Raw genomic sequence first — 57,053 nt, 5'->3', positions numbered from 1 at the left:
ACCAGGTGCACGTCGGGCTCGACGGCCTCCAGCATCTCGGGCTCCAGCAGCAGCCGGGTCAGGTCGAGCCGCTCGACGGCGTCCTTCTGCATGACCTGCACGACGCCCGCGGGGAAGTACTCCCTGATGTCCCCCAGCCATCGGGCCACCCGCGGCGCGGACGCGCCGAGGCCGGCGCCGCGCCGTTCCTGCCCGTCGTAGAGGGCCGTGAGGGCGGCGTCCATCCGGGCGTCCGCGCCCTCCAGGGTCCCCTCGGCCGCGCCACCCAGCACCAGCCGCCAGCGGCGCAGCCGCTCGTCCTCGCCGTCCATCAGGGCCTCCCGCCCGTCCCTCGTCCCAGGATGTCGCGCACGGTCCGCACGGCCCCCGCCGCCAGCCCGTCGTCGTAGTCCGCCCCCTCGTCAGCGCCCGGCGAACCGGGACGCGGGACGGCGCCGGAGCGGATCCGCCCGCCGATCATCCGCCGTTCCGGCGCCGGGAACGCGCCGAACGTGCGCCGCAGCAACGGCAGCACGTCCACGAACGCCTCGGGTGACAGACCGGTGAGCCAGGCGTCGACGGTGGCGAGCAGGCGCGAATCGTGGACGAGCAGCAGGCCGCCCCCGGACAGGAAGCCCTCCATCCAGGCCGCCGACCAGGCCGGGGGGTTGCCGGGTGACATCGACCGCGCCATGCGGGCGGCCACGTCGTCCTCCAGCGCCTCGGCGTCGAACAGGATCCGCACGATCCGGCCGTCGAGCAGCCCCGGAAGGTCGTCGCGCCGGGCGATCCCGGCCAGCGTCGCGAGCCACCGGCCGCTCCCCATCAACCCGGCCGCCGTGTGGACGCCGTCCATCAGCGCCGCCATCTCGCGGGCCGCGTCCTCGTCCAGCCCTGTGAAGGCGGGGGACAGCCCGGCGCAGATCCGCGCGAGCATCGACTCGGTGACGCTCCCGAGCCCCTCGGTGCCGCGCACGTCCCCGTACCGGCGGGCCCGCACGAGCGCGGGCAGCGCCCCCATGAGATGGCGCACCTCGCCGTCGAGCGCCGCCCGGTCATCGATCCGCCCCAGGACGTACGCCAGCGCGTCCGGCAGGTGGGCGAGCAGGCAGCGCTCGACCAGCGCGGACAGCTCGGGCAGGCCGGCGCCGCCCGCGAGGTCGCGGACGCGTGCCGACGCCGCCGCCTCGACCGTGATCCCCCACACGGCGGCCTCGATGAGGGCCACGTCGAGCTCGGGACGCCACTCCAGCGACCACGACTCCTTGAACGTCCCCTTGCTCCGGGCCCGCCGCGGCGTCCCCCAGGGCACGTCCAGCAGGGCGAGCCGTTGCAGCAGCCGGCTTCGGCCGAGGTCGAGCGGCCTGCGCAGGTCGAGGTCGTGCTCCCCGGCCATGGCCTCGGGCTTCATGCGCAGCCGCCGCTGCTCGTCGCGCAGGTCCCGCCGCAGCGGCACCATCGGCGTGGCGTCCGGCACCCGCCCGAGCCGCTCCCCCACGACCATCCGCCGCCGGACCAGCTCGACCGGCAGCTCGTCGCCGCCGCACAGCACCGCCCTGACCGCCTCGGTGACCTCCGACAGCCCGGCGAGCGGCCTGCCGCGCAGCGCCGCCAGCGCCTCCGCCAGCCGTACGGCCTCGATGACGTGCGCGGAGGAGACCGGCAGATCCTCCTCCCGCAGGATCGCGGCGGCCCGGGCGAGCCAGCGCTCCACCGGGTGGTCGGGCGCCGTGAACAGGTGCTCGTACCACCCGGGCGCGGCGACGCCCGCGCCGTAGCCCGCCCCCGCGGCGAGCCGTCCGTGGGTCCACGGCACCCACGTCATCTCGACCCTGACCTTGGGCAGGCCGCGCAGCAGCCGCTCGTCCTCGGCCGGGGTGGGCGCTCGTACGGGCCCGTCCGGCGCGTCCGGGCGTGACCCGGCGGGCGGGCCGCTCCGGCGGGCGCGGCCTCCGGGCGAGGGCAGCACGGGCGCGGGCAGGGTCAGGACAGGCGGGGACAGCGCGGGCAGATGCCAGGCGCCGCAGACCACCGCGATCCGGGCGAAGCCCTCTCGCGCCGCGTTCCGCAGCGTTCTGCGCATGTACGCCTCACGCCGGGCCTCGGCGCCTTCCGCGACGTGCCCCTCGCGCACGGCCCGCATCGCCTCGGCGACCACGTCGAGCGTCCCGGCCTCGCCCCGGTGCTCGACCAGGTCCTCCCACCACCGCTCCGGATCGTCGTACCCGGCCGCGCGGGCGAGCTCGCCGATGGGATCGCGACGTACGGGGTCGGCGTCGAGCGCGAGGCTGTGCGCGGCGGGCAGGTCGCAGAACCGCGCTTCGACGCCCGCCCTGGCCGCGTAGGCGATGGCCTGCCACTCCGGCGAGAACTCCGCGAACGGCCAGAAGGCGGCCCGCGACGGCTCCCCCGGCACGTACGCCAGCAGCGCGACGGGCGGGCGCATGCCGGGGTCGGCGGCGAGCGCCACCAGGCCGTCGGCCTCGGGCGGGCCCTCGACGAGCACCAGATCGGGCCTGATCCTGTTCAGCTCGTCACGCACGGCCCTGGCCGATCCCGGCCCGTGGTGCCGCACCCCCAGCACCGACAGTCGCGGCACCGGCAAATCTGGCACGGGCGAACCCGGCACCGGCACCTCCGACACGGGCAAACCTGGCGCGGGCGAACCCTGCGCGGGCAAACCCGGTACGGGCGAACCCGGCGCGGGCACCTCCGGCACCGGCGACCCGGGCCCGGACGACGCGCCGGCGGCGATCTCAGCCGGCATCGCGGCAGGCCCGGTAGAAGTCGCGCCAGTCGTCGCGGTCGCGGACGACCGTCTCCAGATACTCCTGCCAGACCACGCGGTCGGACACCGGGTCCTGGACCACCGCCCCCACGATGCCGCCCGCGATATCGGCCGGGCGCAGCACGCCGTCCCCGAAGTGGGCGGCGAGCACGATCCCGTTGGTGACGACGGAGATGGCCTCCGCCGTGCTGAGCGTGCCGCTGGGCGACTTGACCTTGGTCCGCCCGTCGGAGGTCACACCCGCGCGCAGCTCCCGGAAGACCGTCACCACGCGGCGGATCTCCTCCAGCCCGGTCACGGTCTCCGGCAGCTCCAGGGCGCGGCCGAGCTGCCTCACGCGGCGGGCCACGATGCCGACCTCCTCCTCCGTGGTGGCGGGGACCGGCAGCACGACGGTGTTGAACCGCCTGCGCAGCGCGCTCGACAGGTCGTTGACCCCGCGGTCGCGGTCGTTGGCGGTGGCGATGACGTTGAAGCCCCTGGCCGCCTGCACCTCCTCCCCCAGCTCCGGAATCGGCAGCGTCTTCTCCGACAGCACGGTGATCAGGGCGTCCTGGACGTCGGACGGCATGCGGGTGAGCTCCTCGACCCGGGCCAGCCGTCCCTCCGCCATCGCGCGCATGACCGGGCTCGGCGTCAGCGCTCCGCGGGAAGGGCCCTCCGACAGCAGCCGCGCGTAGTTCCACCCGTAGCGGATGGCCTCCTCCGCCGTGCCGGCGGTGCCCTGCACGAGCAGGGTCGAGTCGCCGCTGATCGCCGCGGCGAGATGCTCGGACAGCCAGGTCTTGGCCGTGCCGGGCACGCCGAGCAGCAGCAGCGCCCTGTCGGTGGCGAGCGTCGCCACCGCGACCTCGACGATCCTGCGCGGGCCGATGTATTTCGGCGTGATCCGGCCGCCGTCCCCCAGCACGTAGGTCGTCACCGCCCAGGGCGACAGCCGCCAGCCCGGCGGGCGTGGCCGGTCGTCGGTCTTCGCGAGGATCACCAACTCGTCGGCGAACTGGTCCTCCGCGTGCGGGCGCAGAACGCTGGTCATGCGAGCTCCTTGAGCATGTCGAAGCGGAACCGCAGGGTCGCGGCCAGTTCGGGGACCTCCCCGGCGTGCTCGTGCATCGCGGGGTCGAACCGCTCCCCCGCCAGCCGGATCAGCTCGCCGGCGTTCCACGGCTGCGTCCGCGTGGTCTCGACGATCTTCTTGAGCACGGTCCTCGCGAGCCGGTGCCCCCACGGCCGCGGCACGCCGCCCAGCATCATGACCATCTGGCCGTCCACCGGTTGGCCGGCCACCAGCTCGGCGGCCCGGTGGGACCGCTCCTCCGGCGGGAGCACGGTCAGCAGGTCGGTCAGGGGTTCGGCCGCGAACAGGGCACGCGCCCACGCCGCGTCCCGCTGCAGGATGGCGGCCCTGGTCCAGCCCATGCGGACCTCCCGCTCCCAGTCGCCGACCCGGGCCCCCGCGATCTCGTCCGGCGGCATGCCGAGGTGACCCGGCCAGAACGACAGCGGCGTGTGCGACACCACCTGCTGTAGCCACCAGCCCCGCGTCTCCATTCCGGCGGGTGGCCGCGCCCTGACGCCGTCGCGCTCCATCGCGGCGTCGCAGGCCGGTGGCGGCTCCGCCCGGAGCCCGGAGCCGTGCCTGGTCACGAAACGGCGTGCCCGTGCCGTCATGCGGAGGGCCAGCCGCGAGCGCGGCAGGCGGGTGAGGAGGTCGGCGGCGGCCTGCCGCGCCTCGCGGCGCCGGTCGTCGAGCACCGCCTCCAGGAACGGCTCGTCGGCCATGCCGAGGCCGTCGGCGAGGATCGTCACGAAGGCGGCCCGGTCCTCCGGCGTCTCCGCGCTCCAGCCGCGTTCGAGCAGCTCCCGCGCGGCAGCGGGGTCGCGGCGCCGCAACGCGGCGAGGAAGGCACGCCTGTCGCCGCTCGTGCCGAGCTCCCATACCTCGTCGGGCGGCACGTGCGCCGGCTCCGCCAGCAGGTAGGCCCAGTCGGAGTTGAGACCGGCGAGCCAGCGGCCCCGGGCTCCGGCGACCGCCCCCAGGCAGGCGCGGATCGACCGGTCCCGCGCCCCGAGGTCGAGCAGCCCGGGAATCATCTCGGCCGGGACCCGCACCCGCCGCGCGGCCGCCGTCTCCAGCCACTCGGTCAGCAGCCTGCCCTGCTCACCCGCGAGCATCCGGGCCAGCCGGTCCGCGGCGGCCCCGGGCACGAGCGGCAGCGTCTCCGCCGCCGCGGGAGCCGGCGGCCTGCCCCTGCCCGGCCGCCGGCCCGCGCGCATCCGGACCGCCTGCTCGGCGGCCTGCTCCAGAAGGCTCTCCGGCGGGACGGCGCGGCGGTCGGCACCGACCAGCGCGGTGGACACCAGGTCCTCCCACGAAATTCGCCCGGCCTCCCCTCCGCCGGAGACGGCCCGCGTCATAACCGCACCACCCCGCCGTCCTCGTTCCACGCCGTCAGCGGGAGCAGCCCGCGCGGGGTCCATTCGGCGGCGACCGTCACCGGCCGTCCGCCGGAGACGGCCAGCAGCCGCCACGGGACGCCCGCGGACGGATGCAGCGGCAGCGCGTTCCCCTCGTCGTCCGCCAGCGCGTCCGGGCAGGGGACGACTCCGTCGAGCACCAGCGGCCAGGAATCGGTCCAGGGATCGGCCGCGAGCACCTCCGCGATCAGCGCGGGCACCTGGGAGACCTTCGTCCCCGGGGGCGGCCCCGCCTCGACGAGGCCCCGCCGCTCGGCGACCAGGGCGCGCAGCGGCGCCGCCCCCGGATAGAAGACCACGTCGGCGTCGATCGACGCGCCCGGCGGCGGAAAGGACTCCAGCGGCTGCCCGGCGGGCGAGAACGACAGCACCATCGCCAGGCGGCCCGTCGTCCGCCCCGCCAGCCACACGCGCCGGGCGAGCAGCCGGTCCTGCTCCTCGTCCCGGCGGCCGACGACATCCCAGTGGTCCCGCACGGCCGGGGTGGCCAGGACGGACTCCCTGGTGACAGGGAAGCCGACCCGCGCCCGCACGGTCTGCCGCAACGGCTCGGGCAGCGCGGCGGCACGGCGATGGGCGACCGCGAGCAGATGAAGCAGCGCGTACTCCCCGAGCAGAAGGCCCGGCCAGTCCTCCGCGCCGAGCACCCGTGGGAGCCGGCTGACCGTCCCCGCCACACCCGGCGCCTGCGCGTCGACCAGCCGCCTGGCGAGATCGTCCCAGTCGGACGGCCCCGTCTGCCGTGCCTGCGCGATCCCCTGCCCGATCTGGTCGGCCAGCCACCGCTCCAGCTCCGACAGACCCGCGGCGACCCTGCTCTCCCGCTGCTCTGCCTGGGTGCGCCCGGGCACCGAACGTCCCCCCGTGCCTGCGCCGGCCGTCCCATCGGGAGCCGCCGCCGGCACCTGCTCCCGGCTCCGCCGTTCCATCACGCGCCGCAGACTAACCACGCGCTCCGACAATTAGGCGCGCTCGTGAAGTCGGGCCAGCTCACGATCCGGGAAGACGGCGTCCGGCGTGCACCGGTGTCCGGCTCCCGGCTCCCGGCTCTCGGTCTCGGCGCTCGGCTCTCGGCTCTCGGCTCTCGGCGCTCGCGCTCGCGCTCGGCGGAAATGTCGGCGACGTCTGGCAGGGTCGGGCCCATGAGCGAGATTCCCGAGGCCAACTACTCGAAGAAGTGGGACGACGACTCCCGGTCCACCCCTCCCCTCGTCGGCGACGAGCGGGAGATCCTCACGGCCTTCCTCGACTGGCACCGCGAGACGTTCGCGCTGAAGTGCTCGGGTCTTCCCAAGGATCGGCTGTCGGACAAGGGGGCGCCGCCGTCCGGGCTCAGTCTCCACGGGATCCTCCGGCACCTCGGGAGCGTGGAGCGGTGGTGGTTCCGCATCCAGTTCGCCGGTGAGGACGTCCCGCTCCTGTATTACTCGGACGACGACCCCGACCAGGACTTCGAGGATCTGGACGGGGACGTCGAGGAGGCGTTCGCCGTGTGGCGGACGGAGTGCGAGCGTTCCCGCGAAATCGTCGCCGCCGCCCGCTCACTGGACGAGACCGGTGTCCACCGCGCCACCGGGCAGCCGATCTCGCTGCGCCGCATCCTGGTCGGCATGATCGCCGAGTACGCGCGTCACAACGGGCACGCCGACCTGCTCCGCGAGCGGATCGACGGCGCCACCGGCCACTGAGGACAGAGCCGGGCGGTCACCGGCGCTTGCCGGGTGTCAGGCGCGGCGGGCCGCCCACACGGTGCGCTCGGTGCGTACGGCGAGATCATCGCGGCGCAGAATGCTGTTCGGGCTGTTGGTGTCCAGGAGCTCGTCGAGTGCGGCGAGGTCCTCGGGGCTGAGGGCGGGTGCGGCGACACGGCGGATGCGCCGCAGGCCGCCCACGGCGTAGCGGCCGATCGCCTCGCTGCGCCCACCTTCGATGTTGACGATGATGGTGCGTTCGTCCTCGACGGTGAAACCGGCGGCTGTCAACATCGGGCCCCAGTCGGCGCCGCGGTGCGGAACGTGCTCGGCGTGGAAGCTGTCGGTCGCGGCATGGGCGCGCTCTTCGAGTCCGGGCTGGCTCTCAGGGGCGTGGGCGGGCAGGAAGCGGGGGAAATCCGCGAGCTCGACGACGGCGAACAGGCCGCCGGGGGCGAGCAGGTCGTGGACGCTCGCGAGGGCGCGGCCGGGGTCGGCCATGTGGTGCATCGAGGCCGAGGCCCACACCAGATCCGGCGTGCCGAGGTCGGGCCAGTGGTTGGCGTCGAGGTCGGCCTGCACAGTCCGTACGCGCTCCTCGACTCCGCGGGCGCATGCCTTCTCGCGCAGGAGCCGGAGGTGCCCGGCCGAGCTGTCGACAGCCGTGACGTGCGCGTCGGGGAAGCGCTCGAGGAGCGCGAAGGTGCCCGCACCGGTGCCGCAGCCCAGGTCCACGATCTGGCGCGGCTCGCTCTTCAGCGGCAGCCAGGCGGTGATGGACGCTATGTGCTCGGCGAGCACCTCGGCATCCAGGTCGAGGATCTCCGCCTGCTCGCCATCGCTGTGCTCTTGGTGGCCGCCGTGGCGGTGGTCAGGGTGGGGGTCAGGGTGGGGGCCGGGGTGGTGGCTCGGGTGGTGGCCGCCTTCGCCACTGTGGGCGGTGTGCTGGTGCGTTTGGGGCATGGCGACACCGTAAGCCCGTCATGCGCATACCGCACGACTGCTTGCGGAACACGCAAGAAGGTGGCGTGGTGTGCTGCCCGGCGCGCAAGATCTACCACGCGCCGAGGGCCTCGCGGATTGGAGCCCGCTATTCGCAGAGGCCCTGGACGCCCCTGCGGCCGGCTTCGGAGCCGTCGGCGCCGGCGTCTTTCTGGTGTCCGCGGCGGGCGTCGCGGTCGAAGATGCCGATGATCTCGCATGGTCCGCCTTCGGCGCCGATGGCGTGCGGCATCATGGTGGGGAACTCTGCGGCCTGGTTGGTCTCGATGCGAAAGCGCCGGTGGCCGAGCATGAGGACGGCGGCGCCGGACAGCACCACCAGCCATTCGCGGCCGGGGTGGGCGCGCATGCGGGCCGGGTTGTCGGGCGGAGGGTCGGTCATCCGCTGACGCATCACGCTCATACCGGGGTCGCCCTTTATGGGCCAGCGCATCAGGCCGTGGGCGCCGTCGATCATCGGGCTGATGACGACGTCGTCGGCGGCGTTCTCCACGAGCTGGTCCAAGGTGGTGTCGAGCGCGCGGGCGAGGGTGACCAGCTGATCCAGAGCCAGGCGGCGCTGACCGTTCTCGATGCGGCTCAGTGAAGACTGGCTGAGGTTGGCGCGGGTGGACAGCTCCTCCAGCGACCAGCCCTGCGCGACGCGCAGCGCGCGGATCCGTTTGCGTACGAGACTGTCCAGCTGACCATCTTCTTGCGTCATGGGCAACATGGTATGCCCTGACTGCAAAGCGCCTTTAACGTCGAATACAGATGGTCCAGCACGGGGGGCCAGGTACGACGAAAGGTGCGACATGTCTGCGCAGACTTCCCGCTACGGGAGCGACACACTGCCCACCGAGACCGTGGATGTGTCGTGATCGACGGCGGCGCCGCGGACCTGAACAACGCCCTGGCCGGCTCCCACATCAACGCCCTGCCGGCCACCGCGGGCATCGACGCCGCGCTCGCCGCCGCCTGAAAGACCACCGGCTGACATAAGCCCCGCCGCTGAAGAACCGCGCGGACCGTGAAGAAACCGCGGACCGCCGTCCAGCGGTCCGCGCGGTGAGCAGGTCCCCATCTCACCAACCTGGCGACCGGTCCTGTCCCGGCGCTGATTCCGCATGCCCTTTCAGGAAGGAAACCATGAGTACCAATCAGCCTCCTCTGGAGGCGGCCGCGCCGGCCGGCGGCGGAGGTACGCCGGACCCGCGTCAGCTGCGCGCGATCCTGATCACCGTCTCGATCGCGCTGATGGCTGTCATCGCCTCGGTGTCCGGACTGAACGTCGCCCAGACCCACATGGCCGTCGAGTTCGGCGCTTCGCAGACCACTGTCCTGTGGATCATCAATGTCTACACCTTGGCCCTGGCCGCACTGCTGCTGCCGCTCGGCGCGCTGGGTGACCGTCTGGGCCGCAAGCCCATGCTGATCACCGGGCTGATCGTCTTCGGTACCGCCGGCGTCGTCGCCGGCCTGGCCCCGTCGGCCGGGGTCATGATCGCCGCCCGCGTGGCCGCCGGGATCAGCGCCGCGATGATCATGCCGATCACGCTGGCCGTCATCACCTCCACCTTTCCCGAGGAGGAACGAGGCAAGGCGATCGGTGTGTGGACCGGCGTCGCCGGAGGCGGCGGCATCCTGGGCATGTTCCTCTCCGCCCTGCTGGTCGACGTCGCCGACTGGCGCCGACTGTTCGTCCTGCCCGTGGTCCTGGTCGTCATCGCGCTGGCGATGACGCTGAAGTCCGTGCCCAACTCCCGCGAACGCTCCGCGCATTCCTTCGACGCCATCGGCGCACTGGTCTCCACCATCGCCGTGATCGGTCTCGTCTTCGTCCTACAGGAAGGCCCCGAACGCGGCTGGACCGCGCCCATCACTCTGATCAGCCTGGCCGTCGGCGTCATCGCCGCCATCACCTTCGTGGCCTGGGAGCTGCACCGCCGCGACGCCTCGCTGCTGGACGTACGCCTCTTCCGTGAGCGCGGACTGGCCAGCGGCTCCATCACCCTGCTCGTCGTCTTCGGTGTCCAGGCCGGGATCGCCGTCGTCCTCTTCCCGTTCTTCCAGGCCGTACTCGGCTGGTCCGGGCTGCTGTCCACCGTGGCGATGATGCCGATGGCCGTCATGATGATGGTGACCTCCGGCCTGGCGCCCAAGATGGCAGCCAGGATTGGCACCCGCTCCACCATGGCCGTGGGCGTCGTCCTGGCCACCCTCGGCTTGGCCCTGATGGCCTTGTTCATGTCCGTCGACGGGGGCTACCTGTCCATCCTGGCCGGCATGCTCGCCATGGGTATCGGCATGGGTCTGTCGATGACGCCCTCCACCGAGGCCATCACCAGCTCCCTGCCTCGCAACAAGCAAGGCGTCGCCTCCGCGCTCAACGACGTCACCCGCGAGTTCGGCACCGCCCTGGGCGTCGCCGTGCTCGGCGCACTCCTGGCCAACGGCTACCGCAGCACCATCGACAGCAAGCTCGACGGCATACCTACGGGCGTCGCGAACACCGCTCGTGAAGGCATCGCCAACGCCATCGAGGTCGCGCCACAGGCCGGCAGCCACGCACAGGACCTGATGCACGCGGCGCAGCAGTCCTTCGTCGACGGCTGGCGGCAGGCCATGTGGATCGGTGCCGTCGTCATGGCCGCACTGCTCGTCCACGTCGCCCTGCGCGGCACGAAGAACACCGCCCCCCTACAGCCCGAACCCCTACAGCCCGACGGCGAGGCAGCCCCGGAGACCGAGGCCGGGGACAACGTCGCCGCCCACTGACCTCGCAGGAACTCCGCGCGGACGGAGCACCACGCCGCGCGCACGGCAGACGGCCGTCGGACACACCGCGACATCGCACTGTGCCCGACGGCCGCACAGCGCCCTGAGCACATGCAGGCATAAGCACGCACGAGCGGCCGACGAGGCGTGATCGGGCCGTCATTGGCCTCCGACCGGAACGGGAGCAGACCCGGTAGTTCCGCGGTCATCGCTCGGCTGCCGAGGAGATGGCGCAGGGATGGCGTTGTCGATGAGGACGGCGGCGATGGCGGCGGCGGTGGGGAAGGAATCGCCGTTGAGGACTCGGGTGCGGGCCGAGGCGCCGTCGATGAGCAGCGCCAGTTGTTCGCCGAGTTGCTCGGGGTTGGTGGCGCCCGCTTCGCGGGCGGTTTCGGTGAGCCGCGCGGCGATGGCGGTCTTGTAGTCGCGTGCGTACTGGGATGCGGGGTGTTGGGGGTCGTGGAGTTCGACGGCCGCCGCGATGTAGGGGCACAGGGGCGTGGACGCGGGCATCTCGAAGGCGGCGAGAAGCCGTTCGCGGGGCGTGAGGTCGGTGCGGTCGAACACTCCGGGCATGACGTCGGGATCGAATCGACGGAGGTATTCGGCGACGAGTTCGTCCTTGCTGGTGAAGTGCTGGTAGGCCGTGCGCTTGGACACCTGGGCCGCGGCACAGAGTTGGTCCATGCCGGTGCGGTTGATTCCCTGATCGCGGAACAGCTGCTGTGACGCGCTGAGGATGCGCTCGCGCGCGCCCCTGCCACGGCGCCGGCCCAGGGGGCCCTTCTCCAACTCCGTCATGCCTCCAGCATAAACCGGTTCGATACAGACCGGTGTACGTAGCTTGCGCCCCGACCAGCCGTCGCGTACGTTACGTACACAGCCCGGTGTATATAGGACCGAGCTGTTTCGGATACCCGTCAGTTCAATGGAGTGATCGTGGGAAAGCTCGACGGCAAGGTAGCGGTGATCACCGGCGGATCCACCGGCATGGCACTGGCCGGCGCCAAACTGTTCGTCGCGGAAGGAGCGCACGTCTTCATCCAGGCCCGGCGGCAGGAAGCACTGGACGACGCCGTCAGGCTGATCGGCCGCAACGTCACCGCCGTCCAGGGTGACGCGGCCGAACTGGACGACCTGGACCGCTTGTACGACACCGTCAAGCGGGAAAAGGGCTCGATCGACGTGCTGTGGGCCAGCGCCGGAATGGGCGAACCCGCCGTCCTCGGCGAGATCACCGAGGAACAGTTCCACCGCGCCTTCTGGCTCAACGCGCGCGGCACCCTGTTCACCGTGCAGAAGGCACTGCCGCTGATCAACGACAACGGCTCGATCCTCATGACCGGATCCAACGCCTCCCTCGGCTCCTTCCCCGGCTGGAGCCTCTACGCGGGAAGCAAAGCCGTCCAGCAGGCCTGGGCCCGCGTCTGGCTCAACGAACTGCGCGACCGCAAGATCCGGGTCAACGTCCTGACCCCCGGCCAGGTCGCCACCGCCAAACAGGAAGAACTGTTCGACGAGGCGACCAAGGCCGCATTCGAGTCCCTCATCCCCCGAGGGAAGATGGGCCGCCCCGAAGAAATCGCCACCGTCGCCCTGTTCCTCGCCTCCGACGACTCCAGCTACGTCAACGGCCTGGAACTGGTCACCGACGGTGGCACCACCGCCATCTGAACCACCACCAGGAATGCCGCGGGCACACCGCGCAGCGACCCCGTCGCCGCGACGAGCTGATCACGAACGCGGACGGCTGATCGGCCGGCACCCGCACGCGCCGGCCACGGCGTGGCAGGAGCCCAGCGCCTGGCAGGGCACCACCGGCGTGGGGATCGAGTCGACCGACGAGGTGTGGGGCCGGATCGCGCTCACCGAGATGGCAGTGCACGGCGTCTCGTCGGCACACAGCCCTGGGAAACTGCGCACCGAGGGTGCGTAACGATCATGAACGAGACAGCGCGACATCTCGCGAACAGGAAGAGAGCACACCTCATGAGCAGCATCACCCTCCTCGGTACGGGGAACATGGCCCGCGCCATCGGCACGCTCGCGCTGGCGGGCGGCAACACCGTCGAGGTCATGGGACGCGATCAGTCCAAGGCCGATGACCTGGCCAAGGCTCTGGGCGGCGGCGCCACGACGGGCAAGTGGGGCGCCGTCCCTGCCGGGGACATCGTCATCGCGGCCCTGTTGTACGCCGGCGTCGTTCCGGTCGTCGCCGAGTACGGGGACGCCCTCGCGGGCAAGGCCATCGTCGACATCAGCAACCCCTTCAACGCCACGTTCGACGGACTGGCCCACAGCGGGGAGACCTCGATCGCGCAGGAAGTCGCCAAGGTGGCCCCGGCCACCGCCAGCGTGGTCAAGGCTTTCAACACCATCTTCCGCAATGTCCTGGAGAAGGGCCGGCCCAACGTTTTCATCGCCGGCGACGATGCGCAGGCCAAGGCGGACGTGGCGGCATTCATCGAGAGCCTCGGGCTACGCCCGCTGGACGTCGGCGGCCTGAAGATGGCGCACTGGCTGGAAGGAATGGGCCTGGTCACGGTGGCCCTCGCCGGCAACGGGGTTGGCCACTGGGACTTCGCCCTCGGCGTCGACGAATTCACCGGCTGAGCCCCCGGGGCCGAGCGGTCGGCGAACAGGGCGGCGTGTGCCCTGACATCGGCGAACGCCCGCCGGTCCTTCGCGTTCCGGCGGGCGGACGGCCGGGAAAGGACCGGCCCGATATTGCGTATGTAACCTTGACGTTACCTTCGGCCGGTGCCATAGTGAGCAGCAGTTGATCAAGCTCAACCCCGCTCCCGACTCCCCTCCGCCACCCACGACCCCGTTGACGCGATTGTTTTTGTTAGCGCTAACAATTCGCGCCGGCGGATGTCCTGCCGAGTGCCGACCGAGACGTCCGGCGCGGGATCGTGCATGCCCGCGTGACGGTGTCCGCAGTCGCCTGACCGAACATCGGCAGGCCGCACCCCCCGCACGTTCGACTCAGTCGAGCAAGACGCATGTAGGAGTTGATCCAACATGTTCAGACCCCCCATCCGACGCGGACGCCTCAAAACCCTGGCCGCTCATACGGCGACCGCACTGGCGCTGATCGGCGGCGCGCTCGCGGTGACGCCGCAGGCGCAGGCGGCGCCGCCCGCCGGTCCGGACCGTCCGCCGGGCGCCCCGGGCCAGCCGCCGGGCGCCCCGGATCGGCCGCAGGGACCCTGTGACATCTACGCCGCCGGCGGCACGCCCTGCGTGACCGCCCACAGCACCACGCGCGCGCTGTACGCCTCCTACAACGGCCCGCTGTACCAGGTCATGCGCACCTCGGACAACACGACCAGGGACATCGGCGTCGTCCGCTCCGCCGCCCACCCCTCCCCGGACGCCGGCGGATACGCCGACGCGGCGGCCCAGGACGCGTTCTGCGATCACGTGATCTGCGTGATCACCAAGATCTACGACCAGTCCGGCCTGGGCAACGCCCTCTATCAGGCTCCTCCCGGCACGTTCCGCGGCCCGGCCGTCGGGGGCTACGACACCCTCTCGATAGCGGACATGGCGCCGATCACGATCAGCGGCCACAAGGCCTACGGCGTGTACATCATGCCGGGCATGGGGTACCGCAACAACGACGCCACCGGCCTCGCGAAGGCCGACGAGCCGGAGGGCATCTACTACGTCATCGACGGCACCCACTATGACAGCGGCTGCTGCTTCGACTACGGCAACTCCTCGACGAACAGCCGCGCCGTGGGCACCGGCACCATGGAGACCACGTACTTCGGCACCGCCACCGCCTGGGGCAGCGGCAGCGGCCCCGGCCCGTGGATCATGGCCGACATGGAGGCGGGCCTGTTCTCCGGGTACAACGCGAAGCAGAACCCGGCCGATCCGACCGTCGACTCCTGGCGGTTCCTCACCGCGGTCGTCGACGGCGGCGGCGGGAACCAGTGGGATCTGCGAGGCGGCAACGCCCAGGACGGCCCCCTGACGACCTTCTACAGCGGAATCCGTCCCGGCTCGCTGACCAACAGCAGCTACTACCCCATGCACAAGAAGGGCGCCGTCCTCCTCGGCACCGGCGGCGACAACGGCAACGGCTCGTCGGGCACCTTCTACGAGGGGGTGATGACGAAGGGCTACCCGTCGGAGGCCACCACGGACGCGGTGCAGGCCAACATCGTGGCCGCCAAGTACGACGTGACGCGTCTGGCGCTGTCGCGGGCCACCACGTTCACCCCGCGCTCCGCGCAGGACGTCACCGAGACGTTCACGAACACCACGGGCTCGGCAGCGGTGGGCGTCAAGCTGAGCCTGTCCGCCCCCGGGGGATGGACCGCCTCGGTCAAGGACACCCCCGACAAGTCGGCGACGTTCCCGTCGGTCGCACCGGGTGAGAGCGTGAGCGCGACCTTCACGGTCACCTCCGCGGACAGGACCGACGCCGGCTACCTGACCGGCAGGGCCGAGTGGACGAACCCCTCCGGCCCCGTGAAGGGCCGCCAGTCCGCGGAAACCGCGCAAGCCGTACGCAACGTGATCCCCATCAAGATCAATGAGGTCCGGTTCCGTACGAGCACCAACTCGACCGACCAGTTCGTGGAGCTCTACAACCCTTCCGCGAACGAGGTCGACATCTCCGGCTGGACCCTGACCACCACGCCGAGCGGCTCGCCCGGCACCACGCTGGCCAAGATCCCGCCCGGGACGCGGCTCGCGAGCGGCGCCTACTACCTGCTGGGCCTCGCCGGCTCCGGGCTGGCGGCTCCCACCGGCCCCACGGACGCCACGGTCAACGTCAGAAGCACGACCGGCTTCGCGGCCGGCCAGCAGATCGACATCGACACCGGCCGCGAGCGGGAGACCCGCACGATCCAGTCGGTCGGGACGGCGGCCAGCCCGGCGACGACGCTGTTCGTTCCCGTGTCCACCGGGCCGTGGATCACGATCCCCGCCCACTCGACCAACGTGCCCGTCACGAACGCGACCGGATTCACCGTCGGCGACAGGATCGGCATCGATTCGGGCGACGACTACGAGCTGGCCACGGTCACCGCGGTCGGCAAGGCGGCCACGCAGACGACCCTGTCGGCCGACGCGGCCGAGGGCGCGACCAACATCAAGGTCGCGGCCGACGTCAACATGACCGTCGGCGACACCCTGACGGTGGACACCGGCGAGAACAAGGAGACCGTCACGGTCGCGAACGTCGGCACCACCGGCGCGAGCGGCACGGGCGTCGACCTGGCCGCGCCGCTGCGGCTCGCCCACGTGTCGGGCGTCGACGTGTCCGACCCCGGCACGGGAATCAGCTTCTCGCCGCCGACCCGTCACCCGCACACGAGCGGCGTGCCGGTGCAGGCGCTGGGCGGCGGCCTCACGCTCGACAAGCCGGTCAAGGCCCACCCGACCGGCACGGCCGTGGTCAACCCCCTCGTCACGACGGCGGGCTACCAGGGAACGCCGGCGCCCGACCAGTGGTTCGGGAGCGCCCTGTCCACCAGCGCCGGCTCCATCGCGCTGCTCGACGAACGAGGCCACGTGGTCGTCGACGCCGTCGTCTACGGCTCCCAGCAGAGCAGTTCGAGCGGCAACGGAACCATCGCCACTCCCGAGCTCGCCGTCATGGAGGCCGACCAGGGCAAGGGCGGCTGCATCGCCGTGGTGGCCGGCGCCGCCGCCGGCGCAGGCCGGAGCAACGCCCGCTGGCCCGACGGCACCGACGCCGACAGCCTCTGCCACGACTTCGTCACGACCAACGTCCCGACGCCGGGCGGGCCCAACACCAAGTAGCCCAATCGATCCTTGATCGCCTCCGGTGCCCGCGGTCCACCCGCGGGCACCGGATTCCACTTCGGTGGGGTGTGGCCAGCGAACATCCCGCTACGCTCCTGAAGGGCGTCCTGGACGGCCTCCTCACAGCCCGGGCGGGCGTAGCCGATCGCGCAGGCGCCACTGGCGCAACAGCGTCCGCACCTACTTGAAGCGGACCAGGTCGTACGCGGTTTCCCCCGTGCCTGGTTCCCACCGTGCCTGGGGACACTTCGAGTCCTGGTGCGAGCAGTACGGCTTCACCACGCTGCCGGGCGGTGAGCCGACCCTGGCAAACCACGTCGCGGCCATGGTGATCGCAACGCCGAGCCGGCGGGCTCTCGGGCTCAGGGGTCGATGTCGGTGACCACGCTCACGGGGTGACGAGTCGGCCCAGGCCGTCGATCTCGATGCGCACCTCGTCGCCCGGCCTCAGCGTGAAGTCCGACTCGGGCACGAGGCAGGTGCCGGTGGCCAGGACCACCCCGTACGGGTAGCGGTCGGCGCGCAGGAGGTGTTCGACGAGGTCCTCGATGCGCCGGTGGAGCAGGCCGGTGCTCGCCGAGCCCGTCCACATCTCCCGGGAGCCGCGTGCGATGCCGAGACGGATGCCGAGGGCGTAGGGGTCCGGCACCTCCCACGTGGAGCGGATGCCCGGCCCCAGCGCGGTTCCGCCGAGCTAGACCTTCGCCTGCGGGAGGTACAGCGGGTTCTCGCCCTTGATGGAACGGGAGCTCACGTCGTCGCAGATGGCGTAACCGGCGATCTCCCCGTTGGCACAGACGACCACGAGTGTTTCTCAACGGCAACTGCCGCGCCCATCGTGGGATGAGCCCGGCCCGGCACGGGAAGGCCCCGCTCCCGCGCGGGCGGTTCCCACAGCCCTTCACCGAGATCGGCACGGGAAGGCCCGTCGGGGAAATGCTCCGGTGCGGCGGATAGCCGCCGCACCGGAGCCCCCCTCACCAGAAGGAAAGGATCAGCAGGCGGGGATCGCGTCCCCGGGCGTCAGCTCCGCGTCCACTTCTGGTTGTTGCCGCCCCAGCAGGAGTACAGCTGAAGCTGGGTGCCGTTGCTCGTGCCCTGTCCGGCAGCGTCCAGGCACAGGTTCGACTGAACACCGGTGATGGTGCCGTCGGAGTTGAGGCGCCACTTCTGGTTGTCGCCACCCCAGCAGCTGTAGATCTGGACCTTGGCGCCGTTGCCGGTGCCCGCGGCGTCCAGACACTTGTTGCCGTAGACCCGCAGCTCCTGGGAGGAGGTGTAGTTCCACTGCTGGTTGCTCTGACCGTTGCAGTCGTACAGCTGCACCTGGGTGCCGTCGGAGGTGCTGGCGTTGGGCACGTCGACGCACCGGCCGGAGGCGACATTCTTGATCGGCCCGCCACCGCCGCTCGGGGGCGGCGTGGAGCCGCCACCGCCACCGCCGCCACCGCCGCCACCACCGCCACCGTCGGAGGAGCCGCCGATGGTGATGTTGGAGTTGCCGCTGCTCTGGTAGCCCTCGGTGGCGAGGATCTGGTAGTCGTGGTTGCCCAGCGACATGCCGGCGCGGGCCCAGGCGTCGAAGTGGTTGCCGACGGTGATGCTTCCGCCGGTCTTCTTCTGCTGGCGGACGCTCCAGTACTGGTTGAAGGTCTGGTTGCCGTCGATGGACGGCGCGTTGTAGCGGGTGGTCTGGTAGATGTCGTAGGTGCCGCCGTCGGAGGTCACGGTGCCCTTGAAGGTGCCCGTGGGCCGGTAGGTGCCCCAGTTGTCGACGATGTAGTACTCCACCAGCGGGCTCCGCGTCCAGCCGTAGACGGCCAGGTAGGCGTTGCCGGAGGGGTTGAAGCTGCCGGAGTAGTTGATGGTCCTGCGCCCGCCGGGCTTCCAGCCCTTACCGGCGACGAAGTTGCCGGTGTTGCGCCAGGAGGTGCTGTAGTTTCCGCCGGACCCCAACTCCATGGAGACCGTGCCCTGGCTGTCGGTCCAGAACGAGAAGAAGTAGCCGTTGTTGGTGCCGGTCTGGTTGGTGGTGACCGCCGCGTTGGCGACGCCGGGCAGCATCGCCACAGCCGCGGCCAGCGCCACGGCGCAGACGCGGGCGATGAACAGCCTGACGCGACCGCGTCTGCGGCCCGGCCAGTGAGTGGGGGCGTCGAGCATGCGCGCTTCCTCCTCGTGAGGGCTGACGGGGGACAAGCACCGTGGGCGGGGGAAGCCGGGGCCACCTCGCCGTCGTCACGACGCCGAAAGTATCGGCGTATTGGCGAAAGTATCGGGCGACCTCGCCGAGTCGTCAACGGCACCCGAAATGATTCCGAAAAGTGCCCTTCATCCGGCATTGCACGACGAGAAGCATTCAGCCTGGTGGATAGGCACGGCGATGCGCTCGAACCGCCCCTGACCGGTTCGGCGGACGCTGAAAAGTTCACGGGCTTGCGGATTACGCTTCGAGGCCCGCCGCGGCGGCGGGCGCACGCGCGGGAGCGGTTCTGTCGGGGTCGCGTGTCATACTCACCTGCGTGGTTGCGCGTACGCCGCAAAGGGTGCTGATCGGGCGTTCCGCGGAGCTCGATCGGCTCGTCGGCGTGCTGGACGCCGCCGCGGCCGGGCTCGCGGGGGTCGCCCTGGTGGGCGGCGACGCGGGGATCGGCAAGACCCGGCTCGTCACCGAGCTGTGCGACCTCGCGCAGCGGCGCGGCTTCGTGACACTCACCGGCCAGTGCGCCGAGCTCGGTGACGCCCTTCCTTATCTGCCGCTCGCGGACGCCCTGCGCGGCGCCGCCGCCGATGCCGGCGGGCCGGTCGGCCCGGCCGTCACGGCCCGTCCCGCGCTGCGGCGGCTGCTGCCCGGCGACGAGACGGGCCCCACGGAGGGGACCACCGGGGGGCTCGCCCAGCAGCGCCTGTTCGGGTCGGTGCTCGACATGCTGTCGGAGGTGGCCGGGCGACAGCCGGTCCTGTTCGTGTTCGAGGACCTGCACTGGGCCGACCGCTCGACCCGGGACCTGCTCGTCTTCCTCACTCGCATGCTGCAGCGCGAGCGGGTCTGCCTCGTCGGCACCTACCGCACGGACGACCTCCACCGCCGCCACCCGCTGCGTCCGGTCCTGGCCGAGCTGCGGCGGCTGCCGCTGGTCACCTCCGTCGAGGTGCCACCGCTCGGCGACGACGACATGGCCGAGTATCTCGCTGTCCTCGACCGGTGCGGCGAGGGCCCCGCGGAACCGGTGGCGGGACGCGGCCTGACGACCCTGATCGAGCGCGCCGGGGGCAACCCGTTCTTCGCCGAGGAGCTCCTGGCGGCCGGCGCCGAACGGGCGCGGCTGCCCGGAACGCTGGCCGACCTACTGCTCGCCCGGGTGGAAACCCTGCCGGAGACCGCCCGTCAGGTGCTGCGGGTCGCCGCCGTGGCCGGCCGCCGGGTCGGCCACGACCTGCTGCGCGACGCCACCGGGCTCGGCGACCTGCCGCTGGAGGACGCGCTGCGCGAGATCGTCTCCCAGCGGCTGCTCACGGCGGGCAGCGACGGTTACACGTTCCGGCACGCGCTCCTCCAGGAGGCCGTCTACGACGACCTGCTGCCGGGTGAGCGGACCCGCCTGCACACCGCGTTCGCCGCGCTACTCGCCGAACGCCGCGGCTCCCCCGCCGAGCTGGCCCATCACCATCTCGCCGGACACGACCTGCCGGGCGCGCTGCGGGCGTCGGTGGAGGCCGGACGGCTGGCCGCCGGGCTCGGCGCGCCGGCGGAGGCGCACCGGCACTTCGAGCGGGCGCTGGAGGTCTGGAAGCAGGTGCCGGACGCCGAACGGCTGGCCGGGGAGAACCGGGCGAGGATCGCACTGGCCAGCGCCGCGGCGGCGGCCGCGGCCGGCGACTACCACCGGGCGGCGGAGCAGGTGCGGCGGATCCGCCGCGAGGCGAGCGACCCGGCCCTGATCGCGGAGACCGGCGAGCGGCTGTCCTACTATCTGGCGGACGCGGGCGGCGACGAGGCCGAGGCGGTCGCGTCCGCCCGCGAGGCGGTGGACGCGGCACCGCACAGCCCGCTGCTGGCCAGAGCCCTGGCCACCTACGCCCGCGCACTCTTCCGGCAGTACCACGAGGAGGAGGCGGCGGCGACGGCGTCCAGGGCGCTGGAGGTCGCGGAGGCGACCGGCGCCCGCGACGCGGAGGTCAGCGCCCTCGTCTCGCTCGCCCTGATCGAGGAGGAGTTCGGGAGCAGCGTCGAGCACCCCGTCGACCTGCTCACGCGCGCCACCCGCCGCGCCTCGGGCGACCTGTCCATCGACCTGCGGGCACGCTTCAACCTCGCCCGTATCCAGTACGAGAACGGCGCCCTCGCGGTGGCCGCCCGCATCACCGAGGACGGCGTACGGCTGGCCGGGGAGACCGGGCTCACCTGGAGCACGTTCGGCACCGACCTGCGCTTCCTGCACTACCTGGTGCACTACGCCGACGGCGACTGGGACGCCGCCGAGCGGCTGGCGGGAGGGTTCGGCGTCCGCGTCGGCACCAGGGCCGAGGCGCAACTGTCGTCGTTCGCCCTCTTCGTCGAGGTGGGCCGGGGGCGCCCGGTGGCCGACGAGCGGCTGCGGTGGCTGTCCCGTTTCTGGTCGGACGAGCTGATCGGCTACATGGCGCGCGGCATGGCGGCCGAGCAGGCGCTGTGGCGCGGCGACCCGCTCACCGCGCTCGATCACGTCGACGCGGTCGTCGCGGCGCTGGAGCCGTTCGATCCCAGTGTGATCCGCATCGCGGCCACCGGCCTGTGGGCGCTGGCCGACCTCGGCCGGACCGGTGAGCCCTGCGACGACCTGCTACGCCGGGCGCGGTGGGCGGCGCAGAACGGGCCGAACGGCCCTCGGGGCCGGCTGGGGCCGGAGGGAATGGCCTGGCTGGCCCGGGCGGAGGCCGAGTGGCACCGCGCGCACGGCACGGAGGATCCGCAGGTCTGGCGGCGCGCGACCGCGGCGTTCGGCTTCGGCTTCCGCTACGAGGAGGCGCGGTCGCGGTGGCGCCTGGCCGAGAGCCTGCTGCGGACGGGTGACCGCGCGGCGGCCCGCGCCGAGTGGGAGCGCGCAGTGCACACAGCCGCCGCGCTGGGAGCCCGGCCCTTCCTCCAGACGCTCAGAGCGGTCGGAACGCGAGCCGGATTCCCCGACCCGACGGCGACCGTTCCCGCCGCCTCCCCCGCCTCCCCCGCCGCCCACGCCGGAGACACCCACCCCGGTGACGCCCGGGCCGGCGACACGCAGGGCGGCGCCGCAGGTGAGCAGCCGAAAGCGGCACGGGAGCCGGCGCGGCTGTCCGCGCTCACCGCGCGCGAGCGGGAGGTGCTGGCGCACGTCGCGGGCGGCCTGGCCAACCGGGAGATCGGCGAGCGGCTGTTCATCTCGCAGAAGACGGTCAGCGTGCACGTCTCGAACATCCTGGCCAAGCTCGGCGTGACCAGCCGCACCCAGGCCGCCGCGGTGGCACTGCAGGAGGGCCTGTCGCCGGGCGCCGCGGACGGAAATACTGTGTAATCGAGGCTTGGAACCAGCAACAATTCCGGAGGTCAGCGGTGGCTCTGCAGATCGTTTCCGTCGTCGCGGGTGAGGAGCTGCCTTCGGGCACGCCGTACGAGTCCGTGAACCCGGCGCGACCCGCGCAGACGGTGGCGACGGTCCTGCTCGCCGGCGCGGACGACTTCGCCGGCGCCTGCCGCGCCGCGGCGGCGGCCCAGCGGGAGTGGGCGCGCGTCCCCGCGCCGGTGCGCGGACGGGTGATCGCCTCGATCGGCCGCCTGGTCGAGGCCAACACCGAGGCGCTGGCCCGGCTGGTGACCGAGGAGATCGGCAAGCCGTACGCCGAGGCGCTGGGCGAGGTCCGCGAGATCGTGGACACCTGCGACTTCTTCCTCGGCGAGGGCCGCCGCCTTTACGGGCAGACGGTGCCGTCGGAGATGCCGGACAAGAGCCTGTTCACCTTCCGTGTCCCGGTCGGCGTGGCGGCGGTCGTGACGGCGGGCAACTTCCCGGTGGCCGTCCCCTCGTGGTATCTGGTTCCGGCGCTGCTGTGCGGCAACGCGGTGGTGTGGAAGCCCGCCGAATACGCCGCGGCCTCCGCGCACGCGCTCTACCGGCTGTTCGCGGCGGCCGGACTGCCCGACGGCGTGCTCAACCTGGTCTTCGCCGACGGCGATCAGACGTACGCGGGTCTCGACCACGCGCTCGGCGAGGGCACCGTGCAGAAGGTCGGCTTCACCGGATCGAGCGCGGTCGGCCGGGCCGTCGGCGAGCTGTGCGGGCGGCACCTGCAGTCGCCCTGTCTGGAACTCGGCGGCAAGAACCCGATGGTCGTCATGCCGGACGCCGATCTCGACCTCGCCGCCGAGGGCGCCATGTTCTCCGGCTTCGGCACCGCCGGTCAGCGGTGCACCTCCCTCGGCACGGTCATCGTCCACGAGGACGTCCACGACGAGTTCCTGCGCCGGTTCACCGAGGCGGTGCGCGACGCGAAGGTCGGCGACCCGAACGGCGACGTGCTGTACGGCCCGCTGCTCGACCACAAGTTCGCCGAGCGATACGAGGAGTATCTGGGCTGGATCCAGCCGCATCACACCGTGCTGCCGGGCCCGGTCGGCCGGATGGACGGCGAGGGCCTCTACTACCACCCTGTGGTGGTGGACGGCGTCCGCCCCGGCGACCGGCTGTTCCTGGAGGAGACGTTCGGCCCGATCGTGGGCGTGACGACGTTCTCCACCCTCGACGAGGCCATCGACCTGGCCAACCGGCCGGGGTACGGCCTGTCGTCGTCCATCTACACCACCGACCCGAAGGCGGTGTTCCGGTTTCGCGAGGGCGTGTCGGCCGGCATGGTCAGCGTCAACAACTCCACCTCCGGCGCGGAGGCCCACCTGCCGTTCGGCGGGAACGGCAAGTCGGGCAACGGCAGCAGGCAGAGCGGCATGTGGGTGCTCGACCAGTTCACCCGCTGGCAGGCGATGAACTGGGACTACTCGGGCCGCCTGCAGAAGGCCCAGATGGACGTGACGGAGATCACGCCCGACCTGGGCTTCCGGCTCTGACCCGAGGACCGCTCGCCGCCCGGCGGCCCGCGGTCCTGAACGCGTGGGCGCGCCGTCCGGTGCAGGCACCGGACGGCGCGCCCGTCATCCGCCTCGCTCGGCCGCCTCAGATGATCGGCATCCCGGCGCCCGTCACGCGATGGGGCGTTCCTCGCGAGCGGTCACTCGCCGTCGGGGTCGCAGGGGAAGTTCGTCGCACCGGCGGTCATCTTGATGCCACCGAGCAGGTGCTTCAGGAACAGCGGGTCGCTGTAGGCCTCCTTGGTGTGGCCCATGCCCGTGTACCAGGCGCGCCCGCCGTCGTAGTTGTGGCACCAGGCGATCGGGTGGTCGCCCATGGCGCCGGAGCCGGGGTTGTAGGACGTCTCGTCGAGGGTGGCGAGCACGCGCACCCCGGCGTCGCGCGGGTTGGTGCGGTAGTTGTACCACTCGTCGAAACGGTTCCAGCGGTTCGGCAGCCCGCGGTTGGACGCCGCGCCCTGGCCGATCATCTTCACCGTGGCGTTCTGCTGTGCCGGGTGGTTGCGGAAGTAGGCGCCGACGAGGCCCCCGTACCAGGCCCAGTTGTAGCCCGAGTCTCCGGCGGCGTGAACGCCGGCGAAGCCTCCGCCGTTCTCGATGTAGCGCTCGAACGCCGCCTTCTGCTCGGGCTGACCGAGCGGGTCGCCCGTCGTGGACATGAAGACGACGGTCTGATACTTGGCCAGGTTCTCGTCGGTGAACTGGGCCGCGTCCTCCGTCACGTCGACTGCGAAGCCGTTCTCCTGGCCGAGCTTCTGGATCGCCGCCTCACCTGCGGGGATCGAGTCGTGCCGGAAGGCGGTGGTCTTGCCGAAGACGAGCACGCGGAACGCGGAGTCGTCCGTGACGGCCGCCTGCGCGGCGGCGCCGGCGAACACCGGTGCGACGATCGCGGTCAGCGCCGCCAGAGCGAGAAGTCCCTTACGTGACATGGTGACAGTCCTCCATCTAGTGCGCCCTGGACGCCGTGGCCTGCCCGTACGGGTGGGGTCACGGGTCCGGTGACGAAGGCGGGGCCGTACGCCGGAAGGTGGCGACGGCCTCAAGTGGGCGCCAAGTTACCGTCTTTGATCACGATGGGGAAGAAGTTACGCCAAGGTTTCATCCACTTTCGTAGGCGGTAGGACAAAGTGGTGGTCGTGTCAGAAGTACCGCGGACAGTCCGTTCGCCCAGGTCCCAGCCCCGGCCGGAAGGACGCGTCAACGCCGGGCACACACCGGCCGGCCCCACCACAGCACAACGCCGATCCCCGGCGGGCGCGGCCCACCGGGGATCGGATCACAGCATGCCTCAGGCCTCCGGGCCGCGCCTGCCCTCGTAGCCGAGCAGCCGCATGGCGACCTCAGGGTCCATGGCCGCCGCGAGCAACTGCGCTCGTTCGGCCGCCCGGTCTCTGGCCTCCTCGGCCCGCCGCCGCCCCGCCTGGTGGGAGCGGACCAGCAGGACCGCGACCGCGATGCCGCCGATCACCGCGACCAGCGCGACGGCCAGCAGCACGGCCGTGCCGGTGGGCACGCCTGCGACGGTGGCGGCTCCGGCGGCGGACGCGCCCCGCGGCGAGGCGAACAGCAGCACCCCCAGCAGTGTGAGCAGCACCACCGCCACGACGACCCCGACGACCGCCCACAGGGCGCCGTACGACGTGCGGCGCGGCGCGCCGGTCGGCTCCCCGAGCAGCGGGGCGGGGGAGACCGGGGCAGAGGTGCGGTTCCAGGGCACGAAGTCCGGCTCCGCCACGCCGGTCTGCACCGCCGGGGCGCGCCCGTTGCCGCCGGTCAGGCCGTTCGGCGGCGGAGCGACCAGCACCGGCGCGGCGCCGCCCGGAGACGCCGCCACGACCGACGCCTCGATCACCCGCGTCCGGGGCAGCGGAAGCTCGACCGGCACCTCGCTGTGCGCCTTGTGGGCCGCCACCGCGGCCGTGTGGTACGCCTCGATCTCCTCGTAGAACTCGTCGGAGGTGTAGGCGCTGCCGTCGATCAGCGGGCCCATCCTGCCCTCGATGACCGCGACCACGTCGTCGCCGTTGAGGGTCTTGTGCTGTTCCAGCGCGTGCGCGACCGACAGCACCTCGCGGCGGTGCTCGCGCAGCAGCTCGGCCGTCTTCTCCAACAGCCGGCTGAGGTTGAACTCGATCCGCTCGGGGAGCATGTCGGGCACCATCTCGTCGCGCCGGCTCGTGGGAGTGCCGGTGAAGCCGGTGCCGCCGCCCCCCGGCTGCGGCTGGGCCGCCTTGCCCTCACGCAGGCCGAGCTCCTGCAACGCCGGCAGCGAGGCCACCCCGATGCCCATGCCCCAGTGGGCCTCCATCAGCCCGGTGATCGCCGTCGCGCTCTGCAGGTCGCCGGAGACGCCCGAGGAGTTGTCCTCGCCGAAGAACATCCGCTCCCCCGCCAGCGAGGCGAGGGACACCATGATGTCGGCCTCGTACTCCGACTTCCACCGGGTGAACTGGTCCTCCGGTTTGATGCTGGCCACCATGCCGAGGTAGTCGGCGCCCTTCTCGATCGTCGCCAGGTCGATCTCCAGGTGGTGGCGGGTGCGGTAGGCGGCAACCGCGTGGCACGCCTCGTGCACCGCGACCGCGTGCCGCTCACGCTCGATGTACTCGACGTCCTCGGGCGGCCCGAGCTGCTTGAGCCGCTTGGCCCGCATCACGTCCGACCAGGTGATCGTCTCCCGCCCGTCCCGGATCGCGGTGATCAGCGACTCGTTGACCAGGTCCTTGATCGTCGCACCGGTGGCGTACGGCGTGATCGTGGCCAGCTTGTCGATCTGCTCGTCGCCGAGCTGGTGGCTGACCTTGTCGAAGTAGCCCTTGTACGTGCGGATCCGGCCCGCCTTGGAGGGATAGCCGACCTTGTAGATGCGGTCGATGCGGCCGGGCCGCAGCAGCGCCTCGTCCAGGGCCTCGGGCAGGTTCGTGGCCATCATGATGAGAATGCGGTATTTCGGCGGCGGCTTGGGCCGCATGCCGAGCAGCCTGCGCACGTAGCGGTTGACGAAGCCGCGCGGCTTCTTCAGTCCGGAGATCTCGGTGAGCAGCGCCTCCAGCGTGCCCATGCCGCCACCGCCGCCGCCCATGCCCCCGCCGTACATCACGCGGTTGACGAAGGCGCCGGTGCGCGGCATCCGCGGGGGCGCGGCCTCGGCGGCCGGGCCCGCGGCGTTACGGCCGAGCACGGTGCGGGTGTGCGGGTCGAGGTAGGCGAAGCCGTTGCAGCCGGCCCCCTCGGAGGAGGCAGGGCCGAACGGCGCCGGCGCCGATCTGCCCCAGCCGCCGGGTCCGCCCTGCGCCAGCGCGCCGCGATTGCCGAGCGAGTCGGCCTCGTCGAAGAACACGATGACGCCGCCGTAACGCAGGGCCAGCTTGCGCAGCTTGCGGAACAGCGACTTGACCTTCAGTACGCCGACGCCGAAGAACATGTTGATGAACGCGCCCGGGTCGACGAACACGTACGGCTTGCCGGTGGAGCCGGCGACCGCCTCTGCCATCAGCGTCTTGCCGGTGCCGGGCGGGCCCCACAGCAGGATGCCGCTGGGCACGTAGCCGCCCCTGGCCTCGATCTCGTCCGGCTTCTCCAGGAAGACGATGTTCTCCTTGACCCGCTCGACGACGTGGTCCTGGCCCCAGACGTCGGAAAAGCGCGTCTTGATGTCGTCGGGGTAGTAGACGTCGACGCCGCCGCGCGACAGGAACCAGAAGATCGCCACGAACTGCCCGACGGCGACCACCATGATCAGCATGAGCTGCAGGACCATGGGGAGGAAGCCCCACACGGTGGCGGGCACGCTGTAGAGCGCCTGGAGCGGCGAGACCTGCTGCACCTTGCCCAGCACCAGTGCGATGACCGCGATCCAGACGACCCACTTGACGGCCCGCGCGATGCGGTAGCGGTTCCAGTCGTTGAACCTGCGGTGGGTCCAGCGGTTCCAGCCGCCGAAGACGTTCTGCGTCCAGAAGCGGTGGTAGCCGGCCGAGCGCTCGCTGATCAGGAAGTGGATCTGCCGGACCAGCTCGACGCCCGCCAGCCACAGGACCCAGGAGGCCTCCCTGACGGTCATCACGAAGGCGTCATAGAAGGAGATGATGCCCTCGTAGGTGGCGATGGTGTTCCAGAGCAGGACACCGAACGCGACGGCGAGCAGGATCAGGAACTTGGTCCGGTCCCACAGCGGCAGACGTTTCCTGGTGCGGGGGTCGCGGTCCACCGGACCCGACCCCGGCTCACGAAGCCCCTCGTGGTGCTTCGGTGGGAGGGCCGTGCTCATATGAGGGGCTCCTTCACGGGTTGATGAGGTGCTTGACCTTGAAGGACTTGACGACGGTGTCGATCTCCGCGGCCCGCTTCCGATAGCACGCGGGCGAGCAGCGGATCAGGAGCGTGGAGACCGTCGTCCCGTCCGCCGACAGGTAAACGGTCTTGTCGAACGTCTGCACCGGGCCGTCTCCGAGCCGGTAGTTGTAGACGCTGCGGACGCCCCGGACGCCGTCCGTGATGGGGAGCATCTCGTCAGCCAGCAACTCGAAGCCCGAAAAGCCGGTCGCCTCGATCGCCTTCTGCTGTTCTTTCGTCACCGGCACCGGGATCGGCTGGGACATGCGCAGAGCGTCGAGCGACACCGCGTTCTGGTCGTCCTCGCTGAGCTTTTGCACCTTCGCGAACGCGAACGGCTTGTCCTCGGCGCCGGCCGAACCCTGGATCAGGTGAACGAGGGACGGCTCGTCATAAGCGTCGAACGCCGCCGCCCACACCGCCTGCTTCGCGAGTTGCGCGGTGGTCGACTCGGCGTCACCGAAGACCACCTTGTCGAGCGCCTTCTGGTCGATCTGCCGCCATGACGCGGGAACCTTGAAGTAGGTGCCGCCCGAATCGTCGTGTACGTAGGTGTATTCAGGGCCGGCACAGCCGGACAGCACAGAGGCGGCCACCGCCGCCCCCACGACCGTTCCCACCACCCCGGTCCTTACCCGCGGTTTTTCCACCAGGGCCTATCCTCCGCTTTGCGGGTCTACGAGGTAGTAGTGCCCGTTTTTCAACCATCCTTCTCAACGGTAAGTCTGCGATGCGCCGGAAAACTAGACCGAATCTTTCTCGGATCTTGATTCCTCCTGTTATACGGAGGTCACTCGCATCACCGGCGCCGGGCGCACCCGGATCTCTTCCGGCCGCCGGCCCGCTCCTCCTCCTCCTTCTGTTCCTCGGCTCCGTGGGCGCCGTCGAGGACGCCCCGAGTACGCCCCGGGGACGGCCCGAGTACGCCTCCGGGACGCACGGACTGGACGGCAGACTCACCTCTGATCCCGATACCCAAAGGACGACCGGCGAAAGCGGGTTCCGGCACATCAAACGGCTGCCGCACGCACTCGTGGCCTGTACACGTGACCCCGACGGCCGGGGCCCGAAATGCCGGTCCCGGCGACGTTCGCATTGTTGTTCGCCGCGTCCGGCGCGATATTCGGGGACACGGCTCCCCCGCTTCCGTCCGCACCCCGCTTCCGTCGTATGCGATTCCCTCCTGTGCGCTTGCGTCCAATGCCCCCTCCGGCTGTTCGAGCCGGCCGATCCCGTTCCTGCCGGCACGCTCGCACCCGATCGACGGCCCATGTCCTGCACCCGCGGCACCCGGGAAAGCCCGCATCGTGAGATCGGTCAGTGTCGGATGAGCAGATCATGTAACGCCTGACCGCCCCGAACACGACAACTTGATGCATGCCGTCAGGAATCACCGCGGGGAAGGGCAGGCGCACATGAAGCAGGTCTACGAAGAAAACAGCACCGGCGAGGGGCCGGACGGCTTCTTCGGGGTGACGGCGGAGCGCATGTTCTCCGAGGTGTGGTCCCGGCAGGTGCTCACGGTCAGGGAACGGCGGTTGCTGCTGCTCGGCCTGCTCGTCGGCCAGGACATGGACGAAATGCTCGAACTGCACCTCGACACCGCCCTGCGCTCGGACGAGCTGACCCCGGCCGAACTACGCGAAACGGTCGTGTTCCTCACCCTGTACGCCGGGTGGCCCCGGGCGGCCCGGCTCAGCGCGAAGGTGGAGGAGCTGATCAGCCGCACCGCCGAGGTGTGACCGCCGCCACGGGCCGGACGGGGGGATCCGTGCGGTGGGTACGCTGCCGTCATGCCCACCGCACTCATCACCGGCGCGACGGCCGGGATCGGCGCCGCCTTCGCACGCCGCCTGGCCACCGACGGGTTCTCCCTGGTCCTGGTGGCCCGCGACGAGGAGCGGCTCGCCGCCTCCGCCGAGGCCCTGCACAAGCGGTACGGCGTGCCGGTCGAGCCGCTGCACGCCGACCTGACCACCGAGGAGGGGATGGCGGCGGCCGAGGAGCGGCTGCGTTCCGGCATCGACCTGCTGGTCAACAACGCGGGGTTCGGGCACCACGGCGGCTTCCTCGACACCCCCGTGGAGGACGAGGTCCGGATGCTGCGGCTGCACTGCGAGGCGGTGCTGCGGCTGACCCGGGCGGCCCTGCCGTACATGATCTCCAAGAGGCGGGGCGGGGTGATCAACGTGGCGTCGGTCGCGGCGTTCCTCCCCGGCGGCACCTACAGCGCAACGAAGTCGTGGGTGGTCAACTACAGCGCCTCGGCGGCCAACATGGTCAACCGGGACGGCGTGCGGGTGATGGCGCTGTGCCCGGGGTTCGTGCGGACCGAGTTCCACGACCGGGCGAAGCTCGACATGTCCGGCCTGCCGCGCTTCGCCTGGCTGTCGGCCGACCGCGTCGCCGCCGACGCGATGCGCGACCTGGCCCGCGGGGCCTGGGTGAGCGTCCCTTCGGCCCGCTACAAGGCGGTCGCGGCACTCGCCAGGCTCCTGCCGCTCAACCTGGTCGGCCGCGTGGCGCGGCTGCGCTACCGCTGACTCACAGCCGTTCGACGTTCGGGCCGCGGCAGCGGCCCCGGGTGTCGAAGACGAACCGGCTGGCCCGCTGGACCAGGTCGTAGTCGTAGCAGTCCTGTCCGCCGAGCACGACGACCGCGTCGGCCCTGGCCATCTCGGCGGCGTCGGGCTCGACCATCTCGACCCCCGCCGGTACGACGAAATCCTCGGCCTGCGGATCCGCGGCCCGCACCCGCGCTCCGAGCCGGCACAGCGTCTTGGCGACCTCGACCGGCGACAGCCCGAGCAGCAGGATCCTGCTGCCCCTGATCGAGCGGCACCTCCGGTTGAGCGCGAGGCCGAGCCGGTCGACCACGTGGGCGGGCATGTGCGCGTTGACGTCGTTGGCCGCCTCGATCAGCCGGAATCCCCGCCCGACGCCGCGCCGGATCCCCCACGGCAGGTACGCCACGTCGAGCGGCAGACAGGAGTCCTGGATCGCGGGGCTGGGGGCCGCGGCGGCGTGCCCGAACGGTGTGGTGGAGGCGGCCTCGACCGCCTCCCACACGTCGACGCCGAGGTGCGCGGCGAAGATCGACAGCTCGTTGGCCAGAGCCGCGCCGACGTGCGCGCGGGCACTTTCCAGCAGCGCGCACAGCTCCGACACCCGGGGCGAGGAGACCGGGACGGTCTCCCGCACCAGCCTGCCGTAGAAGTCCGTCACCGCTCGCAGCGAGGCCGCGTCGACGCCCGAGACGACCTTGGGCGTGTTGCCGAGCCGCCAGCGCGGATTGCCCGGCTCGGCCCGGTGCGGGCTGTGGCCGAGGTGGAAGTCGTCTCCGCTCAGTCCCGACCCCTGTTCGAGCAGCGGCCGTACGAACTCCTCGGTGGTGCCGGGATAAGCGGCGCCCTCCAGCACCACGGTCGCCCCCGGCCGCAGGAACGGGGCGATCCGCCCCGCGGCCGAGCCGAGCGGGCCGAGGTCGGGCGCGCCGTTCCGCATCCGTACGGGCGAGGTGAGCACGCAGACGTCGAACCCGGAGGCGTCGGCCGCGTCCGCGCTCGCCGCGTACCGGCCGGAGGCGTGCGCGGCGGCCAGCGCCCCCGCGCCGACGCCCTCGGCGCACGGCTCCCCCGCGTTCAGCCGCTTGACCCGCCACTCGTCCTCGTCGAGGCCGACGACGCGGAATCCCGCCTCCACGGCGCGCATCGCCAAGGGCAGCCCGGCCGGGCCCTGGCCCACGACCACCAGCTTCTCCGCCACGCTACGACTGTAGAAGCGACCCCGTCGCCGCCCCCGGGATTGGCGGACGGGACAGCTGTAAGGCTTGGGTACGGATTGGGAAAAGTCTCTTCCGGCGGCGTCCGGGCACCCCTTCGGCGGTGGGACCGCGGACTAGCTTCTCCACATGATCAGGGAGGAGCCAGCATGAAACCGGACGACCGGATTCGTGTCATGGAGATAATCGCCCGGATGAACGTGAGCGGTCCCGCCACCCAGGTCACCGGGTTGTGCGAGCGGCTCAGCCCGGTGGAGTTCGACCACCGCCTGTACACCGGATACGTCGACGGCGGCGAGGGCGACCACCTGCAGCTTCGCGACGTGACGATCCCGGTCCACCGGGTGCCGGGCCTCGGCCGCGCCATCAAGCCGGCCGACGACTACCGGGCCCTGTTCCGGCTGACGAACGCGATGCGGGAGTTCAGGCCGCACATCGTGCACACCAGGACCACCAAGGCGGGCGCGCTCGGCCGCCTCGCGGTACGGCTGTCGGGCCTCGGGGCCGCCCGGGTGCACAGCTACCACGGCCACCTCCTCGACGGGCAGCTCTCCCGCCTGCGGCGGACCGTCTACATCCGCACCGAGCGCCGGCTGGCGAGGATGACCGACCGCCTCGTCACGGTCGGCGCCCGGGTGCGCGACGACCTCCTCGCGGCCGGGATCGGCCGGCCCGAGCAGTACGTCGTCATCCCGCCGGGCGCCGGGCTCGCCCCCCTGCCCGAGCGTGGCCGGGCCCGCGCCGCGCTGGGCGTCCCGCTGGACGCGCCGGTCGTGGCGTACGTCGGCCGGCTGAAGAAGGCCAAACGGCCCGACCGGTTCGCGGAGGTCGCCAGGGCGGTCCTGGCCCGGCTGCCCGGCGCCCGATTCCTCGTCTGCGGCAGCGGCGAGCTGAAGGAGGAGGTGGAACGGGCCGTCATGCCGATGTGGGACTCCTTCCGGCTGCTCGGCTGGCGGCGCGACGTCGAGACCGTGTACGCCGCGGCCGACGTGGTGCTGCTCACCTCCGACAGCGAGGGCACGCCGCTGGCGCTCGTGGAGGCCGGCATGGCGGGCCTGCCGGTGGTGGCCACGCGCGTCGGCAGCGTTCCCGAGGTCGTCATGGACCGCCGCACGGGGTTCCTGACCGAGCCCGACCCGGACGAGATGGCCGACCACGTCGTACGGCTGCTGGTGGACCCCGGCCTGGCGCGGCGGATGGGCGAGTCGGCCCGCGTATGGACCGCGCGGGCGTTCTGCGTGGACCGGCTGGTGGGCGACACCGAGGCCCTCTACCGGGCGTTGCGCGGCGCGACGCGATCGGAGGTGGGCAGCCGATGACGCCCCTTGCGGCGCTGGCGCCCGCGCTCGCGGGAGCCGTTTCCTGCCTGTTCGCCGCCGCGGGCCTGCGCCCGGTGCGGCGCACGGTCCCCTATCTGGGCGGGGTGACGCTTGCGGCGGCCACCGCGGGCGCCGCGGTGACGGGCACGATGGCGGCCGTGGGCCCGCTCGACCGGCGGGTGAGCGCGGTCCTGCTGGCCGCCGCCGCGGTGGCGCTGCTCGGGCTCATCGCGGACGTGGGCACGCTGCCGCTCGTCACGCGGCTGATCGTGGAGTCGGTGGCGGCGGGCGGGGTCGTGCTGTGCGGTGTGCAGGTGACGCTGACGGGCGACTGGCTCGACGGCCCGGTCAGCGTGATGTGGATCGTCGCGATGACCAACGCGTACGGGCTGCTCGACCGGCTCGGCGGCGCACTGGCCGCGGTCGCCGCCGTCACCGGCGCGTTCCTCGCCGGGACGGCGCTCGTGCTGGGCGACCCGTCCCTCGCGGTGCTCGCGGCCGCCCTGGCCGGGGCGTGCCTCGGCGCCCTCCCCCACGGCAGGGCGCGGGGCAGGGTCCGGCTCGGGCCGTCCGCCTCGCTGTTCGCGGGGTTCGTCCTGACCTGCACGGCCGCCGGGCTGACAGCCGGACGGGGCACGGCCGTGGTCGCGTCCGGGCTGCTGTTGCCGGCCCTTTCGGCCATCGTGGGGGCCGGGGTGTACGCCGTCCGCCGGTCACGGCACGCGGACCGGCCTGCCGGGCCGGCGCGGAAGGCGTCGCCCGCGCTGTGCGGCGTCTCGGCCGGCACCGGAACGGCCGGGCTCGCGGTCGCACTGGGCTGGGTGCCCGCGAGCGCCGTGGCCGCGGTCACCGCCGGGACCGCCGCCGCGCTGCTCTGCTACACACGCCTCCGGCACGGCTTCCGCTGTGCGCGCCTCCGGCACGACTCCACCAACGCCCGCCTCCGGCATGACTCCTGCTGTGCGCGCCTCCGGCACGACTCCATCTACGCGCGCCTGGTGGGAGCGTGGATGGCCGTGTGGATGCCGGCCGGCGACGATCGGCCGCGCGGGCGCGTGCCGCGCCCGCGCTCCGCCGGAACCCCCCCGCCGCCCGTAGTACGGCGGGGGTGACCCGGATCAGCGGCCGATGTTGGCCTCGTGGCCGATGGACAGGCCCGAGTCGACGTCGAAGAAGTGCAGGTTGTGCGTGTCGACGACGAGCTCGAGCTCCTGGCCGGGACGGACGTGGCTGCGGGCGTTGACACGCGCGGTCCACAGCGACTTGTCGCCGGTCAGCGGCAGCGTCGTCTCCTCGTCGTCTCCGTCGTGGGCGGCGGCGACGGTGTCCTTGTGCTCGACCGGCGGGGCGTCGATCGTGAACAGGACGTTGATCTCGGAGCCCAGCTCCTCGGTGACGTTGGCGCGGACCGGGACGCGCACCCACCCGGCGCTGTTGCCGCTGGCCGAACCGGCGTCCTCGAAGTCGGACGGCCGGATACCGAGAATGATCTTGCGACCGATGTAACGGTCGAGGCCCGGCTTCTCGGCGAAGGTCGAGTCGGGAACGGGGAGGCGGTAGCCGGCGAAGGCCACGGCCGCGCCGCCGTTGTCGCGGACCAGCTCGGCGTAGGTGAAGTTCATGGCCGGGGAGCCCATGAAGCCGGCGACGAACAGGTTGACCGGGCTGTCGAACAGGTTCTGCGGGGTGTCCACCTGCTGGAGCACACCGTCGCGCAGGACGCAGACGCGGTCGCCGAGGGTCATGGCCTCGACCTGGTCGTGGGTGACGTAAACGGTGGTGACGCCGAGGCGCTCGTGGAGCTGGTTCAGCGAGGCGCGCATGGAGACGCGGAGCTTGGCGTCCAGGTTGGACAGCGGCTCGTCCATGAGGAAGGCCTGGGGCTCGCGGACGATGGCGCGGCCCATCGCGACACGCTGGCGCTGACCACCGGACAGGGCGGCCGGCTTGCGCTTGAGGTACTGCTCCAGGCCGAGCATGCGAGCGGCGTCGTTGACGCGCTTCTGGATCTCCGGCTTGGACATCTTGCGCAGCTTGAGGCCGAAGGCGAGGTTCTCCTCGACCGTCATGTGCGGGTAGAGCGCGTAGTTCTGGAAGACCATCGCGATGTCGCGGTCCTTCGGGGGAAGGTGGTTAACGACGCGGTCGCCGATGACGATCTCGCCGCCGCTGATGTCCTCCAGGCCGGCGATCATCCGCAGGGCGGTGGACTTGCCACAACCCGACGGGCCGACCAGCACCATGAACTCGCCGTCCTTGATCTCCAGGTTGAGGCCGTTGACGGCCTTCACCCCACCCGCGTAGATCTTGTCGACGTTGTTCAGAACGATAGAAGCCATGCCAGTCCTTCACGCTTCCGAGACAGCAAGAGAGAGTGGATACGTTTTCAAAACTGTCCCCCGAAATATCGCCTATTGTCAAGTTTTCTATGACACAGCCCATGGAACCATGATGGAATCGTTTCCATGAGCGGTCCATCGCAGGGGCGGATAACGATCAAGGAAGTGGCGGAGGCGGCCGGGGTCGGGGTGGCCACCGTGTCCCGGGTCCTGTCGGGCGGCTCGGCGAGCGCCGAGACCCGCGAGAAGGTGCTCGCCGCCGCGGCGCGGCTCGACTACCGGCCGAGCGCGCTGGGACGCAACCTGAGGCGCCGGCGGACGGGCGGCATCGGCCTGCTGGTCCCCGACATCACCGACAGCTTCTACGCGCGGCTGACCGACGGCGTGCTGTCGTGCGCCCGGTCGTACGGCGAGCCCGTCACGGTGGGGGTCACCGGCGACGACCCCGAGCGGGAGGCCGAGCTGATCGGCACGCTCATCGAGCAGAGCATGGACCGGGTGATCGCGGTGCCGTCCGGGGACGGCGAGATGTGGGCGCCCGCCCTGCGTGCGGGACTGAACGTCGTGTTCGCCGACCGGCGGGTGCGCACGGACGTGCCCAGCGTGGTGCCCGACGACCGGGCGGGGGTGCTGACGGCGGTGGAGTACCTGGCCGGGCTGGGCCACCGGAAGATCGCCTATATCGGCCGGCACGCGCAGTCACAGCGGGTGGCCGCGTTCAGGGCCGCGATCGCCTCACTGGGCCTGCCCGCCGACCGGGATCTGGTGGTGCACGCCCGGTCGAGCCGCGACTCCGCCTACGCCGCGGCCGCGGGCCTGCTGCAGCACCGGCCGGACGTCACCGCGGTGATCGCGGGCGGCAACGTGCTCGGGGAGGCGGCCGTGCTGGCCGCCCGCGAGCTGGACGTGCGCATCCCCAGGGACGTGTCGCTCATCATGTTCGACGACGTGCCCTGGGCCGAGCTGTGCTCCCCGCCGCTGACGGTGATCGCCCAGCCGGCCCAGGACATCGGCTATCGCGCCGCGGAGCTGGTGCTGCGGCACGGCAGGCGTCCTCCGGCCGTCACGCTGCCCACACAGCTCGTCGTACGAGCGAGCTGCGGGCCCAAGGTGTCATCGCCTAGGCGATGACCTTCTCGATCGCCTCGGCGATCTCCGGGGCCTCCGGGACGACGCGGGGCCGGAACCTGGCCACCACCTGGCCGTCGGCGGCGACCAGGAACTTCTCGAAGTTCCACTGGATGTCACCCGCCTCGCCCTCCGTGTCGGGGACCTCGGTCAGCGCGGCGTAGAGAGGATGCCGCCCCGGGCCGTTGACCTCGGTCTTGTCCAGCAACGGGAAGTCCACGCCGTAGGTCGTGGAGCAGAATTCCTTGATCTCCTCCGCCGAGCCGGGCTCCTGGCCCATGAACTGGTTGCAGGGCACGCCGACGACGGTGAATCCGCGATCGGCGTACGCCCGCTGGAGCGCGACCAGGCCCTCGTACTGCGGGGTCAGCCCGCACCTGGACGCCACGTTGACCACCAGGGCGGCCCCGCCGCCGAGCAGGTCGCCGAGGGTCGTGCCCTCGCCGTCGATCGTGGTCACCGGAATATCGAGAACGCTCATGTCCGCACCCTAAACGAGGGTCCCGTCCGTTCTCGCCGCAGGGCGCGCCTTGAACGGTAAGCCACGTCCCCGGGAACGGTAGGCGTTGGGGGTGGATCGGCAAAGAACCGTCCGCATCGTGCCGCGAATGCCGCCGGGCAGGCGGGCGGCCGTATTTCAATCCGCGTGAGGACCCGTCGCGGTGCCCGCCGGAAGTTCGTGGTGATCCGGTGCGGGCCGAGCGGACGGCGGCGCCCACGCCATGGGCGCGCGGCCGCGCGGCGGGCGCCATGCGCGCCCGCCTTCCGCACGCGACCCGACGACAAGGACCGATTTGGACAGCAGAAGCGTTCTACGCAACACAGTCGCCGCCGTCATCGCGGCCACCGTCGCCGGTGGCGGAAGCGGAGTGGCGTGGGCCGGCGAATGGGCCGGCGAGTGGGCTGCCGCGGAGCAGACCGGGGAGAGCGTGCGGCCCGTCACCCACGTCGGAGTGTGGACGACGCGGGTGACGGCGCGGCCGCCCCGGTTCCGCCAGGCGCCGGCGAAGACCCTCAGCAAGGCCTACGCCTTCCGGCTCGTCACCCGCCACACCTGGTCGGGTCAGCAGTTCCAGTGCTTGGACAGCCTCTGGACCAGGGAGAGCAACTGGGACCACCGGGCCTACAACCAGGGCTCGGGCGCCTACGGCATCCCGCAGGCGCTGCCCGGACGGAAGATGGGCTACGTCGCCGGCGACTGGCGGTTCAACCCGCAGACCCAGATCAGATGGGGGCTGCGATACATCAAGGGCCGATACGGATCGCCGTGCGGCGCCTGGGGCCACTTCCGGTCCCACAACTGGTACTGACCCGGGCGGAGGCGTCCGGCGGCCTGCCGCCGGACGCCTCCACGACCGGCCCGCTTGCCCCCGCTCGGCGCCCTGCCCGCCGGCCCCGCGGCGGCGCGAGGCTCGGCTCAGCTCGGCGATATTCGCGAATTTGTCCCAGATTTGGGGCTTTGTTGCCATACTCCGTCTTCGTGACTGTGGAGTTGACGCGGAGTGGCCGCGGGTCTCGCCGGATGGTGGTCGTGGCGGTCGGCCTGGTCGTCTTCCTGATCGCGGGCGCCGGCGCTTACGCCGTCGCCCGCATCGATCGCGAGCAGGACACGAAATACTGCGGCCACGACTGCGTTCCCGGCCTCTCGATCGGCACCGTGGTCGAGGCGCTGCAGGGCCAGGGGCACACCTGCGCCGACAAGAGGCTGTTCTGGTCCTGTGAGCTGAGAATCGGCAGAGTGCGGTTCGAGGCGGACCTCTTCCGCGCCGGCAACGTGACGGACTTCTACGAATACATCAGCAAGGTCGAGGCCAGGATCATCAACCCGGACAGCACCACGGCGGCGGCCGGACTGGACTACATGTCGTGGTTCGCGATGCTGCCCCACCGTGACGATCCTTCGACGGTCAAGAAGGTCGGCGGCTGGCTGGCCGAGCAGATCGCCGGCGACGGGGACATCACCTACGTTCTCGATTGGGAGTACACGGTGGAGCGGAACGCGAACACCCGATCCATCGAACTCACGATGAAGAGGAGACACTGATGGCGGCTCCACCCGGCTGGCCGTACTCTCCCGACGGCAGGTTCTGGTGGGACGGCGCCACCTGGCAGCCGGTGCAGGCGCCGCCGCCTCCCGGACCGGCCACCCACGGCCCCAGCGTGCCGCCCCCTCCGGGAACACCCGCTCAGCAGGGCCTCAACGTGCCGCCGCCTCCCTGGCCTGCGACCGGTCATCCGTCCGCGGCCTCGCCCTGGCCGCACACACCCGGGGCGCAGTCGGCTCAGCAGCATGCCGGCCCGCAGGCGCCCCCGTACGCGCCCCCCGGGACCGGGGCTCCCACTCCGGCCCCCTCCGGCGCCGGCCCTCGGCCCCGCCGGACGGGAACCGCGGTATTCGTGCTGGTCACGGCGGGTACGCTGATCGCGGCGCTGGCGCTTGGCGGGCTCGTCGGCGCAGCCGCCGGCCTGGCGACCACCGAACCGGTGACGGACGCCCCCGCGCCCTCGTTCCCTGGGAGGTTCCCCATGGGAAAGCAGCGGTACCTGCCCAAGGTGACGCTCAACATGGTCGCGGTGAACTGGCTGCAGGCGGCCAATTCCTGGAGATGCACGAGGTCCACGGCGTCCGACCCGCTGACCGGCGCCAAGATGGGGATGATCTGCCGGCCCGGCGACGCCACCAGGCTCCACATGTCCGTCTACATCTGGTACGACGGGCCGGACAAGGTGGTGTCCGTGAAAGCCCGCTGCGATCTCGGCGTCGGATCGAAGCCGTGCACGAGTCTCTTCTCGATGATGGCGGACACTCTGCTTTCTCCCGATCGGACCCTGCGCGGGCAGGCGGAGGCGTGGGCGGGGAAGAACGCGGACAAGGCGGCGGTGACGGCCATCGGCGGCGTCCGGCTGGAGACCAGCGCCCGCCCGCACACGATGGAAGCCGTGCCGGCGATCTGAAAGATCCTTCCGGCCGCGACTCCCCTCGGCGACCTGCCGTTCCGCGTGACGGCGCGGAGGAGCGAGCGAGCCGCGCGGGAGCGACGTCCCTTCCGGCTCCGCCGGACTGGTGGGTTCATGCGGCCAGTGCGAGCACCGCGACCAGCGCCGCGGCGGCGACGGCCAGCGCGCCCGCCCAGGCGATGCGGGCGTCCAGCCGGTGATCGAGCGGGCGCCCGTGCCGGAGCATCCGCCCCGGGGCGCGGTGCCGCCTCCCGGTGCGCAGCAGCAGGACCGCCCCGGCCAGCGCGGCCGCCGCGAAGGGGACGGCGAGGCCGGGCAGGTCGTGGCGGACCATGATCCCCGCCGCTCCGACACCCGAGCCCGCCATGGTCACGGCCGTGCGGACCCAGGCCATGCGGGTCCGCTCACTGTGCAGGCCCGGCCTCGTCTCGCGGCTCACGCGCCGCTCATCGTGCCAGGAGGATGAGGAGCAGGGCCAGGACGGCCACCCCGGCCACGCCGTACCCGAACAGGGGGGCCAGGGCCGGCGGCGGGAGCGCGCGGTCCTGCCGGAGCGCCCGGTCGATGTGCCGCCAGCGGGGATAGGCCGAGCCGGCCGCCACGGCGGACAGCAGCACGAGCACGACGGCGAGCAGCGTACGCACCCACGGCACGAAGACGTCCCCGGGGACGACCGCGATGGCGATGCCGCCCGCGCTCAGCGCGAGGGAGGTGCTGATCCAGGTGAGGAACGTACGCTCGTTGGCGAGGACGAAGCGAGGGTCGGGTTCGTTCTCTTCCACGGGAGAACGCTATTTGTGCCCCTTTTCCCATGGATTTGCCGGGTTGCTCCTTAGCGTGGCGGTCACGCCGGCACTCGGCCCGGCCGGGAGGGGACAGGCACCCTCACGGCCCACGCCCGAGCCGGCGCAGCGGGCGAATCGGCGCCGGCCGCCAGGGTCAGATGCAGGCCTGGCTGACCTCGCGCAGGTGGTTCGCGCCGTCGGTGGCGACCTTCTGCGCCGCGTCCACCGCCGCGTTGGCGTCCTTGACGTCGAGCTTCTGAAGGCTGTCGGCGAGCCCCTGGAGGGCGTCCCTGAGCGTGGTGTCGGCGGCCTTGTTCGCCATGTCCTCCAGATCTGCGGCGCCGTCCTCGATCTTCTTGCGCATGGCGGCGGGGTCGTCCACAACGTTGCCGATCCCGCTGATGGTCTGGCCGATGAGCCGCGTCGCCTCGGCGCACGTCTGCGCCTTGTCCGCGCTCGCGCAGCCGGAGGCGAGCAGGACGGCGGCCGCGCAGGCGGCGGCGGACGGGAGGAGTCGCATGCCGATCACCCTACCCAACCGCGGCCCGCTCGCCGCGGGACCGAAAGCGGGGAGCCCTTCGGGGGCCTCCGCACGCACCTCCCCCGGCACCGCCGCAGCCTCATGACCCTCATCACGGTCATGCCGCAGCGTGATGACCTGCATCACGGTCATACGTCATCACGCCAATCACGGCGTCGTCACGCATCGTCACCGCGTCATCACCTCGCCATCACCTCGGCGACTACGCCGCGGAAATACCCCGCGACCTCGCGGGCCAAGGCGGTCCTGGACACTCCGGCCCCGTGCAGGGCGTCGCCGTGATCGAGGGCTACCACGGCCAGCACGCCCGCCAGCAGCGCCCACCACAGGGCCGAGGCGATCCCCCGCGACAACCGGGAGGACCTCCGGAAGGACCACCGCAGCCGGTCACGGTGGAAGGGCACATGGCGCAGCTCGTCGGCGAGGATCCGGCCCGCGACCTCCGCGGCGAGCAGGTCCAGGACGCCGTCGCGCACGGCCCGGTAGTAGCCGAGCGCGACCACCTCGGCGAGCATCAGGACCATCAGCTCCGTGCGCAGTCCGAGGATCCGCCGCAGCCGGACGAAGACCGCGTCGGTCCAGTGGCCGCAGATCGTCGCCGCGCCCGCCGCCTCCAGGAGCCGGCCGAGCAGGCGGGCGTGCTCGCGCTCCTCGGCCACGAACAGGCGGACCGCCTCCGCGTACACGGGGTCGCCCGCCCGGCGGGCCTTGTCCATGAGGTGGGCGCCGTCGCCGGCCTCCCCCACCTGGAACCGCTGGAGGCTCCGTACGAGGGCGGGCTCCAGCCGCGCTCCGGCGCTCCAGTCGGGATCGCCCCAGGTGCTCCGCAGCAGCGCCGCGCCCTCGAAGTCGCGTAACCAGGCGGTGAAGTCGCCCGTGTCGACCGTCGTCGTCATGGCCCACGAACCTACGGAAGCCGTGTGCAGATCCCGAGGGGGAGTTTGTGGAGGTTCGGCGTACCCGGCGCAGGGGCACGGGGCCGGGGCGCGGGTACGCAGCACGGGGGCAGGGGCACGAGGGCACGGGGGCGCGGCGCGCACCCCGGCTCGCGCCGTAACATCTGCGACATGGGGAACTGCGAACACCTGCTCGTGGCGGCCGACGCTGAGCCGCTCACGCCCGAAGGCTGCCAGGAGTGCCTGGAGCACGGCATGCGATGGGTGCACCTCCGCAAATGCCAGGGGTGCGGCCACATCGGCTGCTGCGACTCCTCTCCCGGCAAGCACGCCACCGCCCACTACAAGGAGACCGGCCACCCGGTGATCCGCTCGTTCGAGCCGGGAGAGGACTGGCGCTGGTGCTTCGTCGACCAGCGCCTGGGCCAATAGACCGTCCACAGACCGTCCCCTGAGCCCGCTCAGCCGCGTTCGAGCGTCGCCTCCTCGAAGTCGAGCTCCTGCATGACCCGGTGGAGGACCTCGTCGTCGATACGCCGCTCGTCGCGCAGCCGTACGAACACCTCGCGTTCCGCGGCGAGCATCTCGCGGCGTAGCCGCCGGTAGAGCGAGGCGGGCGTCTCCTCGCCCGCGGGGCCGGTGCCGCCGCCGAGGCGCTCCCAGGCGTGCAGGGCCCGGCGCTGGGAGCGGGTGCGCAACTGGTTGACGACCTCTTCGTGGACGTCCAGCACGCCCTCGGAGGTGAGCTCCTCCAGCCGCGCCAGGGCCGCGGCCGCGGCGGCCTGCTGGGCGCCCGCCTCCGCGAGGTCGTCGCCGTATCGCTCCCTGGCGGTGGAGACGCCCAGCCGCCTGATCAGCCAGGGGAACGAGAGCCCGTGGACGATCAGCGTGCCCACGACGATCGCGAACGTCAGGAACAGCAGCAGGTTGCGCTGGGGGAAGTGCTCGGGCAGGGCGAAGGCCGCGGCCAGCGACACCACCCCGCGCATGCCCGCCCAGCTCGTCAGCACCACGTTCTGCCAGGACGGCGTTTTGGGCTCCCGGGCGCGTACCCGCTTCGACAGCATGGCCGGCAGGTAGGTGCTGGGCGGCACCCACGCGATCCGCACGAGGACGACCACCAGGAACAGCACGACCGCGTACGTCGCCAGCTCTGCGGGCCGCTGGCCGTTCAGCCCGGCGATGATCGGGCGCAGTTGCAGGCCGATCAGCGCGAACACGATCGACTCCAGCACCAGGTCGGCGACCTTCCACACCGCGTCCGACAGCAGCCGCGTGCCGTACGTCGTCCGGCTGAGCTCGTGGCCCAGGTAGATGCCGACGATCACAACGGCGATCACGCCGGAGCCGTGCACGGCTTCGGCCGCGAGGTAGGCGGCGTACGGCACGAGCACCGAGACCCCGTTGGCGATCAGCGCGTCGTCGAGCCGTCGCAGCACGAACCCCGCGAGGTAGGCGATGACGAGGCCGATGGCCACGCCGAGACCGGCGGCCAGGAGGAACTGCCCGCCGATGTCGAGCAGGTCGGCGGCGGCGCCGGTCACGGCTCCGATCGCGACCCGATAGGCGGTCAGCGCCGTGGCGTCGTTGAACAGGCTCTCCCCGACGAGGATGGTCAGCGCGCGTCGCGGCAGGCCGAGCCTGCGTCCGACGGCGACCGCCGACACGGCGTCCGGAGGGGCCACGATCGCGCCGAGCGCGAAGGCCGCCGTGAGCGGGAGCTCGGGAATGATCGCGTGCGCGACGAAGCCGACCACCAGGGTGGTCACCAGGACGAGCCCGACGGCCAGCAGGCCGACGGATCTGGCGGCGTCGCGCAGCCGCAGGTATGAGCTGTCCAAGGCCGCCGAGTAGAGCATCGGCGGCAGGAAGACCACCAGCACGATGTGGGGGTCGAGTCTGTAGTCGGGGACCCCGGGCACGTAGGAGACGGCCAGGCCCGCCACCACCAGGAGCAGCGGGGCCGACCAGTCGCGCCATCGGGCCAGGGCGGCGACGCCGAGGGCGCCGGCCGGAAGCAGGAGAAACTGCAGTGCCGTTGACGTGTCCATCAAACGACGAGGTTACTTACAGCAGGAACTCCCGAAGACCGCGGCCCTCACCACCCCCGAGGGGGCCTCACCACGCCGAGGGCCCTCACCACCCCCGGGATGTATCCCATCCCTCCCCGTCCTCGTCCGACCAGGGGATCGGGGAGTCCGCGGAGGGCTGCCCGCCGCGCCGTCTCCGGCTGCGCTCGGCCTGCTGGTCCGGGGCCTGACCGGCCGGCCACTGGTCCGGCCGCAGGCGCTCGCCCGTGGTGTAGAGCGTTTCACTCGCGTACGGATCACTCGCGTACGGTTCGCTCGCGTACTGCTCGTTCGCGTACTGCTCGTCGACGTAGGGCCGGGCCACGCCGAGGCCGAGGGGGTCGCTCGGGTCGACCGCCCCCGGCGGCTGCCCCGCAGGCTGCGCCGCCGTGGGCTGCGGGGCCTGGGATCGCGGACCCTGGGGGTAGGCCGGCTGCGGGCCGGTCTGGGCCGAGGACGCGACGAGGCGGTCCTGGGTGGGCGTGCCCCGGGCGACGAGTACGTCGTTGGGGCCGAGCGCGGCGGGCGCCGGGTAGGCCTCGGGTGCCGGGGCGGGCGGCGGCACCGGCGGACGGGCGTACTGCCCCGTCCCCGGGTAATCGGGGCCGGGATAGTCCGCATAGTTGTAGCCGGACGGGGCGGGCTGCTCGGGGAACCCCGCGTCGTGCGGCCCGCGGCGGTCCCGGGCCGCGTATCCGCTCTCGTCCTGCGCGTAGCCGTCGTGGGCCCCGCCGTACCCGTCCGGGGCCTGGCCGTAGCCGTCGGGCGTGGTGGCGTGACCCTCGTCGGCGGCGTACCCGTCCCGGGCCTGGCCGTACGGGATCTGGGACGGGTTCCGGGGCGCACTGTAGGGGTCCTGCGCGGCGTATCCGTCACCGGGCTGCCCGGCGTACCCGTCGGGCACGGCGTAGGCGTCCTGGGCCCGTGCCGCGTACGCGTCCGGGGATTCGGCCGCGTACGGATCGTGGACCTGCGTGGCGTACGGGTCGTGGATCTGGGTCGCGTAGGCGTCCTGCCCCGGGTCCTGCGGGTGCGCGGGGTACGCCTCCTGCGGGGCGTAGCCGTCCTGGCCCACCGCTCCCTGCCGCGGGAACGGTCCCGTCCCGGCGTCCTGTTCCTCGCCGCCCGCCTCCGCGAAACCTTCGTCGAGAGTGTCGATCAGCCGTCCCACGTCGTTCATGGGCATGCGGAAACTGGCCGTGCACATCTCGCCCCGCCACAGGCTCAGCACCAGCGTGCCGTCGTGCCACGTGACCCTGAGCACACGATCCTGACCTCGCGCGTCGAAGAACACCTCGCCGAACGATGGCAGTGGGACAACTTCCGACATGGCAGACATAGTGCCTTTACCTGCCCTTTTCCGTCCACTCGATCTCGGGAACCCTCGCGAAACTTCCGTTTCGTCCCTTTTCGACCTCACTGGGTAGATCGCCGTTGACCATGAGAGCACTGACATCTCAGTGTGCCACGCGTGCTGGGAGGGAGTTCCTGGAACGCCAGGATGTGGTGGGGCGGACACGCACAGGATGTCGGTGACACCGGGTAGCGTTCTTCCGTGCCCAAGGACCGTTCCGAGCTTCCGCCCGTCGAAGAACTCCTCACCGCCGCGGTGACCGCACTGGGCGGCGTCGAGCGGCCCGGGCAGGTCAAGATGGCGCAGGCGGTGCGCGACGCCGTCGAGAGCGAGGAGCACCTCGCGGTGCAGGCCGGCACCGGCACCGGCAAGTCGCTGGCCTACCTCGTGCCCGCGATCAGGTACGCGGCCGAGAAGGGCAAGGCCGTGGTGGTGTCCACCGCCACGATCGCGCTGCAACGCCAGCTGGTCGACCGTGACCTGCCCCGGCTGGCCGACACGCTGGAGAGCCTGCTGCCGCACCGGCCCGAGTTCGCGATCCTGAAGGGCCGCCGCAACTACCTGTGCCGCCACAAGATGGCCGACGGGATGCCCGAGGACGAGGACGACCAGCTCTTCGACCCGCGCGAGGTCAGCGCCACCGGGCGGATGGTGCAGCGCATCCAGGACTGGGCCAACGACACCGAGACCGGCGACCGCGACGAGATCGTGCCCGGCGTGAGCGACCAGGCCTGGCGGCAGTTCTCCGTGACGGCCCGGGAGTGCCTGGGGGCCCAGCGGTGCCCCAGCGGCGCCGACTGCTTCGCCGAGCTCGCGCGGGAGCGCGCAGGCGAGGCCGACGTCGTGGTCACCAACCACGCGCTGCTGGCGATCGACGCCATGGAGGACTTCGCGGTCCTGCCCGAGCACGACGTGGTCGTGGTGGACGAGGCGCACGAGCTGGTCGACCGCGTGACGTCGGTGGTCACCGGAGAGCTGTCGGACAGCACGGTGAGCCTCGCCGCGCGCCGCGCCGGGCGGCTGGTCGAACAGGGCATCGCCGACCGGCTCCAGGAGGCGGGTGAGGACCTGCGCTCCCTGCTGGCCGTCGCCCCGCCCGGCCGCGTCGACACGCTGCCGGGGTCGCTCGGGATGACGCTCGCGCTGGTGCGCGACGCCGCCTTCGCCTGCATCACGGCCCTCGGACCGCGCAACAAGGACAAGGACGACCCGGAGAACGCCGGGCTGCGCAAGGCCGCCTTCACCGCGCTGGACGACGTGCACGACACCGCCCAGCGGATGCTCGACGCCTTCGGCCCGGCGGCCGGTCGCGACGAGACCGGAGACGACGCGGAGGACACCGGGGACTCGCGGGATTCGGAGCGTGGCGCGAACGGCGGCCCGGAGGGCGCCCGGTCCGAGGAGGTCCACCGGGCGGAGGTCGTCTGGCTGGAGGAGGGGCGCGGGCGCGTTCCTCCCAGCCTGCGGGTGGCGCCGCTGTCGGTCGGCGGCATGCTGCGCGACAAGCTGTTCGGCGACCGCACCGTGGTCCTCACCAGCGCCACGCTCGCACTCGGCGGCTCGTTCGACAGCCTGTCCCGCCAGTGGGGCCTGCGCGCCGGGGAGTGGACCGGCCTCGACGTCGGCTCGCCGTTCGATCATCCGCGCCGGGGCATCCTCTATGTCGCCACGCATCTCCCCCAGCCCGGCCGTGACGGCCTCCCCGAGGCGTACGTCGACGAGATCGCCGAGCTCATCGAGGCGGCCGGCGGCCGGACGCTCGGCCTGTTCTCCTCCATGCGGGCCGCGAAGGCCGCCACGGAGGCGCTGCGGGAGCGGCTCGACGTGCCGCTGCTCTGCCAGGGCGACGACTCGACCTCGCAGCTCGTCAAGCAGTTCGCGGCCGACCCCGCCACCTGCCTGTTCGGCACGCTGTCGCTGTGGCAGGGCGTCGACGTGCCGGGCCCGTCGCTGACCCTGGTGATCATCGACAGGGTCCCGTTCCCACGCCCCGACGACCCGCTCGCCTCGGCCCGGCAGCGGCACGTGGCGGCCACGGGGGGTAACGGCTTCATGGCGGTGGCGGCCACCCACGCCGCGCTGCTGCTGGCGCAGGGCGCGGGCCGGCTGCTGCGATCGATGGACGACCGGGGCGTCGTCGCCGTTCTCGATCCGAGGCTCGCCACCGCCCGTTACAGCGGGTTCCTGCTCAACTCGCTGCCGCCCTTCTGGCGCACCACCGACCCCGCGAAGGTCCGCGACGCCCTGCGCCGCCTCACCGCCGGCTCCTGAGCCGGGCGGGCGCGGGCGGAGCTCGGCCAGGGAGACGGAGCCAGGCCAAGAGGGCAGGGCTCAGGCCGGGGAGACGGAGCCAGGCCAACAAGGCAGAGCTCAGGCCGGGGAGGGCGGAGCTCACATCTTCGTGACCGCGCCGAATGCCTCCCCCGCGTTCAGGCGCCGTACGAGGTCGAGCACGGCGTGCGACCCGCCGCTCGCGGTGACCCATCGGCTCACCCGGCACGCCGCCTCCGCGTAGGTGCGCGCGTCCGCGCCGGCCGCGCGCAACCAGGCGTCCAGCGTCACCGGCAGTGTGGCGTCCGTGCTCACCAGGCAACGGTCGGCCGCCGTCTCCGGAGCGAGGTAGCGCGGGTCGCCGGAGACGAGAACGGCCAGGCCCTCGTCGAACCACTGCGGCACCGCGTCATCCGTGACCAGGCGGGCGTGCAGTTCGACGTGCGACATCTCGTGGGAGGCGATGACCGGATCCACGCCGTCGGGCGACAGCATCACCGCGCGGTTCAGCACCGCGACGCCCCGTTCCCCTCCACCGCCGATCCGGCGGTAACAGCGGTCGCCGAGGCAGGCGAGGATCCGGGGAGAGGCCTGCCTGCCGCCGTAGAAGTCGCGGACGCGCCGCTCCGCCTCCTCCACGGTGGAGACCACCTGCCGCCTCCGGTCCGGCGGCAGCCCCGACTCCGCGTAGACGCCCGGGGCCAGGCGCTCCAGCCCGTAACAGGTGGGACAGGTCGTGGCGGCGACCGAAGGAAAAGCCACCGCGACGACGGCGGCCGCCGCGATCGGCAGGGCCGCGAGCACGACGAGCAGCCACACCCGTCCACGCCGCCACACTGGTGCACGCCGCCACACCGGTCCGCGCCGCCACACGGGCCATCGTTTCCACGCCATCGTCACTCCCTTGCTCGCATCCGGCATCGGCGTCCCCCGCGCCAGTGACCGTGGAACAGGATCTTCGCGCGATGGCCGCCTGTCGCGCATCGGACCGTGGTGGGACCTGCTCCGGTCTGAGGCGGTGTCCGCGCCGTCCGGGCTGCCGGTGTTCGGGCCGCCGGTGTTCGGGCTGCCGGTGGCGCCGGTGTGTTGGGCCGGGACGGCGCTGGTGGTTGGGCCGGGACGGCGCCGTCCGCGGCTCGGGCAGGGCGTGAGGCCCGAGCGATCACACGTAAAGTGCGGGGCATGAGCGCTGACGCCCCTGTCATGTCGGAGTGCCTCACCCGGGGCGGCCGACCGGCCTTCGTCGTGAACGTCGAGGTCTTCCTGGAGCGAGACGGCCGGTGGCTGCTCATCCGGCGCGGCAGGCGGCAGGCGCACGCACCGGGCATGCTCGCCGGCGTGGGCGGCAAGGTCGAGCCCGACGGCGCGGGGCTCGATGTGCTTGAGGAGACGGCACGGCGTGAGGTCGCCGAGGAGATCGGGGTCGACATCACGGGAACCGCACTCTCCTATGTGGAGAGCGGGTTCTTCGTCACCGACGACGGCGACCCCGTCGTCAACGTGGTCTTCCGGGCGACGATGCCGCCCCACGCCCAGCCCGTGGCCGCCTCGGCGGAGGAGGTGGAGGGATTCCTCTGGCTCACCGCCGCGGAGGCCCAAGGCGATCCGGACTGCCCGCCCTGGATATCACGGAGCCTGCGCCGCGCCGCGGCGCAGCCTGGCACGCCGGCGTAGTCGTCGGCGAAGACGGGCTGTCACCGCCGCGCGGGCCTGCACGGAGGAGCCGGTTCAGAAAGCAGGGTCAGAAAGCAGGTTCAGGGAGAGGGCGCAGGGTCAGAGAGCAGGAGGCAGCGGGCCGAGCTCGGGCCGCTTGGGGGCGAGGCCGTCGCCGGATGACGTGCCGCGAACGCGCCGCCCGATCCACGGGCCGAAGTGCTCCCTGAGCCACTGCACGTCCTCACGGCGCTTGGCCCTCGGGTCCACCTGCTCGCGGGGCGGCCAGGTCTTGCGCCAGTCGTCCTCGGTCGGCACGCCCAGCACATGCAGCACCCGTGCCGCGACCAGGCGGTGGCCCTCGGCGTTCATGTGCAGCCGGTCGCCGCTCCAGGCCCGCCAGTCCCGCAGCCCCTGCATCGACCACATGTCCACCAGGTGACAGCCGTACAGGTCGGCGATCGAGCGGACGTGCATGAAGAAGATCGCGAACTTGCCGCGCACGCGGCGCATGATCGGGGTGTCCCGGGGATCGGTCCCGGTGAACAGCACGACGTCGGCGCCGGAGGCCCGCAGGTCGCGTACGGCGGCGGCCAGCTTCTTGGCCATCTGGTCGGGGTCGGCGCCGGGGCGGATGAGGTCGTTGCCGCCCGCGCAGAAGCTGATGAGGTCGGGCCTCAGCCCGACGGCCGCGGGCACCTGGTCGGCGACGATCTGGTCGATCAGCTTCCCCCGCACCGCGAGGTTGGCGTAGCGGAAGTCCGGTTCGAGTAAGGCGAGCCGCTCGGCGACCCGGTCGGCCCAGCCCCGGTAACGGACCACCTCCCCCGGCACCGGAGGGGGCGCGCCCACGAGGGGGTCGTTGAGTCCCTCGGTGAAGCTGTCGCCGACCGCCACATACGACCGGTAGTGCATGATTTCTTCTTTCGTCACTCGTCCATGTCGGCGATCGCGCGCAGCGCGAGCTCGTACGACCGCATGCCGAACCCCGCGATCGTCCCGGTGGCCACCGCCGCCACGACCGAGGTGTGGCGGAACTCCTCCCGCGCGTTCGGGTTGGAGATGTGCACCTCGACCAGCGGAGCCGTACGCTGCGCGATCGCGTCGCGCAACGCGTACGAATAGTGGGTGAAGGCGGCGGGGTTGAGGACCACGGGGGTCCTGCTGTCGGCCGCCTCGTGGATCCAGCTCACCAGCTCGGCCTCGTCGTCGGTCTGCCTGACCTCCACCGACAGGCCCAGCTCGCGGCCGATCTCGCGGCACAGGGCCGCTAGGTCGTCAAAGGTCTGCGCGCCGTAGACGTCGGGCTCCCGGCTGCCGAGACGGCCCAGGTTGGGCCCGTTCAGGACGAGCACCTGCCTCATCGGGCGACCTCCCGGTACGCGGCTTCGAGCAGTTCCTCCGAGGGGTTCTCCAGCCGGGCGGGCCTGCCGACGTCGTCGAGCACGACGAACCGCAGCACCGCTCCCCTGGCCTTCTTGTCCACACGCATGTGCTCACGCAGCCGCGGCCAGGCGTCGGCGCGGTAGGAGGTGGGCAGCCCGACCGACTCCAGGATCGAGCGCGTGCGGTCCACGACGTCGCGGCCGACGCGGCCGTCGAGCCGGGACAGCTCGGCGGCGTAGACCAGTCCGATGGCCACGGCCTCGCCGTGCCTGATGCGGTAGTCCTCGACCCGCTCGACGGCGTGGGCGAGGGTGTGGCCGTAGTTGAGGATCTCCCGCAGGCCGCTTTCGCGCAGGTCGGCACCGACGACGTCGGCCTTCACCTGGATCTTGCGCTCGACCAGCTCACGGGTGTGCTCGCCCTCGGGGGTGCGGGCCCCGGCGGGGTCGTCCTCGATCAGCATGAGGATCGTGGGGTCGGCGATGAACCCGCCCTTGATGATCTCGGCGAGGCCGGCGACGTAGTCCTCGCGCGGCACGCTCGCCAGCGTGGCCAGGTCGCACAGCACGCCCTTCGGCGGGTGGAAGGACCCGACCAGGTTCTTGCCCTCGGGGGTGTTGATGCCGGTCTTGCCGCCGACCGCCGCGTCCACCATCGCCAGCAGCGTGGTCGGCACCTGCACGGCCTGGACGCCGCGCAGCCACGTCGCGGCCACGAACCCGGCCAGGTCGGTGGTCGCCCCGCCGCCGACGCCGACGACCGCGTCGGAACGGGTGATGCCGTACCGGCCGAACGCCGACCACAGCTCGGCCGCGACGTGGACGGACTTGGCCTCCTCGCCGTCCGGCACGGGCAGGGCGACGACCTCGAATCCGGCGCCCTCCAGGGTCTCGCGCACCGGTCTGGCGATCTCGGGCAGCCCAGCGGGGTGGATCACGGCCACCGTGCGCACCTTCGCGTCCAGCAGACCCGGCAGCTCCGGCAGCACATCGGTGCCGACGACCACGTCGTACGGATTCTCGCCGCGCACGGTGATGCGTGCCGGCGTCACAGCGCCGCCTCGATCTCGGTCACCACGTCCTCGGGCTCGCGGCCGTCGGTGGCGACGGTGATCGCGGCGAGGCCCTCGTACATCGGACGGCGCTGCTCCATCAGCTGCCTGAGCCGGCTGCGCGGGTTCAGCACCAGCAGCGGGCGGGCCGAGGCGAGGCCGACCCGCTTGACCGCCTGGTCGAGCCCGACCTGGAGGTACACGACCCGGTGGCCGGACAGCAGCTTCCGGGTGTGCTCGTGCAGGATCGCGCCGCCGCCGAGCGCGAGCACGCCGGGGTGCGTCTCCAGCGCGTCGCGCACGGCCTGCGCCTCCAGCTCGCGGAACCTCTCCTCGCCGTCCTCCACGAACACGTCGCTGACGGTCTTGCCGGCGACGGCCTCGACGTCGGCGTCGGTGTCGCGGAACGGCAGGCCGAGGCGGTCCGCGAGGAGCCGTCCGACGGTGGACTTGCCCGAGCCGGGCGGGCCGATGAGGACCGCGGCGGGGCCTTGGGGCGCCGATTGCATGATCACAAACCCTATTACTTGATGACCAGGGACGACAGGTAGCCCGACAGGTTGCGCGCGACCTCTTCGACGGAGTCGCCGCCGAACTTCTCGACGGCGGCGTCCGCGAGCACCAGCGCCACCATCGCCTCGGCGACGATCGCGGCGGCCGGGACCGCGCAGACGTCCGAGCGCTCGTGGTGCGCCGTGGCCGGTTCGCCGGTCAGCACGTCGACCGTGGCGAGCGCGCGGGGCACGGTGGAGATCGGCTTCATCGCGGCGCTGACCCGCAGCGGCTCGCCGTTGGTCATGCCGCCCTCGACGCCGCCGGCCCGGTTGGTCAGCCGGCGCACGCCCTCGGGAGTGTTCTCGATCTCGTCGTGGGCCCGCGAGCCCGGGCGGCGGGCGGTCTCGAAGCCGTCGCCGACCGCGACCCCCTTGATCGCCTGGATGCCCATGAGCGCCCCGGCGAGGCGGGAGTCGAGACGGCGGTCCCAGTGGGTGTAGCTGCCGAGGCCCGGCGGCAGGCCGTAGGCGACGACCTCGACCACGCCGCCGAGGGTGTCGCCGTCCTTGTGCGCCTTGTCGATCTCGGCGACCATCGCCGCGCTGGCGGCCGGGTCGACGCAGCGCACCGGATCGGCGTCCACCGCCTCCATGTCGCCGGGGCCGGGGAGCACGTCGCGGGGCGCGACGGCCTCGCCGATCGAGACCACGTGGCTGACGATGTCGACGCCGAGGGCCTGCTTGAGGAAGGCGCGGGCGACCTGGCCGAGCGCCACCCGGGCGGCGGTCTCCCGGGCGCTGGCGCGGTCGAGGACCGGCCGCGCGTCGTCGAAGCCGTATTTCTGCATGCCGGCGAGGTCCGCGTGGCCGGGGCGGGGCCGCGACCGCGGCGCGTTGCGCGCCTGGCCCTCCAGCGTCGCCGGGTCCACCGGGTCGGCCGCCATCACGGTCTCCCACTTCGGCCACTCGGTGTTGCCGATGCGGACCGCGACGGGCGAGCCGAGCGTGCGGCCGTGCCGTACGCCGCCGGAGATCGTCACCTCGTCCTGCTCGAACTTCATCCGCGCTCCGCGGCCGTATCCGAGACGGCGGCGGCGCAGTGCCTCAGCGAGGTCGGCGGTGGTCACCTCCACCCCGGCGGGCAGGCCTTCCAGGATCGCGAGAAGCTCGGGGCCGTGTGACTCCCCGGCAGTCAACCAGCGCAGCATGGTGACAAGTCTTCCATGTGCGCCCGACTGCGGCGTCCCCCTGACACCCCCATGACCGTACGCCGATCCCCCCTGGCCGGGAAACCGCGCGTGCTACCCACCCGTAAAGTCCCAGGGAAGGGCCCCGGGAAAGGCCACTGCGACGAGCGCCCCCGCGAGCATGAACGGGCCGAACGGGAACTCGGACGTGCGGGTGGCTCTGCGGGCCAGGAGCAGCCCCACGGCGTACAGCGCGCCGAGGACCTGGCCCGCCATCCCGGCGACGACCGTGGCCTGCACGCCGAGCGCGCCGGTGAGCAGGCCGATCAGCCCGGCCAGCTTGACGTCGCCGAGCCCGAGGCCCGCGGGGCGGGCGAACCACAGCGCGGCGTAGACGGCGCCGAGCGCGCAGCCCGACGCCAACGCGGGCAGCAGGCGGCCCGACGGCATGAGCAGCGCCAGCACGATCGGATACGACGGCAGGGTGATCGCGTCGGGCAGCCGCCAGGTCCTCCGGTCGATCTCCGCGAGCGCGGACCCCGCGACCACGGCGTACAGCCACGCGGCGAGCACCCAGCCGTCGTGGACGCGCCAGGCCACCAGCGCCGCGGCGAGCGCGGTCGCGACCTCGACCCCGTACGGCGGGCGGGGCAGCGGCACGGTGCGGGCGGCCGCCGCCAGAGCCCTCCGCACCTCTCCGCGGCGGCTCTCGCGGCGGCTCTCCCGCCGGTCGTCCGGCTCCGCGTCGAAGCCGGCGGCGGCCGCCCGCGCGTACGCGCCGGCGATCAGGCCGAGGACGGCGGTGGCGAGGACGACGACGGACACGTGGCCGACACTAACGCCCGCGCGCCGCCGAGAGCCGGGGTGCGGCTTCCCTGTGGACGACCGAGCTCCTGTGGACCACCGCGTCCGGTCGACCACCGCGTTCCGGTCGACCACCGCGTTTGCTGTTCAGCGACCGCGTCCGTGTGAACGGCCAGGCGGCCGAGGCCGCTCAGGCGCGGCGGCGGCTCCACCAGCGGCCCCGGCGCCTGTCCTCCGTGTCCCCCGGGCGGTCGGCGGTCCCCAGACGGGCCACCGTGGCGCCCGGCACCTCGCGGGCGAGGCGGTCCACGGCGGAGGCGTCCCTCTTGGCCTCCTCCACCGTGGCGAGGGCCTGCAGCATGCCGCCCTCGATCACGAACGGGACCGGACCGGCCACGTCCACCACCACGGCGGCGGCACTCTCGTGCCGCGCCGCCTGGCAGACCTGCGGGGCCGTGGCCTGCACCGGCCGGGCGTCCGCCCGCCACCTGCGCATCGGCTCGGTCCCGGTGAAGGCGAGCACGGCCTCACGACCGTCCTTGCCGACCAGTTTCGGGAGGGCCATCTCGCTCTCCTTCTCCTGGCGCAGGCCGTGCTCCCCCACTTCCGACTCGGTGAGCAGCGCGACCACGGGCACCAGCAGCCTCGTCCCGGCGAGCGCCGTCAGGACGTCGGCCGCCGTCGCCGTGCCGGCCTGGAACGCCGACAGCGCCGACGCGACGGACGTGTCGGTGCCGCCGTCGTCGTCGGGGCGCAGGGGCTGCGGAATCGATGGCACGTCTCCCGACCCTACCCAAAGGCCGCGCCGGAGGCGTCAGCCCAGGTCGGCGATGGCGATCACGGGCCCTCCGCCGGACGGCCCCTGGTGCACCGCCGCCACGGAGACGAACACGGCCGGGTCGCCGGTCACGCTCGCCGCCACCCCGCCGACGGTCGCCTTGATCTGGCGGTGCCAGTGGACGTCGGAGTCGTCGAGCATGATGTTGCGCCGCCCGCGTACCCGGCCCGACGGGTCGGCCTCGCACTTGATGAACAGGTTCACCAGCCGGTCGCCGAGATCGTCCGGGTGCGGGCGCTCCGGCAGGTCGACGCCCGCGCCGCGGATGGCCTCCCAGATCCCGCCGGTGTCCAGGGCGTCCTTCATGACCGAGTGTCCGGCGCGGTAGCGCCCGCCGATCCCGCGTACGTTGCCCACCACGACGATCTGCGCCCGGTCGAGCTCGACGCCGCTGGAGCACGAGGCGACCGACGAGTAGAGCGACAGGTCCTTGTGGATCTGCTCGGCCGAGGGCGTCTCGATCTCCCCGAGCGCGACCGCGATGCCGAGCGCCGTGGTGGAGTTGGAGATGTCCATCGACTTCAGCGTGTCCTCGGTGACCACCGTCCGGCCGCGCTCCTTGGCGTCGGTGATCGTGGACAACGTGAGCAGCGGCGTCTTGGTCTGCACGTAGTGCACGTCGGCCGGGTCGTCGATGCCGGCGATCTTCATCGCCTCGCGCACCCCGGCGGCCACCTTCTCGACCATGGCGGGCCTGCCGACGTCCTCGGGGAGGATCACCTCGCTCATCGCCACGCCGACGCTCACCCGCGGCTCGTCGGTCCGTACGGCCGTGGCCGGATCGACGGTCGCGAAGACCGTCGCGTGCGGGCTGAGCACGCCGTCGGTGCCGCCCGACCACACCAGGGGCACCTGCGCGACCTCCTCGGCGGTGCGCGTGCCCTTGGCCATGAGCACCTCGCGGAAGGCCCGGTCGGCCAGGATCCGCGTGTAGTCGTTCACGCCGCCGTTGCCCTCGGTCTTGCCGATCACGGCAAGCACGCGGTCGGCCTCGATCACACCGTCGTCGATCAGCCTCGCCAGCCCGGAGGCGTCGGTGACTCTCTCGATGGGGACCTTCCGTACCTCGATCGGATCCGGCACTATCTCTCCACCCCTCTGTACACCCTCGTACCGATATTTCCTGACAGCGCGGCACCGATGTGGTGCAGCGAGGTGATCACGGCCCGTCCCCCGGTCTCCTCGGCGAAGCACAGGGCGGCCTCGACCTTGGGCCCCATGCTGCCTCCGGCGAAGTGACCGGCCGCCTGCAGCCCGCGCAGGGCGGCCACGTCGATCTCTCCGATGGGGCGGGCGCGAGGCGTGCCGAAGTCGACGGCGGCGTACGGCACGTCGGTCGCGATCACGAGGTCGGTGGCGCCGACGGCGACCGCCAGCGCCGCGGCGGCGAGATCCTTGTCGATCACGGCCTCGATTCCGGCCGGCGTGCCGTCCGCCCCGCGCACGACCGGCACTCCCCCGCCCCCCGCCGCGACGACGGTGAATCCGGCGTCGATGAGCGCGACGGCCGCGGGGGCGTCCAGGATCTCCACGGGCCGCGGCGAGGCGACCACCCGTCGCCATCCGCGGTCGAAGCGCCGCCAAACCTGGCCGTGCTGCTCGAATCGGCGTGCCTCGTCCTCTCCGAAGTACCGCCCGATCGGCTTGACGGGGTCCTGGAACGCGGGATCGGCCGGGTCCACGAGCGTGCGGGTGACGATCGCCGCCACCCGGGCGTGCCCCAGCTCGCGCTGCAGGGCGTTCATGACGAGCGTGCCGATCGTGCCCTGCGTCTGGGCCACGCACCAGTCGAGCGGCACCGGCGGCACGACGTGGGCGGCGAGCTGGTTCTTCAGCAGGAGATTGCCGACCTGGGGGCCGTTGCCGTGGGTGAGCACCACCTCGTGCCCGGCCCTGCTCAGAGCCGCCACGCTGGCCATCGCCTCGCCGATCGCCCGCTGCTGGTCGGCCGGAGACGCGCTCCCGTCGGGAGCCGTCATGGCGTTGCCGCCCAGTGCGATCAGTACGCGTCCGCCCACATCCGGAAACTATCCAGCCCCATCGGGGCCTTCATTGGCGAGTCTCGCCCACCCCTGCCGCATCCATGGGCAGATTTCACCAAGCTCGGCACATGCGTTCGGCACCGAGCGGCAGGACCGCCTCCCCCGGGGTCCTGGCGCAAGAGCGTCCCGTCGCCCGACCGGCTCACATCTGAGGCGACTTCTGCCAGAATGCTCGCCACTGCCCCCCTCTTATGGAGATCCGCATGGCCACGCCTCAGGTGCGTCCCGGGCTCACGCA

At 72.1% G+C, this 57,053-nt stretch carries 52 protein-coding genes (2 of these 52 only partly in view); 20 read left to right on the top strand and 32 right to left on the bottom strand.

Translation table 11 applies throughout. The features are described from left to right. From FLX07_RS10750 to FLX07_RS10735, 5 genes are all read right to left on the bottom strand, one after another. On the bottom strand, positions 1-311 hold the 5' portion of the coding sequence (locus tag FLX07_RS10750) for a VWA domain-containing protein (RefSeq protein ID WP_142570197.1). The gene continues 823 nt to the left of window position 1, outside the view; only the first 311 of its 1,134 coding nucleotides appear in the window; the start codon lies at positions 309-311; its stop codon lies off the left edge, out of view. After that, positions 311-2,593, bottom strand: coding sequence for a DUF5682 family protein (locus FLX07_RS10745; RefSeq protein WP_229689669.1), 2,283 nt, complete (start codon positions 2,591-2,593; stop codon positions 311-313). Before FLX07_RS10745 ends, FLX07_RS10750 begins: the two co-directional genes overlap by 1 nt. 142 nt (positions 2,594-2,735) lie before the next feature. Beyond that, a complete protein-coding gene (locus tag FLX07_RS10740) occupies positions 2,736-3,803 on the bottom strand; it encodes an ATP-binding protein (RefSeq protein WP_189104964.1) in 1,068 nt (355 codons plus the stop codon). Next, complete coding sequence (locus FLX07_RS36975; RefSeq protein WP_189104963.1) at positions 3,800-5,185, bottom strand: DUF5691 domain-containing protein; 1,386 nt, start codon at positions 5,183-5,185, stop codon at positions 3,800-3,802. The genes FLX07_RS10740 and FLX07_RS36975 overlap by 4 nt, the downstream gene beginning before the upstream one ends. Further along, positions 5,182-6,174, bottom strand: a complete 993-nt coding sequence (locus FLX07_RS10735) for an SWIM zinc finger family protein (protein ID WP_223853298.1) — start codon at positions 6,172-6,174, stop codon at positions 5,182-5,184. Before FLX07_RS10735 ends, FLX07_RS36975 begins: the two co-directional genes overlap by 4 nt. A gap of 213 nt (positions 6,175-6,387) precedes the next feature. On the opposite strand from FLX07_RS10735, the gene FLX07_RS10730 reads away from it, so the two are divergent. Next, complete coding sequence (locus FLX07_RS10730) at positions 6,388-6,933, top strand: DinB family protein (RefSeq protein ID WP_142570191.1); 546 nt, start codon at positions 6,388-6,390, stop codon at positions 6,931-6,933. A gap of 36 nt (positions 6,934-6,969) precedes the next feature. Here the strand turns inward: FLX07_RS10730 and FLX07_RS10725 are convergent, their stop codons facing one another. Continuing rightward, positions 6,970-7,899: a class I SAM-dependent methyltransferase gene (locus FLX07_RS10725; RefSeq protein WP_142570189.1), complete on the bottom strand. Its 930-nt coding sequence runs from the start codon at positions 7,897-7,899 to the stop codon at positions 6,970-6,972. Positions 7,900-8,026: 127 nt separating this feature from the next. Then, the gene (locus FLX07_RS10720; protein ID WP_142570164.1) at positions 8,027-8,641 is read right to left on the bottom strand and encodes a helix-turn-helix domain-containing protein; all 615 of its coding nucleotides are present in this window, start codon (positions 8,639-8,641) and stop codon (positions 8,027-8,029) included. Between the two features lie 425 nt (positions 8,642-9,066). Between FLX07_RS10720 and FLX07_RS10715 the strand changes: the two genes are divergently transcribed. Continuing rightward, positions 9,067-10,695: an MFS transporter gene (locus tag FLX07_RS10715; protein ID WP_142570134.1), complete on the top strand. Its 1,629-nt coding sequence runs from the start codon at positions 9,067-9,069 to the stop codon at positions 10,693-10,695. A gap of 159 nt (positions 10,696-10,854) precedes the next feature. Here the strand turns inward: FLX07_RS10715 and FLX07_RS10710 are convergent, their stop codons facing one another. Next, positions 10,855-11,496 (bottom strand): TetR/AcrR family transcriptional regulator, encoded by a 642-nt coding sequence (locus tag FLX07_RS10710; protein ID WP_142570132.1) that lies wholly within the window; start codon positions 11,494-11,496, stop codon positions 10,855-10,857. A 138-nt stretch (positions 11,497-11,634) separates the two neighbouring features. On the opposite strand from FLX07_RS10710, the gene FLX07_RS10705 reads away from it, so the two are divergent. The 4 genes from FLX07_RS10705 to FLX07_RS10690 all read left to right on the top strand — a co-directional run bounded on the left by FLX07_RS10705 (position 11,635) and on the right by FLX07_RS10690 (position 16,482). Further along, positions 11,635-12,369 carry an SDR family NAD(P)-dependent oxidoreductase gene (locus tag FLX07_RS10705; protein ID WP_142570130.1) on the top strand — a complete coding sequence of 245 codons (735 nt, stop codon included), beginning with the start codon at positions 11,635-11,637 and terminating at the stop codon, positions 12,367-12,369. A 13-nt stretch (positions 12,370-12,382) separates the two neighbouring features. Beyond that, on the top strand, positions 12,383-12,631 hold the full coding sequence (locus tag FLX07_RS10700; protein ID WP_142570127.1) for a hypothetical protein: 249 nt from the start codon (positions 12,383-12,385) through the stop codon (positions 12,629-12,631). A 53-nt stretch (positions 12,632-12,684) separates the two neighbouring features. Beyond that, the gene (locus FLX07_RS10695; RefSeq protein WP_142570124.1) at positions 12,685-13,308 is read left to right on the top strand and encodes an NADPH-dependent F420 reductase; all 624 of its coding nucleotides are present in this window, start codon (positions 12,685-12,687) and stop codon (positions 13,306-13,308) included. Positions 13,309-13,719: 411 nt separating this feature from the next. Further along, positions 13,720-16,482 carry an arabinofuranosidase catalytic domain-containing protein gene (locus tag FLX07_RS10690; RefSeq protein ID WP_142570122.1) on the top strand — a complete coding sequence of 921 codons (2,763 nt, stop codon included), beginning with the start codon at positions 13,720-13,722 and terminating at the stop codon, positions 16,480-16,482. Positions 16,483-16,873: 391 nt separating this feature from the next. Here the strand turns inward: FLX07_RS10690 and FLX07_RS10685 are convergent, their stop codons facing one another. Then, positions 16,874-17,164 (bottom strand): fumarylacetoacetate hydrolase family protein, encoded by a 291-nt coding sequence (locus tag FLX07_RS10685; protein ID WP_142570120.1) that lies wholly within the window; start codon positions 17,162-17,164, stop codon positions 16,874-16,876. Between the two features lie 344 nt (positions 17,165-17,508). Further along, complete coding sequence (locus FLX07_RS37640; protein WP_167748195.1) at positions 17,509-18,648, bottom strand: glycoside hydrolase family 11 protein; 1,140 nt, start codon at positions 18,646-18,648, stop codon at positions 17,509-17,511. Positions 18,649-19,031: 383 nt separating this feature from the next. On the opposite strand from FLX07_RS37640, the gene FLX07_RS38345 reads away from it, so the two are divergent. Further along, positions 19,032-22,016: a helix-turn-helix transcriptional regulator gene (locus FLX07_RS38345; protein WP_280116548.1), complete on the top strand. Its 2,985-nt coding sequence runs from the start codon at positions 19,032-19,034 to the stop codon at positions 22,014-22,016. A 38-nt stretch (positions 22,017-22,054) separates the two neighbouring features. After that, a complete protein-coding gene (locus tag FLX07_RS10670; protein WP_142570116.1) occupies positions 22,055-23,560 on the top strand; it encodes an aldehyde dehydrogenase family protein in 1,506 nt (501 codons plus the stop codon). A 161-nt stretch (positions 23,561-23,721) separates the two neighbouring features. On the opposite strand, the gene FLX07_RS10665 is transcribed toward FLX07_RS10670, so the two are convergent. The 3 genes from FLX07_RS10665 to FLX07_RS10655 all read right to left on the bottom strand — a co-directional run bounded on the left by FLX07_RS10665 (position 23,722) and on the right by FLX07_RS10655 (position 28,539). Further along, entirely contained in the window at positions 23,722-24,513 is a 792-nt protein-coding gene (locus FLX07_RS10665) for a ThuA domain-containing protein (protein ID WP_142570114.1), read from the bottom strand. Between the two features lie 359 nt (positions 24,514-24,872). After that, positions 24,873-27,854 carry an AAA family ATPase gene (locus tag FLX07_RS10660; protein ID WP_142570112.1) on the bottom strand — a complete coding sequence of 994 codons (2,982 nt, stop codon included), beginning with the start codon at positions 27,852-27,854 and terminating at the stop codon, positions 24,873-24,875. A gap of 13 nt (positions 27,855-27,867) precedes the next feature. After that, positions 27,868-28,539 (bottom strand): hypothetical protein, encoded by a 672-nt coding sequence (locus FLX07_RS10655; RefSeq protein WP_142570110.1) that lies wholly within the window; start codon positions 28,537-28,539, stop codon positions 27,868-27,870. Between the two features lie 795 nt (positions 28,540-29,334). Here FLX07_RS10655 and FLX07_RS10650 point away from each other — a divergent pair. Further along, positions 29,335-29,661, top strand: coding sequence for a carboxymuconolactone decarboxylase family protein (locus tag FLX07_RS10650; RefSeq protein WP_223853261.1), 327 nt, complete (start codon positions 29,335-29,337; stop codon positions 29,659-29,661). Positions 29,662-29,712: 51 nt separating this feature from the next. Next, positions 29,713-30,462 carry an SDR family NAD(P)-dependent oxidoreductase gene (locus tag FLX07_RS10645; RefSeq protein ID WP_142570106.1) on the top strand — a complete coding sequence of 250 codons (750 nt, stop codon included), beginning with the start codon at positions 29,713-29,715 and terminating at the stop codon, positions 30,460-30,462. Between the two features lies 1 nt (position 30,463). Here FLX07_RS10645 and FLX07_RS10640 read toward each other — a convergent pair whose 3' ends face one another. Next, positions 30,464-31,684, bottom strand: coding sequence for a nucleotide sugar dehydrogenase (locus FLX07_RS10640; protein ID WP_142570104.1), 1,221 nt, complete (start codon positions 31,682-31,684; stop codon positions 30,464-30,466). Between the two features lie 165 nt (positions 31,685-31,849). Between FLX07_RS10640 and FLX07_RS10635 the strand changes: the two genes are divergently transcribed. After that, positions 31,850-33,019 carry a glycosyltransferase gene (locus FLX07_RS10635; RefSeq protein WP_142570102.1) on the top strand — a complete coding sequence of 390 codons (1,170 nt, stop codon included), beginning with the start codon at positions 31,850-31,852 and terminating at the stop codon, positions 33,017-33,019. Continuing rightward, positions 33,016-34,131, top strand: a complete 1,116-nt coding sequence (locus FLX07_RS10630) for an MraY family glycosyltransferase (RefSeq protein WP_167748194.1) — start codon at positions 33,016-33,018, stop codon at positions 34,129-34,131. The genes FLX07_RS10635 and FLX07_RS10630 overlap by 4 nt, the downstream gene beginning before the upstream one ends. A 6-nt stretch (positions 34,132-34,137) precedes the next feature. Here FLX07_RS10630 and FLX07_RS10625 read toward each other — a convergent pair whose 3' ends face one another. Further along, positions 34,138-35,358, bottom strand: coding sequence for an ABC transporter ATP-binding protein (locus tag FLX07_RS10625; protein ID WP_142570098.1), 1,221 nt, complete (start codon positions 35,356-35,358; stop codon positions 34,138-34,140). 126 nt (positions 35,359-35,484) lie between these two features. Here FLX07_RS10625 and FLX07_RS10620 point away from each other — a divergent pair, with 126 nt between their 5' ends. Next, positions 35,485-36,489 carry a LacI family DNA-binding transcriptional regulator gene (locus FLX07_RS10620; RefSeq protein ID WP_142570095.1) on the top strand — a complete coding sequence of 335 codons (1,005 nt, stop codon included), beginning with the start codon at positions 35,485-35,487 and terminating at the stop codon, positions 36,487-36,489. Here the strand turns inward: FLX07_RS10620 and FLX07_RS10615 are convergent. Next, positions 36,479-36,967: a glutathione peroxidase gene (locus FLX07_RS10615; RefSeq protein WP_142570094.1), complete on the bottom strand. Its 489-nt coding sequence runs from the start codon at positions 36,965-36,967 to the stop codon at positions 36,479-36,481. The two genes, FLX07_RS10620 and FLX07_RS10615, sit on opposite strands and share 11 nt — an antisense overlap. Before the next feature lie 313 nt (positions 36,968-37,280). On the opposite strand from FLX07_RS10615, the gene FLX07_RS36960 reads away from it, so the two are divergent. From FLX07_RS36960 to FLX07_RS10600, 3 genes are all read left to right on the top strand, one after another. After that, positions 37,281-37,796, top strand: a complete 516-nt coding sequence (locus FLX07_RS36960) for an aggregation-promoting factor C-terminal-like domain-containing protein (RefSeq protein WP_208762154.1) — start codon at positions 37,281-37,283, stop codon at positions 37,794-37,796. Between the two features lie 170 nt (positions 37,797-37,966). Beyond that, positions 37,967-38,530, top strand: coding sequence for a hypothetical protein (locus FLX07_RS10605; protein ID WP_142570092.1), 564 nt, complete (start codon positions 37,967-37,969; stop codon positions 38,528-38,530). Further along, complete coding sequence (locus tag FLX07_RS10600) at positions 38,530-39,441, top strand: hypothetical protein (protein WP_142570090.1); 912 nt, start codon at positions 38,530-38,532, stop codon at positions 39,439-39,441. Before FLX07_RS10605 ends, FLX07_RS10600 begins: the two co-directional genes overlap by 1 nt. Positions 39,442-39,556: 115 nt before the next feature. Here FLX07_RS10600 and FLX07_RS10595 read toward each other — a convergent pair whose 3' ends face one another. The 4 genes from FLX07_RS10595 to FLX07_RS10580 form a co-directional block, all read right to left on the bottom strand. Next, the gene (locus FLX07_RS10595; protein WP_229689667.1) at positions 39,557-39,883 is read right to left on the bottom strand and encodes a DUF202 domain-containing protein; all 327 of its coding nucleotides are present in this window, start codon (positions 39,881-39,883) and stop codon (positions 39,557-39,559) included. A gap of 7 nt (positions 39,884-39,890) precedes the next feature. Next, positions 39,891-40,226 (bottom strand): YidH family protein, encoded by a 336-nt coding sequence (locus tag FLX07_RS10590; RefSeq protein ID WP_142570089.1) that lies wholly within the window; start codon positions 40,224-40,226, stop codon positions 39,891-39,893. A gap of 157 nt (positions 40,227-40,383) precedes the next feature. Continuing rightward, complete coding sequence (locus FLX07_RS10585; RefSeq protein ID WP_142570087.1) at positions 40,384-40,749, bottom strand: hypothetical protein; 366 nt, start codon at positions 40,747-40,749, stop codon at positions 40,384-40,386. A gap of 200 nt (positions 40,750-40,949) precedes the next feature. Continuing rightward, positions 40,950-41,666: a ferritin family protein gene (locus FLX07_RS10580; RefSeq protein ID WP_142570085.1), complete on the bottom strand. Its 717-nt coding sequence runs from the start codon at positions 41,664-41,666 to the stop codon at positions 40,950-40,952. Between the two features lie 171 nt (positions 41,667-41,837). Between FLX07_RS10580 and FLX07_RS10575 the strand changes: the two genes are divergently transcribed. Further along, a complete protein-coding gene (locus FLX07_RS10575) occupies positions 41,838-42,098 on the top strand; it encodes a ubiquitin carboxyl-terminal hydrolase 14 (RefSeq protein ID WP_142570083.1) in 261 nt (86 codons plus the stop codon). Between the two features lie 29 nt (positions 42,099-42,127). Here the strand turns inward: FLX07_RS10575 and FLX07_RS10570 are convergent, their stop codons facing one another. Next, the gene (locus FLX07_RS10570; protein ID WP_142570081.1) at positions 42,128-43,717 is read right to left on the bottom strand and encodes a Na+/H+ antiporter; all 1,590 of its coding nucleotides are present in this window, start codon (positions 43,715-43,717) and stop codon (positions 42,128-42,130) included. Positions 43,718-43,802: 85 nt separating this feature from the next. Continuing rightward, entirely contained in the window at positions 43,803-45,065 is a 1,263-nt protein-coding gene (locus FLX07_RS10565; protein WP_142570079.1) for a hypothetical protein, read from the bottom strand. 225 nt (positions 45,066-45,290) lie between these two features. On the opposite strand from FLX07_RS10565, the gene FLX07_RS10560 reads away from it, so the two are divergent. Next, positions 45,291-47,360: an ATP-dependent DNA helicase gene (locus FLX07_RS10560; RefSeq protein ID WP_142570077.1), complete on the top strand. Its 2,070-nt coding sequence runs from the start codon at positions 45,291-45,293 to the stop codon at positions 47,358-47,360. A gap of 120 nt (positions 47,361-47,480) precedes the next feature. On the opposite strand, the gene FLX07_RS10555 is transcribed toward FLX07_RS10560, so the two are convergent. Beyond that, on the bottom strand, positions 47,481-48,254 hold the full coding sequence (locus FLX07_RS10555) for a hypothetical protein (RefSeq protein ID WP_208762153.1): 774 nt from the start codon (positions 48,252-48,254) through the stop codon (positions 47,481-47,483). 288 nt (positions 48,255-48,542) lie between these two features. Here FLX07_RS10555 and FLX07_RS10550 point away from each other — a divergent pair, with 288 nt between their 5' ends. Continuing rightward, positions 48,543-49,034, top strand: a complete 492-nt coding sequence (locus FLX07_RS10550; RefSeq protein ID WP_208762152.1) for an NUDIX hydrolase — start codon at positions 48,543-48,545, stop codon at positions 49,032-49,034. Positions 49,035-49,133: 99 nt separating this feature from the next. On the opposite strand, the gene FLX07_RS10545 is transcribed toward FLX07_RS10550, so the two are convergent. The 9 genes from FLX07_RS10545 to FLX07_RS10505 form a co-directional block, all read right to left on the bottom strand. Then, on the bottom strand, positions 49,134-49,928 hold the full coding sequence (locus FLX07_RS10545) for an SGNH/GDSL hydrolase family protein (protein ID WP_142570076.1): 795 nt from the start codon (positions 49,926-49,928) through the stop codon (positions 49,134-49,136). A 14-nt stretch (positions 49,929-49,942) separates the two neighbouring features. Next, positions 49,943-50,377 (bottom strand): type II 3-dehydroquinate dehydratase, encoded by a 435-nt coding sequence (aroQ, locus tag FLX07_RS10540; protein ID WP_142570074.1) that lies wholly within the window; start codon positions 50,375-50,377, stop codon positions 49,943-49,945. Next, positions 50,374-51,450 carry a 3-dehydroquinate synthase gene (gene aroB, locus FLX07_RS10535; RefSeq protein WP_142570072.1) on the bottom strand — a complete coding sequence of 359 codons (1,077 nt, stop codon included), beginning with the start codon at positions 51,448-51,450 and terminating at the stop codon, positions 50,374-50,376. The genes aroQ and aroB overlap by 4 nt, the downstream gene beginning before the upstream one ends. Further along, the gene (locus FLX07_RS10530) at positions 51,447-51,959 is read right to left on the bottom strand and encodes a shikimate kinase (protein WP_142570070.1); all 513 of its coding nucleotides are present in this window, start codon (positions 51,957-51,959) and stop codon (positions 51,447-51,449) included. The genes aroB and FLX07_RS10530 overlap by 4 nt, the downstream gene beginning before the upstream one ends. Before the next feature lie 14 nt (positions 51,960-51,973). After that, positions 51,974-53,152 carry a chorismate synthase gene (aroC, locus tag FLX07_RS10525; protein WP_142570068.1) on the bottom strand — a complete coding sequence of 393 codons (1,179 nt, stop codon included), beginning with the start codon at positions 53,150-53,152 and terminating at the stop codon, positions 51,974-51,976. Positions 53,153-53,245: 93 nt separating this feature from the next. Then, positions 53,246-53,956, bottom strand: a complete 711-nt coding sequence (locus FLX07_RS10520) for a prepilin peptidase (protein ID WP_167748193.1) — start codon at positions 53,954-53,956, stop codon at positions 53,246-53,248. Positions 53,957-54,125: 169 nt separating this feature from the next. After that, entirely contained in the window at positions 54,126-54,713 is a 588-nt protein-coding gene (locus FLX07_RS10515; RefSeq protein WP_142570064.1) for an SseB family protein, read from the bottom strand. Between the two features lie 36 nt (positions 54,714-54,749). Further along, complete coding sequence (gene bar / locus FLX07_RS10510) at positions 54,750-55,856, bottom strand: barbiturase (RefSeq protein WP_142570062.1); 1,107 nt, start codon at positions 55,854-55,856, stop codon at positions 54,750-54,752. Beyond that, entirely contained in the window at positions 55,856-56,791 is a 936-nt protein-coding gene (locus tag FLX07_RS10505; protein WP_229689666.1) for a carbamate kinase, read from the bottom strand. The genes bar and FLX07_RS10505 overlap by 1 nt, the downstream gene beginning before the upstream one ends. A 227-nt stretch (positions 56,792-57,018) precedes the next feature. Here FLX07_RS10505 and FLX07_RS10500 point away from each other — a divergent pair, with 227 nt between their 5' ends. Beyond that, on the top strand, positions 57,019-57,053 hold the 5' end (the start) of the coding sequence (locus FLX07_RS10500) for a TMEM175 family protein (protein WP_167748192.1). It continues 607 nt past the right edge of the window; 35 of the gene's 642 nt are visible here — the first part of the coding sequence; it begins with the start codon at positions 57,019-57,021; its stop codon lies off the right edge, out of view.

It is taken from the genome of Microbispora bryophytorum, assembly GCF_006874465.1.
In the GTDB taxonomy this organism is placed as follows: Bacteria; Actinomycetota; Actinomycetes; order Streptosporangiales; family Streptosporangiaceae; genus Microbispora; species Microbispora bryophytorum.
Note: the sequence above shows the minus strand (reverse complement) of the source record. Positions and strands in the feature narration are given on the sequence as shown.

Coding starts and splice junctions, on each gene's coding strand:
- FLX07_RS10625 (WP_142570098.1), bottom strand. CDS start 35,358: ATGGCTTCTATCGTTCTGAACAACGTCGACAAGATCTACGCGGGTGGG.
- FLX07_RS10695 (WP_142570124.1), top strand. CDS start 12,685: ATGAGCAGCATCACCCTCCTCGGTACGGGGAACATGGCCCGCGCCATC.
- FLX07_RS10575 (WP_142570083.1), top strand. CDS start 41,838: ATGGGGAACTGCGAACACCTGCTCGTGGCGGCCGACGCTGAGCCGCTC.
- FLX07_RS10530 (WP_142570070.1), bottom strand. CDS start 51,959: ATGCAATCGGCGCCCCAAGGCCCCGCCGCGGTCCTCATCGGCCCGCCC.
- aroQ (WP_142570074.1), bottom strand. CDS start 50,377: ATGAGGCAGGTGCTCGTCCTGAACGGGCCCAACCTGGGCCGTCTCGGC.
- FLX07_RS10565 (WP_142570079.1), bottom strand. CDS start 45,065: ATGTCGGAAGTTGTCCCACTGCCATCGTTCGGCGAGGTGTTCTTCGAC.
- FLX07_RS10720 (WP_142570164.1), bottom strand. CDS start 8,641: ATGACGCAAGAAGATGGTCAGCTGGACAGTCTCGTACGCAAACGGATC.
- FLX07_RS10715 (WP_142570134.1), top strand. CDS start 9,067: ATGAGTACCAATCAGCCTCCTCTGGAGGCGGCCGCGCCGGCCGGCGGC.
- FLX07_RS10645 (WP_142570106.1), top strand. CDS start 29,713: ATGCCCACCGCACTCATCACCGGCGCGACGGCCGGGATCGGCGCCGCC.
- FLX07_RS10545 (WP_142570076.1), bottom strand. CDS start 49,928: ATGCACTACCGGTCGTATGTGGCGGTCGGCGACAGCTTCACCGAGGGA.
- FLX07_RS10650 (WP_223853261.1), top strand. CDS start 29,335: ATGAAGCAGGTCTACGAAGAAAACAGCACCGGCGAGGGGCCGGACGGC.
- FLX07_RS10635 (WP_142570102.1), top strand. CDS start 31,850: ATGAAACCGGACGACCGGATTCGTGTCATGGAGATAATCGCCCGGATG.
- FLX07_RS10620 (WP_142570095.1), top strand. CDS start 35,485: ATGAGCGGTCCATCGCAGGGGCGGATAACGATCAAGGAAGTGGCGGAG.
- FLX07_RS10630 (WP_167748194.1), top strand. CDS start 33,016: ATGACGCCCCTTGCGGCGCTGGCGCCCGCGCTCGCGGGAGCCGTTTCC.
- FLX07_RS10660 (WP_142570112.1), bottom strand. CDS start 27,854: ATGAGCACGGCCCTCCCACCGAAGCACCACGAGGGGCTTCGTGAGCCG.
- FLX07_RS37640 (WP_167748195.1), bottom strand. CDS start 18,648: ATGCTCGACGCCCCCACTCACTGGCCGGGCCGCAGACGCGGTCGCGTC.
- FLX07_RS10690 (WP_142570122.1), top strand. CDS start 13,720: ATGTTCAGACCCCCCATCCGACGCGGACGCCTCAAAACCCTGGCCGCT.
- FLX07_RS10730 (WP_142570191.1), top strand. CDS start 6,388: ATGAGCGAGATTCCCGAGGCCAACTACTCGAAGAAGTGGGACGACGAC.
- FLX07_RS10740 (WP_189104964.1), bottom strand. CDS start 3,803: ATGACCAGCGTTCTGCGCCCGCACGCGGAGGACCAGTTCGCCGACGAG.
- FLX07_RS10570 (WP_142570081.1), bottom strand. CDS start 43,717: ATGGACACGTCAACGGCACTGCAGTTTCTCCTGCTTCCGGCCGGCGCC.
- FLX07_RS10710 (WP_142570132.1), bottom strand. CDS start 11,496: ATGACGGAGTTGGAGAAGGGCCCCCTGGGCCGGCGCCGTGGCAGGGGC.
- FLX07_RS10615 (WP_142570094.1), bottom strand. CDS start 36,967: ATGAGCGTTCTCGATATTCCGGTGACCACGATCGACGGCGAGGGCACG.
- FLX07_RS10600 (WP_142570090.1), top strand. CDS start 38,530: ATGGCGGCTCCACCCGGCTGGCCGTACTCTCCCGACGGCAGGTTCTGG.
- FLX07_RS10700 (WP_142570127.1), top strand. CDS start 12,383: ATGCCGCGGGCACACCGCGCAGCGACCCCGTCGCCGCGACGAGCTGAT.
- FLX07_RS10665 (WP_142570114.1), bottom strand. CDS start 24,513: ATGTCACGTAAGGGACTTCTCGCTCTGGCGGCGCTGACCGCGATCGTC.
- FLX07_RS10555 (WP_208762153.1), bottom strand. CDS start 48,254: ATGGCGTGGAAACGATGGCCCGTGTGGCGGCGCGGACCGGTGTGGCGG.
- FLX07_RS36975 (WP_189104963.1), bottom strand. CDS start 5,185: ATGACGCGGGCCGTCTCCGGCGGAGGGGAGGCCGGGCGAATTTCGTGG.
- FLX07_RS10585 (WP_142570087.1), bottom strand. CDS start 40,749: ATGCGACTCCTCCCGTCCGCCGCCGCCTGCGCGGCCGCCGTCCTGCTC.
- aroC (WP_142570068.1), bottom strand. CDS start 53,152: ATGCTGCGCTGGTTGACTGCCGGGGAGTCACACGGCCCCGAGCTTCTC.
- FLX07_RS10735 (WP_223853298.1), bottom strand. CDS start 6,174: ATGGAACGGCGGAGCCGGGAGCAGGTGCCGGCGGCGGCTCCCGATGGG.
- FLX07_RS10725 (WP_142570189.1), bottom strand. CDS start 7,899: ATGCCCCAAACGCACCAGCACACCGCCCACAGTGGCGAAGGCGGCCAC.
- FLX07_RS10580 (WP_142570085.1), bottom strand. CDS start 41,666: ATGACGACGACGGTCGACACGGGCGACTTCACCGCCTGGTTACGCGAC.
- FLX07_RS10550 (WP_208762152.1), top strand. CDS start 48,543: ATGAGCGCTGACGCCCCTGTCATGTCGGAGTGCCTCACCCGGGGCGGC.